The sequence below is a fragment of the Zoogloea sp. genome (genome assembly GCF_041904905.1).
Taxonomy (GTDB): domain Bacteria; phylum Pseudomonadota; class Gammaproteobacteria; order Burkholderiales; family Rhodocyclaceae; genus Zoogloea.
The window spans coordinates 1-46,098 of the sequence record NZ_JAYRMI010000028.1 but is presented as its reverse complement, the minus strand read 5'-3'; the positions used below and the strand labels follow the sequence as shown (position 1 = coordinate 46,098).

58 protein-coding genes are annotated in these 46,098 nt (G+C 65.8%); 18 read left to right on the top strand and 40 right to left on the bottom strand.

All coding sequences use genetic code 11. From position 1 onward, the window contains the following. Positions 1-6: 6 nt before the first annotated feature. The 30 genes from ACE3N6_RS10065 to ACE3N6_RS09920 all read right to left on the bottom strand — a co-directional run bounded on the left by ACE3N6_RS10065 (position 7) and on the right by ACE3N6_RS09920 (position 23,736). Positions 7-516, bottom strand: coding sequence for a lysis system i-spanin subunit Rz (locus ACE3N6_RS10065; RefSeq protein WP_374245337.1), 510 nt, complete (start codon positions 514-516; stop codon positions 7-9). 2 nt (positions 517-518) lie between these two features. After that, a complete protein-coding gene (locus ACE3N6_RS10060; RefSeq protein ID WP_374245336.1) occupies positions 519-1,433 on the bottom strand; it encodes a hypothetical protein in 915 nt (304 codons plus the stop codon). Further along, complete coding sequence (locus tag ACE3N6_RS10055) at positions 1,433-1,792, bottom strand: hypothetical protein (RefSeq protein WP_374245334.1); 360 nt, start codon at positions 1,790-1,792, stop codon at positions 1,433-1,435. Before ACE3N6_RS10055 ends, ACE3N6_RS10060 begins: the two co-directional genes overlap by 1 nt. Before the next feature lie 86 nt (positions 1,793-1,878). Then, on the bottom strand, positions 1,879-2,517 hold the full coding sequence (locus ACE3N6_RS10050; RefSeq protein WP_374245332.1) for a hypothetical protein: 639 nt from the start codon (positions 2,515-2,517) through the stop codon (positions 1,879-1,881). Then, positions 2,514-6,851, bottom strand: a complete 4,338-nt coding sequence (locus tag ACE3N6_RS10045) for a host specificity factor TipJ family phage tail protein (protein WP_374245330.1) — start codon at positions 6,849-6,851, stop codon at positions 2,514-2,516. The genes ACE3N6_RS10050 and ACE3N6_RS10045 overlap by 4 nt, the downstream gene beginning before the upstream one ends. Further along, positions 6,842-7,234 carry a hypothetical protein gene (locus ACE3N6_RS10040; protein WP_374245328.1) on the bottom strand — a complete coding sequence of 131 codons (393 nt, stop codon included), beginning with the start codon at positions 7,232-7,234 and terminating at the stop codon, positions 6,842-6,844. The genes ACE3N6_RS10045 and ACE3N6_RS10040 overlap by 10 nt, the downstream gene beginning before the upstream one ends. Beyond that, positions 7,234-7,710: a DUF1833 family protein gene (locus ACE3N6_RS10035; RefSeq protein ID WP_374245326.1), complete on the bottom strand. Its 477-nt coding sequence runs from the start codon at positions 7,708-7,710 to the stop codon at positions 7,234-7,236. The genes ACE3N6_RS10040 and ACE3N6_RS10035 overlap by 1 nt, the downstream gene beginning before the upstream one ends. Beyond that, a complete protein-coding gene (locus ACE3N6_RS10030) occupies positions 7,707-8,072 on the bottom strand; it encodes a hypothetical protein (RefSeq protein ID WP_374245324.1) in 366 nt (121 codons plus the stop codon). The genes ACE3N6_RS10035 and ACE3N6_RS10030 overlap by 4 nt, the downstream gene beginning before the upstream one ends. 3 nt (positions 8,073-8,075) lie before the next feature. Beyond that, the gene (locus ACE3N6_RS10025; RefSeq protein ID WP_374245322.1) at positions 8,076-10,139 is read right to left on the bottom strand and encodes a hypothetical protein; all 2,064 of its coding nucleotides are present in this window, start codon (positions 10,137-10,139) and stop codon (positions 8,076-8,078) included. A 217-nt stretch (positions 10,140-10,356) separates the two neighbouring features. Then, the gene (locus ACE3N6_RS10020) at positions 10,357-10,689 is read right to left on the bottom strand and encodes a hypothetical protein (RefSeq protein ID WP_374245320.1); all 333 of its coding nucleotides are present in this window, start codon (positions 10,687-10,689) and stop codon (positions 10,357-10,359) included. A gap of 3 nt (positions 10,690-10,692) precedes the next feature. Beyond that, positions 10,693-11,340: a phage tail tube protein gene (locus tag ACE3N6_RS10015; protein ID WP_374245318.1), complete on the bottom strand. Its 648-nt coding sequence runs from the start codon at positions 11,338-11,340 to the stop codon at positions 10,693-10,695. 79 nt (positions 11,341-11,419) lie between these two features. Further along, entirely contained in the window at positions 11,420-11,779 is a 360-nt protein-coding gene (locus ACE3N6_RS10010) for a DUF3168 domain-containing protein (protein ID WP_374245316.1), read from the bottom strand. Then, positions 11,776-12,345, bottom strand: coding sequence for an HK97 gp10 family phage protein (locus ACE3N6_RS10005; protein WP_374245314.1), 570 nt, complete (start codon positions 12,343-12,345; stop codon positions 11,776-11,778). The genes ACE3N6_RS10010 and ACE3N6_RS10005 overlap by 4 nt, the downstream gene beginning before the upstream one ends. Beyond that, positions 12,335-12,715 carry a phage head closure protein gene (locus tag ACE3N6_RS10000; protein ID WP_374245312.1) on the bottom strand — a complete coding sequence of 127 codons (381 nt, stop codon included), beginning with the start codon at positions 12,713-12,715 and terminating at the stop codon, positions 12,335-12,337. Before ACE3N6_RS10000 ends, ACE3N6_RS10005 begins: the two co-directional genes overlap by 11 nt. Continuing rightward, positions 12,712-13,284 (bottom strand): phage head-tail connector protein, encoded by a 573-nt coding sequence (locus ACE3N6_RS09995; protein WP_374245310.1) that lies wholly within the window; start codon positions 13,282-13,284, stop codon positions 12,712-12,714. The genes ACE3N6_RS10000 and ACE3N6_RS09995 overlap by 4 nt, the downstream gene beginning before the upstream one ends. Before the next feature lie 30 nt (positions 13,285-13,314). After that, a complete protein-coding gene (locus ACE3N6_RS09990) occupies positions 13,315-13,443 on the bottom strand; it encodes a hypothetical protein (protein ID WP_374245308.1) in 129 nt (42 codons plus the stop codon). A gap of 45 nt (positions 13,444-13,488) precedes the next feature. After that, positions 13,489-13,863 (bottom strand): hypothetical protein, encoded by a 375-nt coding sequence (locus ACE3N6_RS09985; RefSeq protein ID WP_374245306.1) that lies wholly within the window; start codon positions 13,861-13,863, stop codon positions 13,489-13,491. A gap of 57 nt (positions 13,864-13,920) precedes the next feature. Beyond that, complete coding sequence (locus ACE3N6_RS09980; RefSeq protein ID WP_374245304.1) at positions 13,921-15,156, bottom strand: phage major capsid protein; 1,236 nt, start codon at positions 15,154-15,156, stop codon at positions 13,921-13,923. 82 nt (positions 15,157-15,238) lie between these two features. Beyond that, positions 15,239-15,856: an HK97 family phage prohead protease gene (locus tag ACE3N6_RS09975; protein WP_374245302.1), complete on the bottom strand. Its 618-nt coding sequence runs from the start codon at positions 15,854-15,856 to the stop codon at positions 15,239-15,241. Beyond that, entirely contained in the window at positions 15,853-17,070 is a 1,218-nt protein-coding gene (locus tag ACE3N6_RS09970; RefSeq protein ID WP_374245301.1) for a phage portal protein, read from the bottom strand. The genes ACE3N6_RS09975 and ACE3N6_RS09970 overlap by 4 nt, the downstream gene beginning before the upstream one ends. Then, on the bottom strand, positions 17,067-18,611 hold the full coding sequence (locus tag ACE3N6_RS09965) for a terminase large subunit (RefSeq protein WP_374245299.1): 1,545 nt from the start codon (positions 18,609-18,611) through the stop codon (positions 17,067-17,069). Before ACE3N6_RS09965 ends, ACE3N6_RS09970 begins: the two co-directional genes overlap by 4 nt. Before the next feature lie 131 nt (positions 18,612-18,742). Further along, entirely contained in the window at positions 18,743-19,237 is a 495-nt protein-coding gene (locus tag ACE3N6_RS09960; protein WP_374245297.1) for a hypothetical protein, read from the bottom strand. A 130-nt stretch (positions 19,238-19,367) separates the two neighbouring features. After that, a complete protein-coding gene (locus tag ACE3N6_RS09955; protein WP_374245295.1) occupies positions 19,368-19,763 on the bottom strand; it encodes an HNH endonuclease in 396 nt (131 codons plus the stop codon). Between the two features lie 99 nt (positions 19,764-19,862). Continuing rightward, positions 19,863-20,231, bottom strand: a complete 369-nt coding sequence (locus ACE3N6_RS09950; protein WP_374245293.1) for an antiterminator Q family protein — start codon at positions 20,229-20,231, stop codon at positions 19,863-19,865. 217 nt (positions 20,232-20,448) lie between these two features. Beyond that, positions 20,449-20,748 (bottom strand): hypothetical protein, encoded by a 300-nt coding sequence (locus ACE3N6_RS09945; protein WP_374245291.1) that lies wholly within the window; start codon positions 20,746-20,748, stop codon positions 20,449-20,451. After that, on the bottom strand, positions 20,735-22,006 hold the full coding sequence (locus ACE3N6_RS09940) for a hypothetical protein (protein WP_374245289.1): 1,272 nt from the start codon (positions 22,004-22,006) through the stop codon (positions 20,735-20,737). The genes ACE3N6_RS09945 and ACE3N6_RS09940 overlap by 14 nt, the downstream gene beginning before the upstream one ends. 6 nt (positions 22,007-22,012) lie before the next feature. Then, positions 22,013-22,474: a hypothetical protein gene (locus tag ACE3N6_RS09935; RefSeq protein ID WP_374245287.1), complete on the bottom strand. Its 462-nt coding sequence runs from the start codon at positions 22,472-22,474 to the stop codon at positions 22,013-22,015. Between the two features lie 8 nt (positions 22,475-22,482). Continuing rightward, entirely contained in the window at positions 22,483-23,073 is a 591-nt protein-coding gene (locus ACE3N6_RS09930; protein ID WP_374245285.1) for a hypothetical protein, read from the bottom strand. After that, positions 23,073-23,279: a hypothetical protein gene (locus ACE3N6_RS09925; RefSeq protein WP_374245283.1), complete on the bottom strand. Its 207-nt coding sequence runs from the start codon at positions 23,277-23,279 to the stop codon at positions 23,073-23,075. The genes ACE3N6_RS09930 and ACE3N6_RS09925 overlap by 1 nt, the downstream gene beginning before the upstream one ends. Position 23,280: 1 nt before the next feature. Then, positions 23,281-23,736, bottom strand: coding sequence for a phage regulatory CII family protein (locus ACE3N6_RS09920; protein WP_374245281.1), 456 nt, complete (start codon positions 23,734-23,736; stop codon positions 23,281-23,283). 121 nt (positions 23,737-23,857) lie between these two features. On the opposite strand from ACE3N6_RS09920, the gene ACE3N6_RS09915 reads away from it, so the two are divergent. Beyond that, positions 23,858-24,163, top strand: coding sequence for a hypothetical protein (locus ACE3N6_RS09915; protein WP_374245279.1), 306 nt, complete (start codon positions 23,858-23,860; stop codon positions 24,161-24,163). Between the two features lie 98 nt (positions 24,164-24,261). Here the strand turns inward: ACE3N6_RS09915 and ACE3N6_RS09910 are convergent, their stop codons facing one another. Then, complete coding sequence (locus ACE3N6_RS09910) at positions 24,262-24,507, bottom strand: transcriptional regulator (RefSeq protein WP_374245277.1); 246 nt, start codon at positions 24,505-24,507, stop codon at positions 24,262-24,264. A gap of 85 nt (positions 24,508-24,592) precedes the next feature. On the opposite strand from ACE3N6_RS09910, the gene ACE3N6_RS09905 reads away from it, so the two are divergent. The 3 genes from ACE3N6_RS09905 (at position 24,593) to ACE3N6_RS09895 (ending at position 27,743) form a co-directional block, all read left to right on the top strand. Beyond that, positions 24,593-25,288 (top strand): LexA family protein, encoded by a 696-nt coding sequence (locus ACE3N6_RS09905; RefSeq protein ID WP_374245275.1) that lies wholly within the window; start codon positions 24,593-24,595, stop codon positions 25,286-25,288. 112 nt (positions 25,289-25,400) lie between these two features. Continuing rightward, positions 25,401-26,783: a hypothetical protein gene (locus ACE3N6_RS09900; RefSeq protein ID WP_374245273.1), complete on the top strand. Its 1,383-nt coding sequence runs from the start codon at positions 25,401-25,403 to the stop codon at positions 26,781-26,783. A gap of 57 nt (positions 26,784-26,840) precedes the next feature. After that, on the top strand, positions 26,841-27,743 hold the full coding sequence (locus ACE3N6_RS09895) for a DNA adenine methylase (RefSeq protein ID WP_374245271.1): 903 nt from the start codon (positions 26,841-26,843) through the stop codon (positions 27,741-27,743). Positions 27,744-27,752: 9 nt separating this feature from the next. Here ACE3N6_RS09895 and ACE3N6_RS09890 read toward each other — a convergent pair whose 3' ends face one another. Together ACE3N6_RS09890 and ACE3N6_RS09885 are read right to left on the bottom strand one after the other, a co-directional pair. Continuing rightward, a complete protein-coding gene (locus ACE3N6_RS09890; RefSeq protein ID WP_374245269.1) occupies positions 27,753-28,127 on the bottom strand; it encodes a hypothetical protein in 375 nt (124 codons plus the stop codon). 2 nt (positions 28,128-28,129) lie between these two features. Beyond that, positions 28,130-28,420 (bottom strand): DUF6516 family protein, encoded by a 291-nt coding sequence (locus tag ACE3N6_RS09885; RefSeq protein WP_374245267.1) that lies wholly within the window; start codon positions 28,418-28,420, stop codon positions 28,130-28,132. Between the two features lie 136 nt (positions 28,421-28,556). Here ACE3N6_RS09885 and ACE3N6_RS09880 point away from each other — a divergent pair, with 136 nt between their 5' ends. From ACE3N6_RS09880 to ACE3N6_RS09830, 11 genes are all read left to right on the top strand, one after another. Continuing rightward, entirely contained in the window at positions 28,557-29,054 is a 498-nt protein-coding gene (locus ACE3N6_RS09880; RefSeq protein WP_374245265.1) for a hypothetical protein, read from the top strand. A gap of 136 nt (positions 29,055-29,190) precedes the next feature. Next, a complete protein-coding gene (locus ACE3N6_RS09875; protein ID WP_374245263.1) occupies positions 29,191-29,769 on the top strand; it encodes a hypothetical protein in 579 nt (192 codons plus the stop codon). A gap of 11 nt (positions 29,770-29,780) precedes the next feature. Beyond that, complete coding sequence (locus ACE3N6_RS09870) at positions 29,781-30,047, top strand: hypothetical protein (protein ID WP_374245262.1); 267 nt, start codon at positions 29,781-29,783, stop codon at positions 30,045-30,047. Further along, entirely contained in the window at positions 30,040-30,456 is a 417-nt protein-coding gene (locus ACE3N6_RS09865; protein ID WP_374245260.1) for a hypothetical protein, read from the top strand. The genes ACE3N6_RS09870 and ACE3N6_RS09865 overlap by 8 nt, the downstream gene beginning before the upstream one ends. Positions 30,457-30,568: 112 nt before the next feature. Continuing rightward, on the top strand, positions 30,569-30,925 hold the full coding sequence (locus ACE3N6_RS09860; protein WP_374245258.1) for a hypothetical protein: 357 nt from the start codon (positions 30,569-30,571) through the stop codon (positions 30,923-30,925). Beyond that, positions 30,922-31,176, top strand: coding sequence for a hypothetical protein (locus tag ACE3N6_RS09855; protein WP_374245256.1), 255 nt, complete (start codon positions 30,922-30,924; stop codon positions 31,174-31,176). The genes ACE3N6_RS09860 and ACE3N6_RS09855 overlap by 4 nt, the downstream gene beginning before the upstream one ends. After that, entirely contained in the window at positions 31,173-31,388 is a 216-nt protein-coding gene (locus ACE3N6_RS09850; RefSeq protein ID WP_374245254.1) for a hypothetical protein, read from the top strand. Before ACE3N6_RS09855 ends, ACE3N6_RS09850 begins: the two co-directional genes overlap by 4 nt. Next, positions 31,388-31,585, top strand: a complete 198-nt coding sequence (locus tag ACE3N6_RS09845) for a hypothetical protein (protein WP_374245253.1) — start codon at positions 31,388-31,390, stop codon at positions 31,583-31,585. Before ACE3N6_RS09850 ends, ACE3N6_RS09845 begins: the two co-directional genes overlap by 1 nt. Further along, on the top strand, positions 31,582-31,965 hold the full coding sequence (locus ACE3N6_RS09840) for a hypothetical protein (protein WP_374245251.1): 384 nt from the start codon (positions 31,582-31,584) through the stop codon (positions 31,963-31,965). The genes ACE3N6_RS09845 and ACE3N6_RS09840 overlap by 4 nt, the downstream gene beginning before the upstream one ends. Beyond that, positions 31,962-33,677 (top strand): ParB/RepB/Spo0J family partition protein, encoded by a 1,716-nt coding sequence (locus ACE3N6_RS09835; protein ID WP_374245249.1) that lies wholly within the window; start codon positions 31,962-31,964, stop codon positions 33,675-33,677. The genes ACE3N6_RS09840 and ACE3N6_RS09835 overlap by 4 nt, the downstream gene beginning before the upstream one ends. Next, a complete protein-coding gene (locus ACE3N6_RS09830) occupies positions 33,677-33,925 on the top strand; it encodes a helix-turn-helix transcriptional regulator (RefSeq protein ID WP_374245247.1) in 249 nt (82 codons plus the stop codon). The genes ACE3N6_RS09835 and ACE3N6_RS09830 overlap by 1 nt, the downstream gene beginning before the upstream one ends. A 13-nt stretch (positions 33,926-33,938) precedes the next feature. Here the strand turns inward: ACE3N6_RS09830 and ACE3N6_RS09825 are convergent, their stop codons facing one another. Together ACE3N6_RS09825 and ACE3N6_RS09820 are read right to left on the bottom strand one after the other, a co-directional pair. Then, positions 33,939-34,613: a hypothetical protein gene (locus tag ACE3N6_RS09825; RefSeq protein WP_374245245.1), complete on the bottom strand. Its 675-nt coding sequence runs from the start codon at positions 34,611-34,613 to the stop codon at positions 33,939-33,941. After that, the gene (locus tag ACE3N6_RS09820) at positions 34,606-35,934 is read right to left on the bottom strand and encodes a tyrosine-type recombinase/integrase (protein ID WP_374245243.1); all 1,329 of its coding nucleotides are present in this window, start codon (positions 35,932-35,934) and stop codon (positions 34,606-34,608) included. The genes ACE3N6_RS09825 and ACE3N6_RS09820 overlap by 8 nt, the downstream gene beginning before the upstream one ends. Before the next feature lie 221 nt (positions 35,935-36,155). Here ACE3N6_RS09820 and mutS point away from each other — a divergent pair, with 221 nt between their 5' ends. Both mutS and ACE3N6_RS09810 read left to right on the top strand, forming a co-directional pair. Continuing rightward, a complete protein-coding gene (gene mutS, locus ACE3N6_RS09815) occupies positions 36,156-38,687 on the top strand; it encodes a DNA mismatch repair protein MutS (RefSeq protein WP_374245241.1) in 2,532 nt (843 codons plus the stop codon). A 2-nt stretch (positions 38,688-38,689) separates the two neighbouring features. Further along, positions 38,690-39,655 carry a hypothetical protein gene (locus tag ACE3N6_RS09810; protein ID WP_374245239.1) on the top strand — a complete coding sequence of 322 codons (966 nt, stop codon included), beginning with the start codon at positions 38,690-38,692 and terminating at the stop codon, positions 39,653-39,655. Positions 39,656-39,657: 2 nt separating this feature from the next. On the opposite strand, the gene ACE3N6_RS09805 is transcribed toward ACE3N6_RS09810, so the two are convergent. Then, positions 39,658-39,960 (bottom strand): hypothetical protein, encoded by a 303-nt coding sequence (locus tag ACE3N6_RS09805; RefSeq protein WP_374245237.1) that lies wholly within the window; start codon positions 39,958-39,960, stop codon positions 39,658-39,660. 72 nt (positions 39,961-40,032) lie between these two features. Here ACE3N6_RS09805 and ACE3N6_RS09800 point away from each other — a divergent pair, with 72 nt between their 5' ends. Further along, positions 40,033-40,785 (top strand): fused MFS/spermidine synthase, encoded by a 753-nt coding sequence (locus ACE3N6_RS09800; RefSeq protein WP_374245235.1) that lies wholly within the window; start codon positions 40,033-40,035, stop codon positions 40,783-40,785. 1 nt (position 40,786) lies between these two features. Here ACE3N6_RS09800 and ACE3N6_RS09795 read toward each other — a convergent pair whose 3' ends face one another. The 4 genes from ACE3N6_RS09795 to ACE3N6_RS09780 form a co-directional block, all read right to left on the bottom strand. Beyond that, complete coding sequence (locus ACE3N6_RS09795; RefSeq protein ID WP_374245233.1) at positions 40,787-41,707, bottom strand: hydroxymethylglutaryl-CoA lyase; 921 nt, start codon at positions 41,705-41,707, stop codon at positions 40,787-40,789. 13 nt (positions 41,708-41,720) lie between these two features. After that, on the bottom strand, positions 41,721-43,409 hold the full coding sequence (locus ACE3N6_RS09790; RefSeq protein WP_374245231.1) for an AMP-binding protein: 1,689 nt from the start codon (positions 43,407-43,409) through the stop codon (positions 41,721-41,723). Positions 43,410-43,859: 450 nt separating this feature from the next. Beyond that, complete coding sequence (locus ACE3N6_RS09785) at positions 43,860-45,857, bottom strand: acetyl-CoA carboxylase biotin carboxylase subunit (protein ID WP_374245229.1); 1,998 nt, start codon at positions 45,855-45,857, stop codon at positions 43,860-43,862. Beyond that, positions 45,847-45,975, bottom strand: a complete 129-nt coding sequence (locus ACE3N6_RS09780; protein WP_374245227.1) for a hypothetical protein — start codon at positions 45,973-45,975, stop codon at positions 45,847-45,849. Before ACE3N6_RS09780 ends, ACE3N6_RS09785 begins: the two co-directional genes overlap by 11 nt. Positions 45,976-46,098: the final 123 nt, after the last annotated feature.

Here is a 46,098-nt window from a genome sequence, read left to right as displayed (position 1 = left end):
CTCCATTCATCGTCGATCCTCGATCACCTCCCGCTGGCAGGCCGCTAACTGCCGGGCAACGTCGTCGGCGTCGCTGGCGAGTTCGAGAAGAAATCCAGCAGCCGCTGCCGAAAGTTCGCCGGGCGCTCGACCATCACGTCCGGCGGCACCGGCGCCAGCCTGGGCGGCGGGATCTCCACAACCCGCAGCGGCGCTGTCGGGGTCGCGCAGGCGCAAAGTGCCAGCGCGAAGAGCGGCGCGATCCGCCGCCCGAACGTGGTTCGCTTCATTGATCCTCCGTTGATAATCCGTTGAGACGTCTGCAAGGGCCTGGGCGTGGCGCTGCTCTGCCGCGCGGGCCTGCTGCTGCAGCACCTGCACGCGCTCGGCCACGGCCTGGGCGGTGTCGCGCTCCCGCGCGAGGGCATCGGCCCCGGCATGCTGGGTGCCATCGAGCCACCCGATCACGCCGGAGGCGGCGCACAGCAGCACGATGGCCAGCGCCCGCCAGGGCCAGGGGATGATGGCCGTCAGCACGGTCAGGCCCCCATCACCGGCACGTACTTGGCCCGCCGCACCACCATCACGTTGCGCACGTGGGTGCGGTTGATGTCGAAGGCGCTGAGGCCGTAGCCCTGCCACTTGGCGCGGCTCTTGGTAGAGTGGTGCTCCACATGGCCGAACCACCGCCCGGGGTCGCAGCCGGCCACCTGGGCACACAGGCGCCGTTCGGCCATCACGCCGCCCTCACCCCCGTTGTAGGCCGCATCGCACATGGCCAGGGCGTTGTAATCGTCGCGCACCAGGCGGGAGAGGCGCGCGTGGCACGTTCGCACCTTCACCACCACGGCGCGTAGCTGCAGGCGCGGGTCGTAGCGGTTGGCCCACGTCCAGGCGGCGAGCGACGGATCGAGGCGCGACACCTCAGCCAGCGCATCAAAGCGCAGCCGGCCATCCGCCGTGTAGGCCCGGGTGAACTGCCCCAGCCCGACGCCCTCCTCCCGGCTGGTCTTGAGGGTGGCCCGCTCGCGCCAGCCGCTCTCCTGCTCCACCAGCGCCCCCAACATCGACGGCATGCCCATGCCCGGCCAGCGGGCCGCGATCTCGGCCTGCAGGGTGGGCAGGTGCGTTACCGCGCCCGGCGGCATGGGCGCCGCAAAGGCCCGCGGCGCCACCGCCAAAAACAGCAGCCCGGTGAGCAGGCACAGGCCCAAGTAAGCGAGCCCGGCCGCCACGTTGCCACTCCGGATCTGGTCGGCCAGATCCTTGCCACGCACCGCCTCGGCAAACGCCCGGCGCAGCGCATAGACGAGCGGCGCCGCCACCAGCACCCCGACCAGCGTGCGCAGCTGTTCGGTCACCTGCAGGCCGCCGGACGGGTCGCCCGCCAGATACCAGCCGCCCACCACCAGCACGGCCACCCACAGCACCCAGAAACGAACCGACTTCAACATCACATCACCCCCATTTTCTTGAGAAGAATCGTTGCGAGCAGCCCGGCCCCAAAGCCCACGATGCCTATCGTCCAGCCGGACGTGAGCTTCTGGACGGGCTGCGCCTGTTCGAGGTCGCGCAGCCGCGCCTCGAGGTTTTCCGGGAGGGTTTGCTCAAGGTCGCGCACCCGCTCGGAGAGTTTGGAAAGGGCCGAGAAGGCCCGGTCGAGTGCCGACGACACCGTCTGGTGGCGCTCCTCGAGGACGGCCAGGCGCACCACCGCGTCGGCCATCTTCGACATGGCGCTGCGGATCTCGCGCACGTCCTCCCGCACGCCTTCCAGCGCCTCCTGCACCTGCCCAATGTTTGGCTCTGCCACATCACCCCCTAAAAAAGAAAAAACCCGCCGGAGCGGGTTTCAATCGCGGTGCAGACGTCTGCACGCCATGCGGCGCATGCTGCCCTTTAAATGGCGTCCAAGGCAGCGACCACTTCTTCCATTGCGGCGACCACCTCCGCCGGACGATTGAGCCTCGACACGCGATCCTTCCCGTTCACCCGGGTTGCCTCGATCTGCGGGCCGATCACCAGATTCCACTGGTCGCCAACGGCGATGATCCGGTCCGCCGCTTCGCGGGCGGATCGGTTGGCTTCCGGCCTCGACTCACCCGCGATATACGGGAAGCCGGCCACACAGTCCGGATAGCCCGCCGCCGCATAGGCCTGCGCCTCCGCGTACTTGGCGGTATAGGTGGCATCCTGCCCCGGCACCGACGTGATGTAACGAGCGCGCGCACGCCCTGCAGCCACATCGATCTGCTCTGCCGCCGCAGCCCGCACCGCCTTCGGGGTCGGCGACGACGCCCACCGCCACGCCTCGGCATCCCACGACCAGACCACGAGCTCCGTATCGGCGGGCCGCGGCGGCTGGTACTCCACCAGCTCGCCCGCCTCGACACGCCAGCGCTGCGGGTCGGGCGGCGCGGCGTCGTAGCGCCACACGCTCATGCCTTCCGGCACAAGGCGCAACATCAGCGACTCGTCGGAGCCCGCAACGAGACCCCCCGTAAACAGCCCGTCAGGGCCATAGATCGCACCCATCATCGTTTTATCACCTCAATTCGCGTTGTTTGCTTGACGTACATATACGCGCTCGACGGACGCAGCTTCACGAAGATCCGGATGTTCTGCACCGGCGGCAGCACAAACGATGTCGTGATCGAATATCCCCGTTCGTCGGCACTCGGAAACTTGGCGACAACGAAGTCCGACACCAGCGTGTACTCGGCTCCCCACGGAGGCCCCAGCCCGGGACCGCTCGGCGTGCCAGGAATCGCCGTGATGCTGCAAATGACGTCGGTGGCACCTTGCGGCCAGAACATCCCGCAGCTCGACACCGCCACGACCGCGCCGGTCTTTGCCTCATCAAGCAGGTCGAAATAGCCGATTGCGGACGCAGCACCCGACAGGAGCCCGGAATAGGTCGAACTGCCGGCCTGCATGACGGACGTGGCAGCCTGCGATGCAAGCTGAGTCGTCCCCATCGCCCCATCTGCGACCAACGTCGAGACATTGCTTGCAGATATCTGGCCAGCGACGTTCACGCCTAAGGTGGCGCCCACGGTCGCATTGTCCTGGGGCTTACCGGCTCCCGTCACGCCAGACCAGTTCGCGGTCTTTCCCAAGTTCGCGCCGTCAGCGAGCTGTGCCGTGTTAGTAACAGCCCGCGCCCCATCTGACCATGGCGAGAGCACGCTTTGAGCGTCAAGCGCCTCGCCGATGTAGGCCTGGTCGCAGAACACATAGGCATCAGCCCCTGTCATGTCGCGGAGCTTGATGCAGAGCGACATCCACCTGGTGCCAGCCGGCGCGACGGCAAAACCTCCGGTCTTCTTGAAGTCGGCCAGCGTAGTTCCGCCGGGCTTCTCGGCCACGTTGCTCCCTACGGTAACCTGTGTAAGTGCCCCAGTAGCGTCATACCAGTTGATACACACCGCTGCGGTGCAGCGCATAGCGCCAGTCAGCGCATGAGCCTCTACACGGGTACCCGGGAGCACCTGAATCTGCTGCGGATGAACATTCCACTCCAGCTCTCGCCCGATGACCACCGGACCGACAGCATGCAAGAACCGCGACGCCCCCCCGGGCATTGCGTAGGTAGCCCACGCCGGGAGCACATACCCCTTCTCGGCCTCGCTGCCGGCAAACCCGCTACCTGCGTTCGTCCAGACCGACCACCCGTCATCATTGGGATAAAGCGGATGTGCCGACGTGTTGAATGCCCGGTTTGCCCCACCTACCGCACTGACCGGCGCCGACCCCAGCGTCACGGTCACCCGCGCACCGGCTGCGCTGTAACCGCCCGCACCATCGAGCATGCGCGCCTCGAAGGTCCACGTGCCGGCAGCAGGCAGGCTGGTCTCGAATCGACCGGCCTTGTAGAGCACCACCGCACCACTGCCCATGGAGGCCCAGGCGGTCGAGCTGCTCGCCGCGCAGCGGATCTCGATGTACCCCACGTCGGCCGACACGGCATCGACGGCCCAGGTGAGGACGCGCGTTCCATCCGCCGCAGTCGAAACCCCAAAGCCGGTGACGGCCGGCGGCAGCGTGTAGCGACCGACGATGTTCCGCGAGCCGCTCACCTTGGCCGATGCCGGCACCCGGCCGGCGCCGTCGTAGCCCAGCACCGCCACATTCACCGTACCGCTCGACGGCACATCGATCCGGACCGACGAGCCATCCACCAGGCCGAGATCGATCCACGGCCCACCATTGACCTGATACCGCACGCGGCGCGTTGCGATGTCCCCCTTCTCCGACCACGTTGCGATGAGCACCACCGAGTAGCCCGCGCCGGCAGGCACCAGCTCCTCGGCAAAGCGCAGCCCGGTAATCACCGGGTCCGAGGACGTCCAGGGCGTGACGGCCGGGGGCGTGTAGGCACCCGACTCGTAGGCGTAATACTCGTCCGGATCGTCCATTGCCGTGATCCGGACCTCGGTCATGCTCGCCGGCTTGATGTCGGTGATCTTGAGACGCTTGCCCGGCGTGGCCTTGTAGTCGGCCACCCAGCGCCAGTCGATGGGGTGATCGGCGTCCGGCGCGCTGGGCAGCGGATCGAGCAGCGTCACGCTCGCCACCTCGCCCGCAACGTACTGGACACGGCAGGTGGTCATGGTGCCGTCAGGCGACACCACGGTGATCCAGCTACCTGCCGCGTTCAGGGTGATGCTCCGGTCGAGCTGCAGCACGGTGGTCGAGCCGCCCACCAGCCGGCCGGACATGCCCCACTGGGTCATGTCGTGGGAGAGCATCACCACGTCGCCACGCGTGACGACAAGGCCTTCCATGTCTGTCACCCAGCTCACCATGCGGCTGCGATACGCCTGCTGGGCGGCCTGCAGGCGGCACTCGCGCACGGCTTGGTCGCGGTTGGTGACGCCCCACAGCTCCAGCGCGGCGGGTTTTTTGGGCGTGGTGACGCCCGGCGCCAGCACGCGGATGGTGTCGGTCTGCCAGTTGTTGGCGGCGTTGATGTAGGTGAGCGTGATCTCGTCGGCGGCGGCCTCGGAGCCATATACCACCTCGAAACTGCCCTGTTTGATGTTACTGGGGCCGAACACGGCGATCACCGGGAGGCTGGCTGCATCCCACAGCACACCGAGCTTTCCCGTGGCCCAGCTGGGCGACCCACGGCCGCAACGGGTGATGGCTTGCAGGATGTCCCACACGCTCTTGGCGCTGTCGATGTGGATGTTGCAGGTGAGCGCCTTGGTGTTGCAGTAAGTGCGCCAGGCGTTGACGGACGCGAGATCGATCTCGCTATCTTGCAGGCCGGCGCCCCACAGCAGGCGCCCACCCATGCGGTAGCCGCGGGCGTAGAGCAGAAAGAGGTCGGCCGGGTTGGAGGAGTACTCACCCGGGGCGATGGGCTGCGAGACGACGCCCGAGAGCGTGGCCACGGTGCCGTTGAGCTGGCCAGAGGCGAGGATTTTGACCGCGAGGAAGGTCTGCCCGGTGAAGCTGCCGGCCTGGGATTGGTAGCTTTTGACCGCCACAAGGCTGATGTCGGACGTGGCGCGGCTGTCGGTTTCGTCGGGCGACACGCGGGTGACGCGGATCTCATACTGGCCCTTGGCCACGTCGATACCGTAGGTGCGACGGATGGGCGTGGCGCTGGCCCCGTTGATGTGGAGCACGGCCGAGCTGTCGGTAAGGTAGTCGGGCGGGGCTGGGTCGCTCACGGGGCGCTCGGCGTAGGGGCGCCACCACCAGCCGCCAACACCGTCAACGTGCGCAGCGGGACTGCGGTTGCCGTCGTAGGCAGTCTGCTTCCAGTACGGGTCGCCCATGCCGGCGAGCGGGGTGTACGTGTAGCCAAGGGACCAGTAATGGGTGTAGTAGCCGTAGCTGGGCGCATCGCCGATGGGCAGCCAGGTGGCGGACCCCACGGCGCGGTATTCGAGCTTCACGTCCACGGCGCGGCCGATGAGGCCGGTGTCGCCTGTGTAGAACAGGATCAGTTGCAGATCCAGCTCGATGCGGGTGGTGTCGATGCTGGTGGTGCGGGTGACCGGGCCCCCGGCCACGCTGACAGATGCGCCCGCGAGGGTGTCCACGTTGTAGGGCATGAGCGTGGGCATGGCGTCTTCGGTGTACTGGGTGACGACGCCGGAGTAATCGGAGAGCGGGGTATCGCCGATGCGCAGATCCGCCACGCGCAGCGGGCCTTGGCCACCGCGCAGGCCAACGTGGAACACCTGGTAAAGATATTGGTCGTCGCCCACATTGACGGAGTAAGGGCGGCTCGCGAGGTCAAAATATACCCGGTGCGTGCCCAGGGTGAGGGCGAGCGGCTCATACGGCCGGGGCTGGTTGCTGCCGCCGGCCAGGCTGTAGGTGGGGCTGTCCTTGGCGGTGGACATGGCGCGGCCGAGGTCAACCTTCGGGCGCGGGACAAGCGCCGAGACGAGCATGCTGCCCGCAACAGTGACAACGGCCGTGCCGATCATGGCAGGCGTGAGGGTGGTGCCCGCAATGAACGTGGTAGCGGCAATGCTGCTGCCCGTCATCCCGGTGGCAAGCGCCATGCCAAGATACGGGGCCGCAATCATGAGCGCAATCATCGCCACCATGGCGACCACCTGAGAGCCATCCCCCCCCGCCACCGCCGCGCGCACCGTGATGAGCGTGCCGGGCTTGGGCTTGACCCGGTGCAGCCACTCGCGCGGGATCACGGTGCGATCCACCGCCACGATCACCGGGCCGGACAGATCCACACCGAGGCGCGTGAGATAGGCATGGAGGGACTCGCCACCGGTGGGCGGATCGAAGGCCACCACGCGCCCCTCGGCGGCAAGCAGCGGGTGCGGAGACCAAACAAGCGAAGCCTGCCGTGCAGACGTCTGCACGGCAGCAGGAGAGATCAGATCCATGTGTAATACCCTTCAACGCTGAGGCCGAACCGCGCCAGATCGCGCAGCCGAACCACGGTGGCCGCACCCGCGCTGCGGGTGGTGTGCAGGATGCAGCCCTCGCCGCCCTGCTCGAAATAGGTGCCCACATGCCACGGGCGGGCAAGCGGGCCGCGCCGCATGAGCACCACGGCGCCCTCCTGGGGCTCATCGAGGCGCCGCGCGTGATCGGCCTGCAGGCTGACCAGCATCGCCGCCGACGCGGCAGGATCGTCGGGCCGCTCACCCGGGATTGCGACGGGCCGGCCAAACACCTCACGCTGCACATCGGCAGCCAGGGCGGCGCAATCGTAGGTGCCGGGCACATAGGGGCGCCCGATGTAAGTCTCGCTCCAATGCGCCATCAGAAAATCCCCGGCATGGTCTGCGGATCGGCGCGGATACCCACCGCCGGCACATCGAGCAACCGGGGGAAGCCCAGCTCGCCCGACACCTCCGAGACGGTCGCCCTTACGTTGTTGAGGTACATGCTGATCTCCCACTCGATGTTGTCTGGCGCGCTGCGCAACACCTGCATGAACCGCACCTTGGCATTGCGCCCGCCGGCAGACTGCTCGATCCACTGCATGAGCTCTCGCCCGATGTTGTCGACGCCCAGCTCGGCACGCGGCTGCTGGCCCTGAACGTCGTCGGGCAGCCGAACCCGGAAGCCCATGCCGACGAATACATTGCCGTTGCTCACCAGATCCTGCGAATCCCCCACCACGCGCACCGGCTGCGGGAGCGCCTCATGGGTGATCTCCAGCAACACAAGCGGCGGATCGTCGGACACGGTGCCGTGCAGCTGCCGGCGGGCGGTAAGGCTGTAGGTGCGGCTCATTGCCAGGTCTCCAGGGTGAGGGTGAGGCGCACGCCTCGGTCGAGGGATGCGGAGCCAAGCAGCACGGCATCGCCTAGCTCGCCGGCCTTGATGCGAGCTTGCCGGGTGCTGCGGGTGATGGGGTCGAGCCAGTCAAACCACAGGGCGCCGTGCTTGATGTCGGTCTGGAACCAGGTGATGAAGCTGAGGTAGTCGGCTCGGGTGGCGAAGCGCACAACCGCGGGCCGGCGCACCATAACGCGGCTTTTGACGCGGACAACCTTTGGGGGGCCGGATTCCATGTCGGTGCTCTGCAGCGCGGTTTCGCGCTGCTCGGCGTAGCCGTCGAGCTGGATGTGGGCATAGCTGGGCCAGGCAGGCATGGATCAAGCTCCCAGGGCCTGACGGATCGGCCCGTTGTTGTTGAGGTCGCGCAGCACGACACGTACCACCATGCCGTCCACGTCGAGCGTGGGCTGCACGGATGCGGCGCGGGCCGGCTGGCTGGTTTCGTTGATGATCTCTACGCGTACGGACTGCACACCGCCGCTGCCCCGCCCTTTCATGGTGACGGGGATGCTGCGGCCGTCAGGCAGGGGGACGAAAGCTTCATTCATGTGACCTTCGCCAAAGAGGGCGATCTGCGGGCTGGTGGCCACGCCACCGGAGGCGTAGGCCTTGAGCGGCAGCGGGCCCGCGGAACTCATGATGCCGCCGTCGGCGAAGCCGAACATGGCGCCCCAATTGACGCTGCTGAGCGCCGTAGTGGCCGGGCCGGTGACGTTCTTGTAGATCATCTGCGCCAGCACGTCGGAGAGGATGCGATTGGCGAAATCGGCAAAATCTGCGAGGCTGGCCTTTCCGCTGGTGAGGGCGGTGGCGATGCTCTTGGCGCTGTCTTTCCCCCAGCCGTCGATGATGCGCTCGAGGTCATCGAACTCCTGTTTGCCTTTGTCGGCCACGTTGCCGAGGGCAGCAGTGGCTGCCTCCTCGAACTGCTCAGCCGTGATCGTGCCACCCTCGAGAGCTTCGGCCAGCAACTTCATGTCGGCGCGGGTTTTTTCGAGGCGGGCGGAGTCGGTGGCGGCGAGCAGCTCGTTGAGGCGCTTCATGTCGGTCGCCGCTTTTTCGGCGACGATGGCGGCTTCGGCTTCGGCCCGGATGACGTCCTTCAGTGGCTCGGACATGGCCTGCCATTCGGGCGAATTGACGATGTCGTAGAGGGCGCGTTCGGAGCGGGTGAGTTCGGCATTGGCAACGGCGGCGTCGAGGCTGATGTCGCGCAGCCGCTTGAGGGAATCCTCGAACGGCTTGTAGCGGGCTTCGGCGTCCTGGATGAAATCCCCCAGGGGGTCTTCGACTTTCTTGGCCTTAGCCTTGGGGGTCTTCGGGGGCGCATTGCCACTGAAGCCAACATCCGGTTTATTGCCGCTGCCCTGCCGATCACGAGGATCCTTATTGGATTCTGGATCGTCGCCGAGGGCCTCAGCCGCTTGGCGAGCCTTGTAGAACTCGTAAAGCCGCTGTTTATCTGCCAGCTTTGACTCGTAGTTTTCCTTTATGAACTTTACATTCCCCAGCGGACCGAGATTCTCAATTGCCTTCTTGAGCCCTTCGATATCGCGTCTGGCATCTGCGGCCTTTTTGCCCCACGATTCATTGAATGGCCCTTTCATTCGGCCAACCTGATTGATTATTTCGAAGAACCCAAGACCGGCCGTCGATGCATCTTTGAACTCGTCGGCCAAGGCGTTCAGGGCCGGAATTGCCGCGTTGCCAATACGCACCTTGAAGTCGTCGAAGGTAGCCGCGAGACGCTTCATGTTTTTGTCGTACTGATCTGCGGCGTCAATCTGGGCTTGCGTGATCTTGAGGTACTTGCCGCCGACTTCTGCGACGTCGTTGAGCGTCGGGATCAGCTTGGCGCCCTCCTTGCCGAAGAGGGCGGTCATGACGGCCGCCTTGCCGGCGCCGTCGGCGTAATCCTGCGTGGCGTTGGCGATGGCGATGAAGGCTTGATCAGGCGACATCTGGCGGATGTCGGCGACGTTGAGCCCCAGGGCTTCCAATGCCCGGGCGGCGTCGCTGCTGCTGTCGCCGGCTTCGTCGAGGGACTTGACGAGCTTGGAGAGCGGGCCCTCCATGTCGGCGATGGTCTTGCCGCCGAGCGCGGCGCCAGCCCGGATCTGGGAGAGGCCGTCGACACTTGCGCCGAAGGATTCCTGCATGTCCTTCATGGCGCCGGTGACGTCGACGGCATGATTGACGATGCTGGCCAGGGCGGCGACGGGCGCTGCCGCAGCGAAGACGGCCAGGGCCGCGGAGGCCGCGGCAAAGACCCCTTCGAGGCGCTTGGCGCCGGACTCCGACACGGCCACGGCGCGATCCATGCCGTCTTGCAGCTTGGCGAGCTTGGCTTCGATGTCGATTGATAAAGTGGCAATAGCCATGACTACTCCTGCCGCGGCCGGTCGCGGATGGCGACGAGCTGCAGCACCAGGGTTTCAATGTCAGTAATACCGAGCAGCTCGGCGACCACTTCCAGGGCAGACCAGTCGAGCTGACCGCCCATGAGGTTCCAGGCGGCGACGGCAAAGCGGGTGGCGGTGTCAGGCGAGGCGGCTGGCCGAATGGCCTCGGGGAGATCGAGGCCATCGAGCCAGCCAGTCAGTTTCCCACTGCGGCCTGTTGGCTTGCCTTGTGGTCGGTGTAGGTGGCGAGCACCGCTTCGGCGAGGGGGCCGTAGAGGTCGAGGCGATCGGACAGCCATTCCGTAAGGAGGTCGGGGCTGAACGGGGCCGGGTGCGGGTCGCCCCCGGGGATGATGTCGATTTCGTTGACGCCATCCCACCCGACGACGAACTTGAAGAGGTCGGCGTGAGCGGGGTTGCCACGCCAGCGGGCCATGTCGAGGTCGGTGGGGCGGCGGATCACGAAGGTGTGCGCGCCGATGGGCTTGCGGACTTCGCGGGCTGCCCGGAGTTTGTCGAGGAGGCTCATGGCTTAGCTCGCGTAGTAGGTGGGAGTGCCGTCCATGGTGATGGAGCTGGGGGTGGTGACTTTGTCTTGCGCAGAGCCGCCGGGCAGCAGCGTACAGGCGGGGTAACCACTGAAGACCATGGTCGGACCGCCGGGGCCGAACGTGAATTTGAAGCAGCGCTTGGACTGCAGGTCGGTGGCGTTCTTCATGGCTACGAGGCCGGCGTCGGTAACGTCCCAGATATTGTCGAAGCTGTAGCTGGCGGCGCTGGGGAGACCGGGGATCTGGGTGCGGCCGTTGGCGTGGATGGTGGTGGTGTCGATGAAGTCGTAATCACCGCCCGCGGCATTGACGGTGAGCATGGTGCCGATGCTGGTGCCGAAGGTGATCTTTTGCGCCGTGCCGCCAGTGAAGGCGTCGTAGCCGGTGGTGTTTTCGCCTTCGAGCACGAAGGTGGTCGAGGCGGAGGCGGATACGCGGAAAACGCGGCTGTCGATCTGCCGCATGCCGCTGGCGGCGATAAGGACGTAGTCGCCGTTGGCGTAGCCGTGGGCGGCGGAGGTGGTGACGGTGGCAGTAGCGCCGATGGCGACGCTGCTGATGGTGACGGCGGCGGCGATGGCCGATTGCATGGCGACGGCAACGCCGGTCCATTTGCGGACGGTGGGCATGGTGCGGGCTCCTGATAGTGAAACGGCCCGCAATGGGCGGGCCGGGGTGGTGGAAACGGGGAGGGGTTACAGCAAGGTGCTACAGGTTGATGAGCAGGGTGACGGTGATCTCGACGCCCTCGAGGCCGGTGGCTTCGTCGGCAATGTCCGCGCGGTTGGTGGGCAGGTTGCCGGAGGCTTGGAGGGCGGCCTGGATCTGGTCGCCGACGGCGTTGGCTTGGGTACGGCCACTCCCCCACGCCTGGACGCTGAGGGTGACGTCTTCTGCGATGCGGCTGCCGTGGAGGGTGTCAATGCCTTGGGTGTCGGTGCGGGCGAAGACGATGGCGGGGTAGCCGGCGCCTTCGGGGAGCGCACCGGGGTAGATGCGGTCGGCGACCAGGCCGGCGAGGCCTGGGTGGGCATCGAGAATGGCGTAGAGGGTGCTTTCGGCGCTCATGGTTTGCTCTTGGCGTTGAGTCGGTTGATGGCGGGGATGGCTTCGCGCATGAAGACGCTGATGGCGTCTTGGCCCTTTTCTTTGGCGGCGGTGGTGAGAAAGTATTTGCCGGGAATGCGCCGAGCTTTGCCGCTTTCGAGGGCGCGCTTGCGGACAAGGGCGCGGGTGTGGCGGCCGCCGCGCACACGCTGCCCGCCGGCAACCCAGCCGAATTCTTGCCACCACCAGTAGTAGGGGTCATTCGGGTTCTTTGCCCCTGCCCTGCCCTGTTTGATCTGGGCCTTGCCGCGGAGGGGCTTGACGCTGACGAAGACGCCGACGTCGCCGGCCCGGCTGGCGAACTTGCTGGCCCGCACGACGATGTTGCGCTTGACGGTGCCGGGCTTGCGGTGGCGTGCAGACGTCTGCAGGACGGGGGCGCCGGCCCGTGCGGCATCGCGCACGGTGTTGCCGGCGAGGCGCAGGGCACGCTTGAGGGCGCCTTTGCGGATCTTGTTGGGGACGTCGGCGAGGGCGCGCTTGAGGTCGGCGAGCCCTTCTATCTTGACGGTGACGTCATAGGGCATTGCGAACCCCCGAGCTGGCCATGATTTCAAGGTGGAGCCCGTGCTTGCCGACGGGGGCGATGCCGATGATGTCGAGGGGCACGTCGCCTTCGGTGCTGTGCCAGACGAGGCGCATTTCGCGGGTGAGGCCGGGGCGGCGGTGGATGATGACGCGCATGTCCATGGCGGCTTGCACCTGAGCGGCGGCGATGAATTCGCGGCCGCGCAGGGGCTGGACGTCGGCATGGATGCGGGTGGCGATGTCGCCCCAGGTGGTGACGGCGTCGCCGATGGCGTTGCGGGCGTCGGTGCGCTGCTGGATGCTGATGTGGTGCTTGAGGGTGCCGGCGCTGATGGGTTTGGTGCGCTGCTGGATGCTGATGGGTTTCATTGGGGGACCTCGTGGATGCAGTAGGGGTCGAGCAGGCGGTCGACCAGGGGCATGGGTTGCAGGCCTTCGGCGCTGGCTTCGGGGTTGTTGAAGAGCTGGGCGACGTGGGCACGTATCCAGCGCTTGATGGAGCCGGGGACGCTGGCCGGGGTGTCGCCATAGCCGACGGTGAGGCGGATGCGGACGGCGTTGGGGATGGCGCGCGTTTCGGGCCAGGTGGTGCCGTAGCCGGGGAAGAGCCAGCCGGGTTCGGCGTCTTTGTCGAGCAGCCAGGCGGGGGCCGTGAGGCTTTGTTGGGCGCCCGCAGTGTCGGTGTAGGTGACGCTGACGATGCTTTGCACGGGCGGCGCCGGGAGCTTGACGGGGCCATCGGGGAAGGCGTCGAGGACGACCTCCCAGGTTTGGGTGATGAGGGCGCGACCGAGCTTGCGCTCGGCCGCGTCGGTGACGTCCGCGATGAGGTCGGCGATCAGGGCGTCGCTGTCGGTGGTGTCGAGGCGGAGGTCGGCACGGACTTCGGCCAGAGTGACGGCGCCGACGGCGGGGGCGGTGATGCGCTTGTAGATCATGGTGGCGGACGGGCTTGGGTTTGAGGGGGCTTACTCGGCGGCTTCGGCGTAGTTGGCGTCGATGAGGATCTGGGCGAACTCTTTGTCGAAGGTGGCAATGGAGCCGGCGGGGTAGCAGCCTTCGGGGCCGGCCATGGTGGCGAGCATCTTGACTTTCATGGGGGTCTCCTGCCCCGTGGGCCGGGGCGTAGTGGGTGGGAGGGGTTAGACCGGGCCGCGGCGCAGCAGGGCACCGAGGACCTTGGCGGAATAGACACCGCCGGTGGTGGCACCGGCGACGGTGACGAGGGCGCGGACGTAGCGCTTGCGGCCCATGTAGCCGATCTTCTGGATGACGTTGCTGGCGAGGGCTGCAGGGGTACCGATGAGGTCGCCCGCCGCGACGGTGGTGAAGGTGGTGTTGTCGTCGCTTTCCTGGATCGACGGGGTGTGGGTGCCGTCGGTGATGGTGCCGGGGTCGAGGATGACGACGACCTGCGAGCTGTTCATGGTGTCGACACCCGTGCCCGTGACGGTGGCGGTGTAGGCGGCCGGGGCGATGCTGCGGCCGACTTCGATGGTGTTCTTGAAATCTTGCATGGTGGCTCCTGGTGGGTGTAGGCGCCTGCGCTGGGCAGGCGCCGGGGTGGCGAGGGCTTACGCGAGCTTGACGCGTGCGAAGGCTTCGGGAAGCACGGGCATGCCGTCGGTTTCGAGGCGGCCGATGTAGCCGGTCTGGTTGCTTTCGGCGTAGAGTTCCTTGAGCACCTGGATCTGCATGTCGAGGGCGTCGGCGATCCAGTAGTGTTCCCAGTTGGCGATGACGCCGACGTACTTGCCGGTGAGGAAGATGTTGGGGACGTACTCGGACATGTCCACCGGCAGGCCCAGGACCATGTCGGATTCGCCTTCCTTGCGGGAGGGGTTCCAGAGGTATTGGCCCGTGGTGTCCTTGAGCTTGGCGATCTGTGCGACGCCGTCACGGTGGAAGAGCCAGCGGGCCTTCTTTTGGTGGGCGGGCTTGAGGGCGTACTTGGCACTCACCAGGCCGTCGAAGGTCATGCCGGTGGTGGTGTTGCCGGTGGCGATGTCGCGGGTGGTGGGGATGCCGGAGTTGTGGGCCGTGAAGACGCCGAGGGGCTGGCTGGAGCCGCTGCCGATCAGGAAGGCTTTCTCCTGCGTGATGCCGAACTTGTAGGCAAGCCGGGTGGCGACAAGGGTGCCGACATCCATGTTGCTGTTGTTGAGGAGCTTGTTGCTGACCTTGAGCCGCTTGGCGAGGGGGCTGGCGAGCATTTCGCGCTTGCCGAAGCTCATGGTGCTGTCTTCGGCGCCGGAGGCGATTTCGCTGGTCCAGTCGGCATCGGCGGGGTCGTTGTCGAGGCTGGGGGCGCCGAGGCTCGAGTAGCCCTTGATCTTGTACTTGGTGGCGTAGCGGCGAATGAAGACTTCGTCATCCACGAACTTCAGCAGCGTATCGACGAACAGGGTGGGGGCAATGGTGTAGCCGCCCTGGGGGGAGACGTCGGCGGAGAGGGCGCGCAGCTGGTCGCCAGTGAGGCCGGAGCGGCCGTTGAGCAGGAGGCTGCGGAAGGCGGCACGGTAGGCCTTGCTGTCGCGGCCGGCGCCGTCGGGGCCGTCGTCGGGGTTGCCATCATTGGCGCGCTGCTCGTTGAGCTGGGTGCCGGCGAGGCTGCGTTCGAGTTCGACCTGGCGCTGTTCGGCTTCGATGGTGCCGCGCAGCTGTTCCTGGTCGGCGAAGATCTTGTCGTACTGGCCTTGCTCTTCGGCGGTGAGGCCGCGCTTTTCGGTTTCGGCTTTGGCGAGGATGCCGCGGGCTTGGTCGACGAGCTGGCTGCGCTGGTGGCGGAGGTCGTTGAGGCGTTTGGTCATGGTGTGGCTCCTGGTGGGCTGCGAAATGAAAAGGGCCGCGCGGTTGCCCGGGCGGCCCTTGGTGGTGCTGCGGGTGTTGCGTTTATGCGCTGAGGTCGAGCTGCATGCGCAGGTGCTGGATGTGCCGGAGTGCGGCGGCGTGCTGTTCGGCCTGGGCGGCGGTGCTGCCCTGCCCTTCCCAGCTGCGCAGCTCGCGGACGGCGACGTCGGTTTGGGGATAGGCGGGGTAGGTGACGGGGGAGACGTCGAAGAGGCGGACGCGCTTGAGGGTGCGGATGACCTGGCCGGCGTCGTCCTTGGCCCAGTCCTGGCCGTTGGGGCGGAGACTGAAGCCGAACGACATTTGATTGACGTCGCCGCGCTCCATGCTGATGAGGAGGTCGCGCGCCCATTGGGTGTCGGGCGGGTCGATTTCGATGGCGAGGCCGCGGGCGTCTTCGGCGAGGACGAGGGTGCCGGAGAGGTTTCGGCCGAGGACATAGTCGGCGTTGTGGTTCCAGAGGGCGCGGACGTCGTCGAGCTTGATGGCATCGGCGAAGGCGCCGGGGGCGATCTGTTCGCGGAAGCCGCCGAGGTCTTCGGAGAGTTGGTTGAAGACGGCGGCGTGACCGCGGATGACCGGGCGTTCTTTGCCGTCCTTGGCGCGGGTTTCGATCCGGAGCGCGTCGCAGTGGAAGAAGCGGCGTTCGAGGTCTTTCATTGGAGCTTTCCTTTTACGGTTTCGGCCAGGAGGTCTGCGGGCGTCATGTTGAGGGGGGTGAGGTATTCGTCGAGCCCCTCGGCGCGGTTCATGTTTTCAATGGCGCGGACTTCGTTGCGGTTCATCCAGCCGGTGAGGATGGCGGTGCGGAAGTAGTTGGCGCGGGCGGTGGCGTCGCCCCGCAGGAGGCCGTCCACCAGGAATTCGACGTAGTAGTCTTGTTGCTCGGCTTCGCTGAGCAGGCCGCGGGTGAGTTCTTGTTCCCACCGGGCGAAGTACGGCTGCATGGTGTAAACAACGAAGTCGATGGACTGTTGTTCGATGTTGCTGAAGGTGGCGCGCTCGAGGTCGCCGATCATGTGCGGGGGGACGCGGTAGATGCTGGCGATTTCGGTGCGGTGGAGCTTGGTGCTTTCGATGTACTGGGCGTCGGCCATGTTGAGGGCGAAGCTGTTGTATTTCATGCCGGGCTTGAGCATGGCGGTCTTGTGGCGGTTGGCGCCGGTCATGCTTTCTTGCCATTGCTCGCGGAAGCTTTTGCGGGCGGCGTCGTCCTTGAAGTCTTTGTCCCATTCGATCCAGCCGCCAGTGGGCCGGGCGTCGTTGGCCCAGAAGCGGGCGCCGTAGTCGGCGGTGGCGATGGCGGAGCCGATGGTTTCGCGCTGTACGCCGATGGGGGTGAGGGGCGTGACGCCGTCAAGGGTCATGAAGGGGATGCGCAGGACTTCGTCTTGCAGGAGGGTGATCTGCCCTGCAGACGTCTGCACGCGATAGGCGAGCTTGCCGCTGTCGAGGAGGCCGGCGCGGATGTTGTCGGGGTGGATGGGAATGAGCTGCCGGCGGCCGCGGGGGTCGCCGACGATGCGGCTGTAGGCTGCGCCCTTGAGGCAGAGGTGGGCCACGCCCATTTCACGCCAGGCGAAGCTGGTCATCCAGCCATTCGGGGCGGCGTGCAGGAGCGGGTAGAGCCAGTGGTCGGTGGCGCGCTCTTTGCCGCCGCCAGGCTTGCGCCGATAGACGATGAGCGGGACGCTGGCGAGGGTTTCGGAGAGGACGCGGACGGCGGAATAGACGGCGGCGACGCGCAGGGCTGATTCGACGGTGACGGCGACGCCGGACATGGCGAGGCCGCCGGTGAGCCATTCGGCAAGGGCGGGGTCGCGGGGGTGGAGCCCGCGAAGCAGCCAGGTGGTGAAGCGGTGGCGGAGGTTCATAGGGTGTCGAGGCTTCCGTCGTAGACTTTGGTTTCGGTGACGTTGGCGAGCGCACGGCCGATGGCGATGATGCCGGCGACGATGGGGTCGATACGTTCGGTGCTCTTGCCCTTGTTGGGGCGGTAGTTGCCGTTGCTGTCGCGCAGGAGCGTGACGTTGCCCGCGCACCAGCGCAGGACGGGGTGACCGCCGTGCCGCAGGCGCCTGGAGATCACCAGCTCTTCAAGCCGCTTGGAGGGGGCAGAGAGGTGGCCGAAGTTTTGCGGGACTTTGACCATGTCGACGCCGTCTTCGAGCAGCTGGCTGGTGAGGTGCGTGGCGTTCCAGGGGTCGATGCCGACCTCGCGGAGGTCGAACAGGCCCTTGGCCTTGAGCACTTCTTGCCGGATGCGTTCGTAGTCGGTGACGTTGCCGGGGGTGGCGATGAGGTGACCGCTCTTGACCCAGTCGGGGTATTGCACTTTGTCGCGCTTGGTGCGGGTTTCGATGTTCTCTTCGGGGCAGAAGACCCAGGATAGGAGATACCAGTCGGGGTCGCCTTCGACCGGCGGGAAGACGAGCTCGAAGGCGGCAAGGTCCGTGGTGTCGGCGAGGTCGAGACCGCCGTAGCATTCCCGGCCGTGCAGCGCCGTGACATCGATGGGCTTGGCGCCCTTGTCCCATACGAAGATGTCGAACCAGGCTTGGGCTTGATTGACCCACACGTTCAGCTCCTTGGTGAGAAAGTTGTTGAGTTGGCTGGGCACCTCGGCCGCCGACCGCGCTTCGGAGCGCATATAGGCGAGGCTCTTGGCGGTGCCGAGGCTGGGGTTGGCTTTCTTCCAGGTGGCTTCCTTCCGCCAGTCGTCGCCTTCATCGAGCGTGAAAATGACGCCGAAGTAGGCGTCGTTGTCGACTTCACCCTGGAGGATCTGCACCAGATAGCGACGCTGCTCGGTGCAGATGCCATAGGGGATGAATCCGGCGGTGGTGATCGCCAGTAGCAGCGGGTGACGGCGGGCGCCCATCGCGGAGCGCATGACGTCCCACACGCCGCGGGTCTTGTGGGCGTGCAGTTCGTCGATGAGCGCAACCGATGGGTTGAGGCCGTCGAGGGTGTCGCTGTCGGAGGCGAGCGGGTCGAACTTGCAGCTGCCGTCGAGACTGGTGATCTTCTTGCGTGAGTCGAAGACCTTGAGCACGGCCGAGAGGGCCCTGCTCTTCTTGACCATGAGCGCGGCGGGATCGTAGATCTCGAGTGCCTGCTCCTGCTTGGTGGCGACGCTATGGACGTTGGCGCCGGGCTCGCGGTCGAACCGGGTGAAGTACAAGCCGAGGCCGGCCATCCAGGTGGACTTGCCGTTCTTGCGCGCGACTTCGATGTAGCCAGTGCGGAACCGGCGGGAGCCGTCGACGTTGCGCCAGCCAACCAGGACCGCGGTGAAGAACTGCTGCCACGGGTCGAGTTCGAAGGGCTTGCCACCGAGCGGACCTTCAACGTGCACCAGGAACTTCGGAAAGAACCCGATGCAGTGCGCCGCGTGGGCCGGGCTGAATTCCAATCCGCGCTTGGCGCCGTCCTGCAGATCCTGGTAGTGCCGATAAACGGACAGCCAGGTGTACTCGCAAACGACGATCTTGCCCGTGAGGACCGCAACACCGTAGGCGTCCCACGGGTGCAGTACGTCCGGGATCAGCCGGGATGCGCGCTTGCGAAGCCCAGCACGTCTTCGAACAGATCGCCGGTTTTTGGTCCGCCCTGCCCTTCCTTGACCTTGGCCAGGGACGGGATCGTCAGGCACGCTTGAGGCAACCATTTTTCAAGCACCTTCAGATTCTGGTAGTAGCGCTGCGTCCACGGCGCCATGTAAGGGTTGCCGGCTTCGGAGATGAGGTCTTCTCCCTTCTCCGCCATGTCCTTCAGAGATTCGATGACCTTCAGCCAGGCCCGCACGATGATCACAATCGTTATGCCGGCAGTGCGGTGCTCGACCCCGGACAGCTGGAGCTGCTCGCAGATGTACTCCCACACCCGACGCTCTTGCGTGCTCAGGTTCGCCCCGGGTGGCGGCGACGGAGACACGACCTCGCCTCCAACCGGGCGCGCGGCGGGTTTCCCGAAGCTGCCGGAAATCACCTTCAGATCAGGCGTATCACCGTCCACAATCGCCTCCTGGCTTTCAGCCATAAAAAAAGGCCACCGAGCGTGAATAAACGCTTCAGTGACCTGCAGCCTGTTACCCCCCTCCCCCCTCAAAAATCCCTGCGCGAGGTTCGGGACCTTGGTGCTCGGTCCTGCGGGGTTGGGAGGTAGAGATTTACACCCCCCTCCCCCTCCCCCTACCCCTCAACTTCTCGCGATCAGTCTTCGCGCGATGGCATGAAGAACATAGGGTCTGGAGGTTGTCGTCATCGTCCGTGCCGCCTTCGGCCTTGGGCCGGATGTGATCGCAGAACGCCGTAAATGGTTTGTGACCACAAGGCGTCACACGGCCCTGCCTCAAGCACTCCTGACAAAGCCCGTTGTCTCGCTCCAATATCTGCAGTCGCTTCGCGTCCCAGTCCGTCCCGTAGCCGCGCTGATGCCGCGTCCCCCGGGAGCGGTCTGCGAACGACCCGGCCGCAACTACGTGAGCCTCGCAGCGACTACCACCAGGCACAGCTCGTGCCTTACAGCCCGGGCTCGTACATGGCTTTGGTGCAGATACAGGCATGCCGCCCCCCAAAAGCGAAAGGCCCGCCAGCGGTGACTGGTGGGCCTTAGACGCAAAAATACTGCTATAGCCGAATTCTTTCAAAAGTGACCGGATACGTCAACAGCCGGCCGCTACATCGCTCAGATGACCTAACAAACGCCCCCCTGCCGCATCAAGCCGTTCAGGTACGCGCTGCCGATGCCAACCAAGCCGCTCCGCAATGGCTTTCGTCGTGCCCCCGATGACATACACCTCCTTCAACAGCATGCGGTCTGCTTCGTTCAGCCGTTGCACCGCCTGCTCAGTCTGCTCACATTCATCGATACACCACCCAATACCGAGCGGCGGCCTCGATCCAACGGGTACCGCGCCCACCGGCGCATCATTGAACATCGGCGAGCACTTCGGCCAGCCGACCCCACCGTCCTGATTGCGAACCACCCACCTGCCCCATGCGACCAACAGCGTATTCACGTACGGAATCACTTCACTCCCCTTTCACTCTCAACTGCCATGCCTCGCCAACACTTGCACACGTCCTGAATATCCCGGTCGGTGCCGCTTTCCATGATTCGTCGGATTTCCACCCGCCACGACTCAACCTCCACAGCCGAATGCCAGCCCTGCCTAACCCAACGCCCTGTGACAACATTGAAATCCGCGCGGAATTGCACGACCGCCGCCCGCAGGTGCGCCGGATACTTCAAAACTCGATCTCCTCGTAAACCCCCTCGACCGGCCGGGCGCCGATCTGGCGAGCAGTCGGCCGGTACGCTGGTGCAGACGCCTGCACGAGCGATTGCCGGTACTCATTCAGCCGAACCAGCCGCGCCCGCACGCCCTCGCCCGGCACCATGGCGCCGTGCGCCACAAGCCAGGCCTGCGCCTGCGCAGTCGCCGCCCGGGCAATCTCGGCGCAACGCGCCCGCTGCCGCTCATTCGCCTCCCTGCGATTGCGCTCGCGCTCTTCGGGCGTGAGCGCCGGCTGCCTACGCTGCGCCATGACCACCCCCTTGCTGGGCATTCCAAGCGGCAGCCACTCGGGCACGGAATGCCGCCGCATCCTCGCCCGGCCGCGCCCCGGAGATCCGGAGTCGCCGCGCGAGCGCTTCGAGATCCGCCACGCCGCCCCGCCACGCCCTGGGCGCATCACCCGCGAGCCGTGCAGCCGCCCGTCGCGCTGCCGCCAGATCGTTGGTCACGATCTGAGCGAGATAAGGCAAATTTATGGATTGGGTCGAACCCGCCTTGATCCGCGCCGCCCGCGCCCGCTCGATGACGCCATCCAGCTCGTCCGCAGAGATTCCCGCCGCCACCCAACCGGCCAGCACCGCCGAATCCGAAGGCAGCGCCCGCACCCCGCGAGCATCGAGAACGGCCCTCAAAAACCGCTCCTCGGCGTCCGGAGGCATGCCACTCGCAAACGACTCGTTTTCTGCCGAACTGCGAGCGCTGTCCGCGCCCTGCACGCCGGGAGACGCACCAGACGGATCAGGCTCGGCAGCCAAACGGCGCGCCTGCGCCGGGTGCGAGGCCGGAGGCCGATCTCGACAACCTTCCTCGAAGTCGGCCCCCCGTGGGCCGACGTGTGAGCCCACAGGGCGATCTCGATAAGGGTCGTCGTGGGTTTCGCCGGGTCGCCCGAGCAAGCCGGCTTGTGAGGGCGCAGCCCGATCTCGATTCACCCCCGCGCCAGCGTCGCCCGGCGCTACTTCACGACCAGTTGTTGACGATGATTGGGAGGTGTACAAACCTTGATTCTTGATGTGTGGCGCGTTCGGCTGTTTTTGCCCTTCCGGGTGGGTGGTGCGTTCCACCCCCAAACCCGTCAAACCCCGCATAAAATCAGGGTTATCCGTAGCGTCTGGGGTGGTGCGTTCTGTGGGTAAATGGGTGGTGCGTTCCCGGTGCGTTTGATTTGGGCGGACTTGTCCATAGTCGGCCTTCGCGCACAAAAAACAGAGCACCGGCCCGCCGATGGCGACGAGCAGTCCGGCCTTGATCAGCCGCTTCACGTACCGCCGGGCCACCTCCTGCGCCTCGTCCGGCGTCTTGCCGAGGCGCACAACCTGCACCCCGGCTCCCTTCCGCACCTCGTACTCACCGTGCTCCGCAATCGCCTGATAGCTGATGCCGGATACCGTGCCCACACGTCCGGTGCGCCGATCCATCCGGCTCCGGATGAACACGTACGTCTTCACCAGACAGTCCTCGATCCGGTAAAGCGTCTCCAGCTCGGCGTCGTTCAGGTAAATGCCCATGGCGTCTTATCGGCTCGCCTCGACGCCAAGCGCCCACACGTAACGCCCCAGGTCGTCGCGGGAGATACCGACATCATCAATCTGGATCACCAGCCGAGCGGCCTCTCGCGGCATGCGTGCCGCCGGCAGCCAGACAATCTCATCGCCCTTGATCGCATCCCGGTTGCGGTAGCGGAAGTAGCGCCCAACCTGCGCCCAAGGCTCCCGGCACCACAGCAGATCGCCAGGACGCCCCCACGGGCAACGCCAATCCAGCACGCCCTCGCGGAACGCCGTATCCAGCAGATCCGCCTCGCTATCCCCGGGCGCGTACATCATCCCGAGTTCGGCCAGCGCCGCCCGCAACAGCGCGAGCGCCTTGTCACCCAGCGCAGGCTGAGGCGACATCGGCAGCAAGACTTCGCCACGCCGGCACAACATCAACTCCCGATGCTTCTCCGGCGCCAGCTCGATGGGGCGTTCGATCACTTCCCGCCTCACTTGGTCACCCGCGCCATCTCGTTGATCGATCTCCGCAGGGCGGTGAGCTCTTCCGCCACCGACCGCATCAGCACTTCGGTCTGCTTCTCGAACTTCGCCAGCGCCGCGCCCACGTCCTTCTTCACCGCGGCATTGCCAGCCCGGATCTCAGCGACCAGCCCCGCACAGTTCTGCGCGACATCACGCAGCGTCTGGCCATTGGCCCCCTGCTGACGGAACAGCCCCTGAATCCCCTCCTGAAGCTTGTCGAGCCGACCGTCCATCTCATCGAGCGCCGTGGAGAGATTGCGATCCACGGCCCGCTGCACCGCCGTGCCCGCTTCGGCCTGCAGCACCTCGCGCACCACATCGGCCAGCGCCTCGCCGCCCAGCCCCAGCCCGGAGAGCTTCAGCTTGCAGCGCGTCCGGACCGCCTCCTGAGCAGCTACCACGTCAACATCCGCCCACAACAGGCTGCCCGCCGCATCACGGCCAACGGGCGCAATGCCGCAGTCCGACAACACCTGCTCAAGCAACCGCGCCGGCACAGCCGACACCTTAAGCACTTCCTGAACCCGCTCGATGCGCATCAACTCCCGCATCACCATTACGTCGGCTCCCACGTCACCTCCCGATAAACAAAATCGCCCGAGCAATCGGGCAAGCCCCAGGCCACCGCCTGGGCGCGCATCACCCGGCAACGCTCGGCCGGAGCCACGTACGCGCACGCCAAGCACGGCGCCTGCTGCTGCGGTGCCGGCAACAAGGCCACCGGCACAGCCAGAAAGCGCAAGGTCACCCCGGGCAGTTCCACATCACGCTCCACGCAGAAAGGCCCGGAAGGCCACCGCCGTGCAGATCAGCTCATCCACCATCGGCTCCAGCACCGCACGCTCGTCCGGGTCGATCCGGCCGTCCTCCAGCGCCTCGGCGCCCTGCGCCATTGCCTCCGATGCGCGCCGCGTCAGCGCCATGAACGCCTGCACCACCTCGCGCGGGCTCGCGTCCGCGTCCCCAATCCGCACCGTAGTGCGGTCGATCAACAGCGCCAGCGCATTGGCCGTCGGCACACTGCGCGTCCGCTCGAACACCTCCAGCAGCTCCCGCGCGGTGGGCACCTTGTCGAAGATGTTCGGGTTGAGCTTGTCGGCCAGCACGCACGGGTTCATCCCCAGCTCGTTGGCCAGCGCCGTCACCCCGCCCGGGTAGCGCTTCGCGTCGCTGTGCAGCGCCACAAACACCGGCCGAAACCGCGTCTTGGGGTGCTCCAAATCCGTCAACGCCGGGCCTCTTTCACGTGTCATCGCCTACACCCCTCCATAAACTAAATTCATCCCGCTGCCCATATCGAGCACCTAGAATGACAATCAGGTTCAACCCACCCATCCGGTCATGCCCACCAAGTTCACTTACCCCACCGCCGCTTACGGGCAGGCCACCATCGAACCCAGGCGCGACGGCCGCTGGCACATCGTGTTGGGCGGCGAACATCTCGGCAGCTACCCCAGCCCGCGCAAGGCATTCAGCGCCCTCGTCACCGGCAGCGCCCTATCCCACACCCGCTGCCCCGACACCTCCCGCATCGGCCTGCCCACATCCTTGTGCGGCTGGACGCGCATCAAGATCTCGCTCGAACCCATGCCGCCCCATCCCTCACGCGAACGGCTCATCAGCGGCAACCTCAGCCCCCTTCGCTAGGCGAAAAAATCCCCGCCGGCACCCATGAACCGGCGGGGGGAAGCACTCGGCGGAGGAGACACCACGCCGAGAGGAGGGAGAAAATTGCGTGAGGGGCATCATGCAGACGCCTGCAAAGCAGCAGGCCTGGCCGTACCGCGCAGGTACGCCCAATCGACATCCGGGCGCAGTTCCTCGACCGTTACCCGGCCACCCGATTCGCGGTCGATGGCGATGGCCAGCGCCTCGCCACAGGTCTTGCCATAGGCGATGTTGCGCAGGTGGGCGTGGGACGTTCCACAACGCGCCGCGAAGGCTTTGCGGGCCGCGACGGGGATAGAGCGGAGGTAGGCCTTGAGTTGCATGCGCCGAAACATACACCAGAAGGTGTAATCAAACAACACCTAACGGTGAGTATTCGGCGCTGCAACCATTTGGTGTAATCGAATCATGGAAAAAAATGACATCGCCGCAGCTCGCCGCGCGCTGCTTCAGGCGGAAGTGAATCGCCAAGGCCTAGCAAATGTCGCCAGGGCCGCTGGCAAACCTGATCGGCAGATCAACGACATGATTGCCGGCCGAAAGTCATTCGGCGAAAAGGTAGCGCGGGAGATTGAGTCACGCTTACGTCCCGACCTCCACGCGGGATGGCTGGTGTCACCTCACCTATCACTTTCGTCTAATACCCATCCGTCACAAGAATCGGCAGAATCACGTCTTGTTGAGAACGTCACCCCGGCGCCAGAGATCAAGGGCCGCATTCCGCTGATCTCCTGGGTTCGCGCCGGAGAGTGGAGCGAGGCTGTCGATATTTACGAACCGGGGTACGCCGAACGCTGGCTGCCGCACCTGAAGCGCAACGGAGAGCACACCTACGCGCTACGCGTCGATGGCGACTCGATGACGGCCCCCTACGGCAAGAGCTACCCGGACGGCTGCATCATCTTCGTCGACCCAATGCGCCGCAGCCCCAACTCGGGGGACAGGATCATCGCCAAGCTCGAAGGCGCCAACCAGGTGACGTTCAAGACCTACGTGGAGGATGCAGGCCGCCGATGGCTCAAGCCCCTCAACCCTCAACATCCACCGATCATGGAGCCGTTCCGCGTGCTGGGGACGGTGATTGGGAAGTGGGAAGACGACTAACGATGCCCTTCAGAACGCATTTCGGGCATTCCTTGGTCAATCTGCGCATTTGACATAAAGATCAGATTCGCAGCGTGTCGATTGATTTTTCAACGGAAAATACATCGCAGCCATGAAGGCCAATCAACATCCCCCTACCGCGCTCCAGGTCAATCAGTACCACACCATCTCTTCACGGCTTGTGCATCTGGACGGAAACAATCCACGACACATAAGTCTTGAGCGCGAATCAGAGATCATCGCGGCGCTCTGTGACAATCAACTGATTGCACTCGCCACCGATATTGCATCGCAAGGTGCGATGAGCCCTCTGGAGGTCATGGGAGTGATCGAACACGAGGGCATGCCCGGGCACTTCATCGCCGTAGAAGGCAATCGACGGACGTGCGCCCTTATCCTACTCACCGACCCGGCCCGAGCCCCTAATGCCGAGTCTCGCAACACCTTCAAGCGCCTCGCCAAAGAGGCCAAAATACCCAGCCAGCTTCACGTCTTCCTGTTTTCCGACCGAGCGAAGGCTCAACCCTGGATTGATCGCCGGCACCTGGGCCTGCAGGGCGGCATCGGCACCAGGGAATGGGATGCAGGTGCAAAGACGCGGGCCGCCACGCGCTCGGCAGCAAACACCACAGCGAAGGCCAACATCCTCGCGCTTCGCGTGCTCGAACGCTTGCTTGCGCTTGGACTGCTGAGCAAAGAGCAGCACTCCGCAGTTCCAATCACCACGCTCTCGCGCTACCTCAACAACAAAACTCGCCGGGCAATATTGGGGCTGGGCGATCTCGACGCGGAAGGGCAACTGGTCTTTACCCACGAAGCCGCAGAAGTCGATACGGCGCTCCACAGACTTGTGCTCGATGCCCTACCGAGAGCAGACAACGAAACACCCCGCGTTCACTCGCGCGCGCAAGCAGGCGAGCGTGACGACTACGTTGGACAACTCGCGTCGCAAGGGCTCACCCCCTCCACTCGGCTCCCAAAACCCGCACCACCCCCAAAACCGCAAAGCACGGCCGCCGAGACATCCGGTTCCAGCGCAACCCGCACCCGAAGCACGGCCAACCCAGCACATCGTCTTCGGCTCATCAACAGCAGCTTCACGGTCAAGACGACAGACAAGGCGCTAGCCAAACTTCGAAATGAAATGCTGCACCTACCGATTGACGATCATGAGTTTGCCGCCAATTACCTTGTGCGCGCATTCGTCGAGCGCGTAATGCTGCTCTACTTTCGCCACCATCTCCCGAACCGTCACCCCAAGAACGACGCCGAACTTGCTCAGCAGTGCGCCCATTTTGCGCAGGCAAACAGTGCCCCTCGCCCTGTACAACAAGTGCTAGGCCAGGCCAATTCGGACAAACACATTTCTCATGGCCTTCACGCCCTGGGTGGAGCGGTTCACGGAAACACCTTTCCAACGCGAAGGCAGCTCATCGCCGTGGTTGACACTTGGGAACCCGCCCTTCAGTACATGCTCGCAGCCATAAAATCCTGAGTCCAATCGGGCCAGGCACTGCTGGCCAAGTGAGGTTGTTTTTGCTACCGTGTCTTCATGCCTACCACAGACTCCCCCCTTCGATACCCAGGCGGAAAGACGCAGCTGACTCCGTTCGTACTGGATCTGGCTCGCACAAACGGGCTTCTGCGGGGCGTTTACGCCGAGCCCTTTGCGGGCGGGGCCGGAATCGCGTGGCGCTTGTTGCTCAATGGCGACATGAACGAAGTGTGGCTGAACGACGTAGACCCCGCGATACATGCATTCTGGCATTCCGTCGTTAACGAACCAGACCCACTGTGCGAGCGAATTCTCAACACCGAGATCACGCTGGCTGAGTGGACGCGTCAGCGAACCGTTCTCCAGGATACGGGCGCAGACATGCAGTCACTGGCCTTCGCCACACTGTTCCTCAACCGGACCAACCGGTCTGGCATTCTTAAAGGGGGGGTGATTGGGGGAAAGAACCAGGACGGCAACTACAAGCTCGACTGCCGCTTTAACCGCGACGAATTGATCCACAAGATTCAGCGAATTCACGGTTACCGAGAAGTCATCCAGCTGAGCCGCCTTGATGCCGAGGAGTGCCTTAAGGCTTGGAGCACGCGGCTTCCAAAACGGTCGTTGCTCAATATCGATCCGCCGTATTTTGCACAGGGCCGCGACCTGTATCTGAGCTACTACGAGACCGACGATCACGCTCGCCTGGCGAAATTGGTCAAAGGGCTTCAGTGCCACTGGATGCTAACTTACGACGACACCCCCGAAATCGAAGAGCTGTACACCGGGCTTCCGATGTACCGCAAGGGGCTCACCTACTATGCGCAGGTCAAGCGCAAAGCATCTGAACTACTCGTCCTCTCTCCCCGACTCACAGTGCCAACCGGTCTCACAACCAACCCAATCGCACCCATCCCTGAGACGCAAGGATCAGCGTCCTCAATGGCTATCGCAGGCTAACCTGCAACTTTAGGCCGCCTGCAGCAGCGACGCATCCACCCGCACCACCACATCGTCCCAGGGCACGAAAACCCGCCCGCCCTCGTCCTTCTCAATCAGCCCGTGCTCGATGAGCTTCTGCACATCGGCATGCACATTTGAGTAATTGCGCGAAAGCGCTTTTGCGACCGCGTAAATCGACACCGGCCCCGCGCGCTTCACCTCACGTAGCGTATCCAGGCGACGCGGTGGCAGCTCGCTGAGCAGCTGCGCAGCGCTGGCAAAGTTCAGCCGGTAGTCGGCGGGCTCCCCCACCTTCCCCGCCTCGAGCGCATCCGCCAGGGCGAGCAGGCCGTCTCGGGTCTTGCTCCAGTCCGAGATTCCGATGATTGCGCGATTTGCCATGATCAACCTCCTGTCAGTGCGTCGACTTCCACCAGGAAGCTACGCAACGTCTGCGCCATCGACACGAAGCTGAAGGGCACTTCCGCCTCATCGGCCCCCACGTGCTTGTGGTCGCCCTTCCCCGCTTCGTTGTCGTAACGGACCAGCGTCTTGCCTTGCAGGCCCGCGTAGAGCCGGTACTTGTAGCCATGCGCGCTGCCGCGCACCGGCGGCTCCACCGCCCAGATCACGATCTCAATCACCACACCGTTCGGCAGGGTGTCTTTGCTTCGCTGCAGTAGTGTGGCGCCCATGTATTGCATTGTACAGATATAGCATCAGGCACGCTTTACACCGTACGGTGTTGACTTAATTTTCACCATTTGGTGTAATCCTCTGACCCCACCGCACCCGGCCACCGGCCGGGCGGTCCGGAGGCTGGAGAAAACCGTGCAAACGTCTGCACAACACACTTACTCAACCAAGCCCCTCGCACTGGGCAGTCGCGTCAGCCTCGAAGGCAGCAACGAGGTTGGCACCATCATCGGCCATGCCACCTATCTGAACGACGCCCCGTCGTGGCGGGTGCGCTACATCAACGCCCACGGTTGCTTGACCACCGATTGGTGGCCGACTGAGGCGCTGAAGCCCATCCACGAGGCCACCTCGGACAAGCCGGCCGCCCTCCTTGGCGTCCAGGAGAAGCTCGAGATTGCGGCGCGGCTCGTTAAAAAAGGCGATGCCGCCATGTCTCCTGAAGACAAGGCGGCATTCGGGATCGACACGTTCAAGCTGACTCAGAACACGCCGGATGAGCTCAGCGCCCGTGTCGGCGCATTCCTCCAGGCGCTATCTGATCGCCTCATCGAGCAAGGCGACCACATCCGCCTTTGTAAGGACGCCCCGCTCCACCAAGAGCCCGGCAAGCAAACAGGCGAACTTGGCTGAGCGCAGACCTTCTATGCCCTTTTTTTCAGTCAGGGCATAGAACAACTCCCGCTCCAATTCGTATTCCTTTTCTTCCATGTTGATCTCCTTGGCTGATGACATGCAAATCATAGCCGAGGACTCCGAGGAAAGAACCATGACTAACATCAACACCACCCGCATCGACCGCCTGCACGCCATCTGGCAGCGCCGCACCGCGCGCTTTCGTGAGGCCCACTACGCCCCGCGACTGGCCGACGAGCATTGCGACCGCGTAGGCCGCAACCATCCCACCTACAAGCAGGCCCGCGAGCTGGTGCAGCGCGCCCTGCGCCGCATGGAGATCATCAACCGGCAGACCATGCGCCTCGCGCGCCTGCAGATTGCCGCCGCCGGCATCGCGGCCAGCGTGGCAGCGCCGGCCCTTGCCGACGAATGGACGGATACCCAGGTCACCAAGGCGCTCGCGCTGGCCACCCTCACTGCGGCCGACTGGGCGCAGACCCGCAACATCGCCCGCCACCCCGTGCGCTGGCATGAGAACAACCCGCTCCTGGGCGAACACCCGAGCACGGGCGCGGTGGATCGGCACTTCATCGCCGGCGCCCTGATCGGCGCCGTCGTGCTCGACGCGCTGCCCACGCCCTACCGCGACTGGGCGCTGAATGCCGGCCTCGTCCTCGAGGCGGGGTGCGTGGCCAACAACCTGCGCCTGGGCATCGGCATCAAGTTCTGAGGATATTCGCCATGCCCACCTCCCCTTCCGCCGCCCAGCGCCTTGCCCGCCTCGAGGAGATCGCCGATGGCATGTTTGCCGCCCTCGCCGATCTGCGCCTGACCGACGCCCGCCGCAAGGGCCGCGACTCGGACGTGCATTACGGCCAGTGCCATGCGCTGGCCAACCTCGGGTTGATCGACGCGCCCCGGGTTCAGGCGCTCGACCAGCAGGTCGCCGACGCGGCGCTCTCCTACTACGCCAACACCCCTACGACCGAAGGAGCCAACCATGGCTGAAATGGCCCCCAACCAAGCCGCCATCCTCGCGATGATCGTCTGCATCCTTGGCCTGATCTGGATCGCCCACCGGCTCGACTGCCGGGCACGCCGCCGCAATGCAGCGCACCGGGCCGAGCGCGCACGCCGCGCGGCCCAGCTGCAGCAGGTGATCGCACGCCGAACCGATCCCAGCCCGCTACCTGGCGAGGCAGCGGCCGAGCACCTGGCGCGACTTGCCCGCCTTCGGCTGCCCCGAGCCCAGTCGGCGCTACACGAAGACCCGATGCGCCGGCACACCTCCTCCCCCTGCGTGATCGCGCCCGCCTCGATGGCCGAGCCGCCGCGCCCCATCACCATCGGCGACACCACCGACCACGCCCGCCCGCGCCGGACGCCGGCTTCGACCACCACGGCCATCGAGGAGTGATCGCCATGGCCTACAAGATCATCGCGGGCCTGATCGGCCTCGTCTGCTACAGCGGGCTGATCTGGTTCTGCTGCCGACTGCTGGCCACCAACCACCTCGACGAGGACGAGCAATGAGCGCCCTCGCCCTCGTCATCACCCGCCAGGTGGCCGAGCAGCTGTCGCAAGCCCTGCTCACCCTCGCCGCCAGGCAGCCGGACATCGCCACCGCCGAAAGCGTGGCCCGGCGCCTGACCAGTGCCGGCGTGCCGGCCGAGGCCTGCGGTCACGCCGACAGCTGCGCGATTCATGTGTGGGTCAAGGTCGGGCCGGTCAACCCGCTGCGGCTGGAGGCTGCGCTCACCCGGCTGGATCTGTGCATCGCCGACCAGTACCCCGGCCACACCGACTACACCCTGCGCCTCGCCGGCATCGACGTGCCCCTGTACGTCACGGCGAGCACCGCGCCGCTCGATGGCCCCGAAAAGTGACCGTCTATGAAGGCCGGCTCTTATGCGTGCATCCGCTCTGCCACCGCTGGCCGGACGCGCGCAAAGAACTCCGCACGTTCGTGTCGGCCCGCTCACCGGAAGAGGCAACCGAGGCTGCGAAAGAAAACTTTGCATCGTCGGATCGGCGCCGGTGCCGCGAATGCCACCGCCCTATCGCACTGCGCCACCTTGAAATGTGGAACACCGACGGCAACGGCAACGCCACCGACAAAGTAATGGTAACGCCATGAACACCCGCTTTCCGCCACCTACCGAGGATCAGCTGCGCGAGGCCTACCAACGCACCCAACTGGCCCGAATGGGCATCACGTTCGAGGCAGCGCTGCAGGACCGCGCCATCACCGGCTCGCTGACCGGCATGGTCAATTCCGACCGGCGCTGGGCAGAGACGACTCTCGGCAAGGGCTCGCAGCGGATCGAACGAATGAACAAGGAGGAATGATGGACAACGTGATCACGATGGTGCCCGACAACGCCACGCTGTGGGACATCGCGCATCTGGCCAGCGCACAAGGCCTGCACCTCATCGACAACGGCAAGCGCTGGGCCCTGGCGCGCACGATCCCGCCGGGCTGGAAGGCCGTTCCCCTGAACACCGACATCCTGAACACCGACATCCTGAACCGGAGCGCAGCATGAGCTACAGCTACAGCACCAACGGCGAGCAGTTCCACGGAAAGTTCGACACGCCCGAACAAGCCGCAATCGAAGGCTTCACAAAGCACCCCGAACAGCAGGCTGTCGAAGTTGGCGAGGCCATCACCCACCCCGCAGAGCACTACGTTTCTGCCCGGTCGATTGTCGACGACATGAAGTGCGCCGCAGACGATACGGCCGGCGAAGCGGCCGAAGACTGGCTCGATTACGCCACGGAAGCGCAACTTGCCGAGCTGGAGGCACTGGTCGCCGCGTGGGTGAATGAGGTCGACCCGCCCAATTTCTGGGGAATCGGCAACACCCACACCATCACCCGTGCCGAACTGATCGCGAAGGGCTTGCTCCAGGGAGGCGCAGCATGACCGCCCGCGACGAAGGCCAGCTGCTGCGCGCCGACGTGGAGCTTTGCTTCCCCAGCCCCACAAACCCGCGCAAGAGCTTCCCCGAGGCCGAGCTGCAGGAGCTTGCCGAGAGCATCAAGCAGCTGGGCGTGATGCAGCCCATCCTTGTTCGCCCGCTGCCGGCCGAGATCAAGGAGCGCTTCGGCGCCGCCGCCAAGGCCGAGCTGGAGATCATTGCCGGCGAACGGCGGTGGCGTGCATCGTGCCTGGCAGGGCTGCGGTCTGTCCCGATCCTGCTGCGCCACCTCGACGACAAGACTGTGATCTGCATGCAGGTGGTCGAGAACCTGCAGCGCCAAGACCTCAACGCCATCGACGAGGCAGAAGGCTTTGGTCAGCTGCAGGCCCAGGGCATGAGCGCCCAGGACATCGCCACCCAGGTGGGCAAGAGCAAGGCCTACATCTACGCCAAGCTCAAACTGCTGGCCCTGTGCGAGGAAGGCCGCGCCGCCCTACGCGAGAAGAAGATCACCGAAAGCGTGGCGCTGCTCATCGCGCGCGTCCCGGTGGCCGACCTGCAGCGCGAAGCGCTGGCCGAGGTGACCGAGCTCGACTATGACGGCGAGCCGATGAGCTACCGGGCAGCCGCCCGCTACATCCAGCGCGACTTTACCCACCGCCTGGAGCGCGCCCCGTTCGACCTCTTCGACAAGACCCTGAACCCGGCCGGCACCAACTGCAACGACTGTCCCAACCGCCTGGGCAACCAGCCCGACACGGCCGAGGAACTTGCAGACGTCTGCACCGACAACGCGTGCTACCGCGCGAAGGTCGAGGCCCACAAGGCCGCCCTGCAGACACGTGCCGCCGCCGAAGGTCGCGAGACGATCAGCGGCGCCGCTGCCAAGAAGATCCGGCCTTACCCCACGTCGAGTTGCCAGGAGGGCTACGTCGCCCTGGACGAACGCTGCTACGAGCTGGAGGGCTACCCCAAGTACCGCGAACTGTTTGCCCAGGTGCTGGCTAGCCAGGTGCCCGTGACGCTGCTCGACCACCCGGACGGCGAATCCCTCGAGGAGATCGTCGTCAAGGCCGATCTCTCGAAGGCGCTGCGCGATCTGGGCGTGGAGCTCATCACCCGATCCAACGACTCCCTTGCCCTACGCAAGAAGGAGGAAGAAGCCGCCGAGGCCGAGAACCGCTTCCGCCGCCGCCTTTTCAACGAGATCCGCTCGCAGCCCGTGCTGATGCTGACCACCCCCGATCTTCTCGGGCTGGCCACATTCGGCCTCGAACGCCTCTACGAGGAATACCGCTATCTGGTCGCCCAGACGTGGTACCCGGAGTGCAAGAAGAAGGAAGCACTAGAGCGGCTGCACGAACGCCTGCCGAACATGGCCGACGTGGAACTCATGGCCGTGCTGCGCGACATCGTGCTGGCCCAGGACGTGAAGTCCATTTCATGGATGGGCACCAGCCAACCCACCCGCCTGCTCGCCGCCGCCGAACGCATCGGCATCGACCCCGAGCGCGTCCGGAAGGACCAGCAGCGCGAGGACGCCGGCACCACCGTCATCTATCGCAACCCCAACGCCCCCGACTCTGAATGGAACGGCAAGGGCAAGAAGCCCCTATGGGTCGAGGCCTGGGAGAGTACCGGCAAGTCCATCGACGAACTCGCCGTCGAGATCAGCACCAAGCAGCCCGCGAACAAGAAGAAAGGGAAGAAGTAATGCCAAAGCCCCGCGTCAATCCAACCAAGGCCGTCCTGAAGCCCGTCATGGTCTGCCGCGAGACCCTGTCCGACCTCACCGGCCTGTCGGAATCCCTCATCGAAGCCAAGATCCGCGCCGGCACCTTTCCGAAGCCCCGTCAGGCTTCGGAACGGCGCGTGGCGTGGCTGCTGAGGGAGATTGAGGAGTGGGCGGAGAAACTGCCGGTGTCGGATCTACCGCCACCGGCGAATACGGGGCGTATCTAGTGATGCTGGAATCCTACTTTTGATGGGAGTTGCAGCTAATGTTAAATCCGATCAAAGACGAATCAGGTGATCTCGAAACGTATGTCGCATAACACTTTTTGCCTTCAGATACGAAATCCACAAACCCGCCGGATAAAAGACTGCGAGGCGTATTGTTTAGAGTTATCGCAAGGTTACCGTTTGGATCGACGCTACGAATACCGAAGGAGGCAGATTCGCCAAGACGTATTCCACCGCCTCCAGGGCGAAGCCAGAAATCTGGACGCTGCGCACCCAGCTTAGTGCTATCCCCAAGGAAAGCGGCCGCCGCCTCCACAGCCCGGGCTTGACTAGCAATTTCCTGTAACTTTGCTGTCAAGTCTGGAGATGTCGGCTGAGCCGTATGTAGCTTTAGTGCTTCATTACTCAATGTGATGAGATTCTGCGAGTAAGCAACAGTACGTTCTGGAGCTGTTGCAATATCAAACTTGGTCTTTCCCCAAGCACCACCGACCACGGCAACAACGAGGCCAACAATTATTGGAAGAAAAAGGTCTTTTACCGGATACCATCTCCCGCCCGTTCCGCCACCCGACGTAACATGGAATTCCTGATGCACGTTGCCGGATATTTGGGCACCTGCGCCGATGTTTCCCGCGCGATTAACAGCTTCTGAATTGTCCACACCAGGGGGGGAGCGATCAGCCATTTACCTTCTCCACGTTGAAATTTGCGCCTCTTGCAGCAGTCTCCAAGCCGCTGTCGAGTCGCTCAAGCCAGCACGCGCGTTGTTCATTATAGTCGTGGCGATTGTACACCCCAACCATTCGTTTTGGCATATGCCCAATAAGGGCCTCACCGACTTCATCCGGGCATCCAAGCTTCGCCAGTAACGTCCTCGACGTACGTCGCAGGTCATGCGGCGCCCAGTGCGTTACCCGCAGCCGAGGTCTAACCCACTCCGGCCTCGTCTCGCTGTATGGCTGATACGTGAAAACCGCCGCTTGGATGGACTTCTGCTCCACCGGCCGCACCGGCACTACCCCCTTCGCGGGGAACAGATAGCCGTCACCGTAAAGCGCCTTTCGCCGCTGCACTACGGCTAGCGCCCGGCCGAACAGCGGCACCCGATGATCCGTTGCATTGGCGTACCTCGCGTTCTTCGTCCGAGCTTTCGGGATCGTCCACCACCATTGGTCGCCCTCAACCGTCACCTCGGCGCCAGACATGCCGCAGATCTCTGAGCCGCGGGTGCAGGTCCAGAGGTACATGGTCAGCACATCCTCGACCAGGCGCGTGAAGTTCGGTAGCCAGCGGATCAACTCGCCAACCTCCTGCTCTGACAGTACACGCTTCACCACCCCGACCTTCTCGCCAGCGATCGCCTTACCTTTCGAACGCACTTTGCCACGCAGTATCAGACGCCACCAGTTCGGCACCGTCTCGGCCAGGCGCCCTGCATCAATGGCGTAATCCCACGCGGCACCGAGCTCCGCACGGAGCTTGGCGGCCTGTACCGGAATCCGCGTCGCGTATCCCTGGATCAGGTCGAAAGCCTGCGCCCGCGTCACCTCCGCCGCGGGCACTTGGTTGAGTTCATCGAGCATCGTGTTGAACATTCTTCGAATCTCGACACGGCCCTTCATGGCCCGATTGTGGTCAATGTATCCGTCCAGGTAGTCCTCACAAAGCCGCTGTACCGTATAGGCCTGCACCTTGGCCTTTTGGGCCTGCTCCGCCGCTTGGGCGCGCGCCTCTGCTCGCGCGGCACGCTTGTCAGCGGCAATGTCCTCGCCCGCATCCCGGCGACGCTTCAGTCCCTCCCATGCGACAATCGCAGCCGAAACCGACATCTCCGGCCAGCGACCGATTTTTACCTGCCGTATGCACCCATCGATGGGGCTTCTGTAGCGATAGGCCCACGTTCGATACTGTGCAGACGCCCGCAAACGCAGGCCCGGATAGTCGTCAAGGGTAAGGATCTCCCCAGGTGCAAGCAGCTTGGCCGCCCGCGCGTCAAAGGTGGTCATGGTGTAACTTTCCTATCGCTCTCGGTGCGGAGAAGCGTAGCAAATAAAGTTACATCAAAAGCTACACAGAAATGCCTAGTTTGACTGCGTAGCCACTACCCCATGACTAAGATCGTCGCCCGCACTACCGATACAGTTTAGTAAGCAGGATCAACGGCTTGACCAAGAAAACCGAAAAAATTCAGGGCCTCACGGAAGACGAGATAAGCTCTCATACCCCGATGATGCAGCAGTACCTCCGCATCAAGAAGGATCACCCGGACACCCTCCTCTTCTACCGCATGGGCGACTTCTACGAGCTGTTCTTCGAGGACGCCGAGAAGGCCGCGCGGCTGATGGACATCACCCTCACCACACGGGGTTCGTCCGCCGGGCAGCCGATCAAGATGGCCGGGGTGCCGCACCATGCGGTCGAGCAATACCTCGCGCGGCTCGTCAAACTGGGCGAATCCGTGGTGATCGCCGAGCAGGTGGGCGACCCGGGGGCCACCAAGGGGCCGATGGAGCGCGCCGTGTCGCGCATCGTCACGCCCGGCACGCTCACCGATGCCGCGCTGCTCGACGACAAGGCCGACGCGCCGCTGCTGGCGGTCAACCTGCACCGGGGTGTGCTGGGGCTGGCGTGGCTCAACCTCGCGAATGGCGACTTCCGGGTGCTCGAATGCGACGCGCCCCAGCTCGCAGCCCAGTTCGAGCGCCTTCGCCCGGCCGAGGTGCTGATCCCCGACGGCCTGCGCCTGCCGCTGCTCGATCAGCTCGCCCCCAGCCTGCGCCGGCTGGCCGACTGGCAGTTCGACGCCGAGACTGCCCGCCGACTCCTCACCGCCCACTTCGGCACCCGCGACCTGGCCGGCTTTGGCGCAGACGAGATGCCGGTGGCCCTGGCCGCGGCGGCTGCGCTCTTCGACTACGCCCGCGCCACCCAGCGCCAGGCGCTCGCCCACATCACCGCGCTCACCGCCGAGCGGGATTCGGCCTACCTGCGCCTCGACGCCGCCACCCGGCGCAATCTGGAACTCACCGAAACCCTGCGCGGCGAGGCCGCGCCCACCCTGCTGTCGCTCCTCGACACCTGCGCCACCAGCATGGGCTCGCGCTGGCTGCGTCACGCGCTGCACCATCCCCTGTGCGACCGCGGCATCGCCGCCCACCGCCATGCGGCCGTGGCCGAGCTGGGCGAAGGCCCGGCCGAGATCGCCCGGCGCGTGCTGCGGGGCGTGGCCGACGTGGAGCGCATCACCGCCCGCGTGGCCCTGCGCAGCGCCCGCCCGCGGGATCTCTCCGCCCTGCGCGACAGCCTGGGCCGCCTCGCCGAACTGCGCGCCGCCATCGGCACGCCCACCGCGCCGCTGCTGCAGCGGATGATGGAAGAACTCGCCACGCCGGATGCGGCGCTCGACCTGCTCGTCGCCGCCATCGCCCCCGAGCCCTCCACGGTGCTCCGTGACGGCGGCGTGATCGCCGAAGGCTTCGATGCCGACCTGGACGAGCTGCGCGGCATCCAGACCAACTGCGGCGCCTTCCTGCTCGATCTCGAAGCCCGCGAGCGCGAGCGCACCGGGGTGCCCAACCTCAAGGTCGAGTTCAACCGGGTGCACGGCTTCTACATCGAGATCTCCGCCGCCAACGCCGCCAAGATCGAGCTGCCCGACGACTACCGCCGCCGCCAGACCCTGAAGAACGCCGAACGCTTCATCACGCCCGAGCTGAAAGCCTTCGAGGACAAGGCCCTGTCGGCCCAGGAGCGCGCCCTCGCCCGCGAGAAGCTGCTCTACGAAGAGGTGCTCGACAAGCTCGCCGCCGACATCCCGCGCTTCCAGCGCATCGCCCGCGCCTGCGCGGTGCTGGACGGCCTCTCCGCCTTCGCCGAGGCCGCCGCCCGCTACGGCTACGCCCAGCCGCAATTTACCGACCAGCCGGGTATCGAGATCAATGCCGGCCGCCATCCGGTGGTCGAACGGCAGGTGGAAAACTTCATCGCCAACGACTGCCGGCTCGACCCCACCCGCCGGATGCTGCTCATCACCGGCCCCAACATGGGCGGTAAATCCACCACCATGCGGCAGGTGGCGCTCATCGTGCTGCTCGCCCACGTGGGCTGCTTCGTGCCGGCCAGCAGCGCGCGCATCGGCCCGGTGGATGCCATCTTCACCCGCATCGGTGCGTCGGACGACCTGGCCTCCGGGCGCTCCACCTTCATGGTCGAGATGACCGAAGCCGCCAGCATCCTCCACGGCGCCACCGACCGGAGCCTGGTGCTGATGGACGAGATCGGCCGCGGCACCTCCACCTTCGACGGCGTGGCCCTCGCCGTGGCCATCGCCCGCCACCTGCTCGAGAAAAACCGCTGCTGGACGCTGTTCGCCACCCACTACTTCGAGCTGACCCGCCTCGCCCAGGATTACCCCGAGTGCGCCAACGTGCACCTCGATGCCGTCGAGCACAACCACGGCATCGTCTTTCTGCACGCGCTGGAAGAAGGCCCGGCCAGCCAGAGCTACGGGATCGAGGTGGCGGCGCTGGCCGGCATCCCCGGCGCCGTGGTGCGCGACGCCAAGCGCCGCCTGCGCGCGCTGGAGAACCGCGAGGTGAGCGGCGGCCCCCAGGCCGACCTGTTCGCCAGCCTGCCGCCCGACGAGCCCGAAGCCGTCTCCCACCCGGTGCTGGGCGCCCTGGCCGACATCGACCCGGACGCCCTCACCCCGCGGGAAGCCCTCGAAGCGCTTTACGAACTCAAACGCCTCACCCGCTGACGATGCGCCCTGCCCTGCTCCGCCGCCTGCTCGCCGGCTTCGCCCTCACCCTTGCCGGCAGCACGGCGCTGGCCGCCGAGGGCTTTGCCTTCGGCCTGTTCGGCGACACGCCCTACAACGGCTTCGAACGCCGCCACCTGCCGCTGCTCATCGCCCAGATGGACGCCGAACCGCTGGCCTTCGTGGTGCACGCCGGCGACATCAAGGGTAGCAGCGAGCGCTGCGACGACGCGCTGTACGCCGCCCGGCTGGCAGATTTCCAGGCCAGCCACCACCCCTTCGTGTTCGTGCCCGGCGACAACGAGTGGACCGACTGCAACCGGCGCGCCGCCGGGGCTTACGACCCGGTCGAGCGCCTGGCCCGCCTGCGCCAGCTCTTCTTTGCCGACCCCCGCAAGAGCCTGGGCGCCAACCCGATGCCCGTCGAGAGCCAGGCCGACGACCCGGCCTTCGCCGCGTGGGTCGAGCACCAGCGCTGGCAACTTGGCCCGGTGCTGTTCGCCACCCTCAACGTGCCGGGCAGCGACAACAACGTGGGCCGCGGCGCGGGCCCGTCGGAGGAGTTCGTGCAGCGCAGCGCGGCCGTCAAGGCCTGGCTGGCGGATGCCTTCCGGCTGGCACGGGAGAAAAAGCTGGAGGGCGTGGTGTTGATCCAGCAGGGCAACCCGGATCTGGAAGATTTCAGCGCCGGCCGCCCCAGCCGGGGCTACCGCCAGCTGCTGGAGCAGCTCCTCGCCGAAACCCGCCACTTTGCCGGCGAGGTGTTGTTCGTGCACGGCGACACCCACGTGCACCGCATCAACCAGCCCCTGGCCGACCCGGCCAGCGGCGCGCTGGTGGAGAACTTCACCCGCGTCGAAACCTTTGGCTCACCCTTCATGGGCTGGGTGAAGGTGGAGGTGAAGCCGGGGGCGAGGCCGCTGTTCCGCTTCCAGTCGCGGCATTACTCGCCCGGTGGCGGCCAGTGAGCTTACTGCTGGACGGGGCGCAGGCGAGCCTGGACGCGCTCCAGCGCCCGGCGCACGCCTTCGGCCGCCGCCTCGACACCATCGACGGCCGCCGCTTCCTGCACCACGTGGTAGTGCAGCACCAGCAGGCCGCGCATCTTGTCCCAGGCGAGCTGGTTGGTGGTGCTGCACAGGCTGGTGTCGCCCCGCAGCACGGCCTCGGCCACGCCGGGTTCCAGCAGCGGCACGTCGCACAGCTGGGCCAGCCGGGCGATCTCCAGGTCGATGGCTTCCAGCTCGTGATTGAAGTTTTCGAAGGTGCTCATGTTCCGTTTCCTTGAATCGCGCAGCCCCGATGCCGGCGCCGTCGCTGCACTGCAGCATACACCCGATCGACTATGAACGACGACATCGACATCAGCGAGGAAGGTGGCGTGCGCTACCTGCACTTCGGCCCGGATTCCATCCAGGGCGCGATGCGCATCCGCAAGCCGGATGCCCTCGAACTCGACTACACCCGCGAGATGATGGTCGGCCTGCTGCTGCGCGATGCGCCGTGGCCGGCCCGGGTGCTGCTGATCGGCCTGGGTGCCGGCTCGCTGGCCAAGTTCATCCATCGCCATGTGCCCCAGGCGCACACCACGGCGGTGGAGATCCTGCCCGAGGTGCACGCGGTGGCGTGCCAGTTCTTCCGCCTACCCGACGAGGACGAGCGCCTGCGGGTGGTGATCGGCGACGGCGCGGCCTTCGTGGCCGAGGATGAAACCCGGTGGGATCTGATCGCGGTGGACGGCTTCGACAGCAAGGCCAGCGCCGGCGCCCTGGCTGGCCAGCCGTTTTACGAAGCGTGCCGGGCGCGGCTGTCGGATCGCGGCCTGCTGACGGTGAACCTGTTCGGGCAGATGCGGGGCTTCAAGGCCCAGCTCCAGCGCCTGCGCAAGGCTTTTGGCGGCCGGGTGCTGGCGCTGCCGGCGGTGGACAGTGGCAACGTGGTGGCCTTTGCGACTGCCGGCGAGGCGGTCGAACTGAGCCTCGCCACCCTGCGGGAGCGCGCCAAGGCGCTCAAGGCCGCGACGGGCCTTGATCTGGCGCCGACGATCCGCCGGCTGGCGCAGTCCGGCAACCTGCCCGACGAGCGCGTCCGGCTCTGATTCAGCCCTGGCAGGCCGCGGCCCGCTTCGCCAGCACCGCCCGCGCCACCTTGGAGGCCGGCGGGCGGCCCAGGCGTTCGCTGATCCAGCCGGCGGTATCCACCAGCTTGTCGAGGTCGATGCCGGTTTCGATGCCCAGGCCGTCGAGCAGATACACCACGTCTTCGGTGGCCACGTTGCCCGAGGCGCCCGCCGCGTAGGGGCAGCCGCCCAGGCCCGCCACCGCCGCGTCGAACACCGCCACGCCGGCTTCGAGCGACGCGTAGATGTTGGCCACCGCCTGGCCGTAGGTGTCGTGGTAGTGGCCGGCGAGTTTTTCCACCGGCACCTGGCGGGCCACCGCGTCGAGCATCCGCCGGGTCTTGCCCGGGGTGCCGACGCCCACGGTGTCGCCCAGGCTCACCTCGTAGCAGCCCATCCGGTAGAGCGTGGCGGCCACGTCGGCCACCACTTGCGGGCTCACCTCGCCTTCGTACGGGCAGCCCAGCACGCAGGAGACGTAGCCGCGCACCTTCACCCCGGCTGCCTGGGCGGCGGCCATCACCGGCTCGAAGCGCTTGAGGGATTCGGCGATGCTGCAGTTGATGTTCTTGCGGCTGAAGGATTCGGACGCGGCGCCGAACACCGCCACCTCGGTGGCCCCGGCGGCCAGCGCGGCCTCGAAGCCCTGCAGGTTGGGGGTGAGCACCGGGTAATCGACGCCCGGCAGGCGCGCGATCCGGCGCAGCACTTCGGCGTTGTCGCCCATCTGCGGCACCCATCTGGGCGACACGAAGGAGGTGGCTTCGATGGCCGGCAGGCCGGCGGCGCCCAGGCGGGCGATCAGCTCGAGCTTGGTCTCGGTGCCGACCACCTGCTTTTCGTTCTGCAGGCCGTCGCGGGGGCCCATCTCGACGAGGCGGACGTGAGTGGGGAGGGTCATGGCGGGGGCTCCGTCAGGCGGTGGCGGCTTCCTGGAGGCCCAGGGTCTGCTTCATCTTCTCGCGGATCTGGAACTTCTGGATCTTGCCCGTCACCGTCATCGGGAAGCTGTCCACAAAGCTGATGTAGCGCGGGATCTTGTAGTGGGCGATCTGGCCCTGGCAGAAGGCGCGCACTTCATCTTCGGTGAGGCGCTGGCCGTCGCGCACGATGATCCAGGCGCACAGCTCCTCGCCGTATTTCTTGTCCGGCACGCCCACCACCTGCACGTCGAGCACCTTGGGGTGGCGATAGAGGAACTCCTCGATCTCCCGCGGGTAGATGTTCTCGCCGCCGCGGATCACCATGTCCTTGATGCGCCCGACGATGTTGCAGAAGCCTTCCTCGTCGAGGGTGGCGATGTCGCCGGTGTGCATCCAGCCAGCCTTGTCGATGGCTTCGGCCGTCTTGGCCTCGTCGCCCCAGTAGCCCAGCATCACCGAATAGCCGCGGGTGCACAGCTCGCCGGGGGTGCCGGGGGGCACGATGCGGCCATCGCCATCGACGATCTTCACCTCGCAGTGGGGCTGCACCCGGCCCACGGTGGACACGCGGCGTTCGATGGGGTCGTCGGTGCCGCTCTGGAAGCTCACCGGCGAGGTCTCGGTCATGCCGTAGGCGATGGTCACCTCGCTCATGTTCATCTTGTCGATGACGCGCTTCATCACCTCGATGGGGCACGGGCTGCCGGCCATGATGCCGGTGCGCAGGCTGGAGAGATCGAAGCGCGCGAACTCGGGGTGATCCAGCTGGGCGATGAACATGGTGGGCACGCCGTAGCTGGCGGTGCATTGCTCTTCGGCCACCGCCTCGAGCACCGCCAGGGGCTCGAAGGCTTCGGACGGATAGACCATGGTGGCGCCGTGGGTGAGGCAGCCCAGGTTGCCCATCACCATGCCGAAGCAGTGGTACAGCGGCACCGGGATGCACACCCGGTCGCCCGGCACCAGGCGGATCGCCTCGCCCACGAATAAGCCGTTGTTGAGGATGTTGTGGTGCGAAAGCGTGGCGCCCTTGGGGTTGCCGGTGGTGCCGGAGGTGAACTGGATGTTGATGGGGTCGTCGAACTGCAGCGCATCGCCCAGCGCCTGCAGCTCGCCCAGCTCGTCGCGGCTGGGGCTGACGAACAGGTCGTCGAAGTTGAGCATGCCGGGGCTGTGGTCGTGCCCCAGGCGGATCACCATCTCCAGGCTGGGCAGCTTGTGGGCGCGCAGCAGGCCGGCTTCGCAGTGGGCAAGCTCGGGCGCCAGATCGGCCAGCATGGCCAGGTAGTCGCTGTGCTTGAAGCTGGGCGACAGGATGAGCGCGCGGCAGCCCACCTTGTTGAGGGCGTATTCCAGCTCGCTGCGGCGGTAGGCCGGGTTGATGTTGACCAGCACCAGCCCGGCCTTGGCGGTGGCGAACTGGGTGAGCGCCCACTCCACGTTGTTCTGGGACCAGATGCCGATGCGCTCGCCGGGGGCGAGGCCCAGCCGGCGCAGGCCGCAGGCCAGGGCGTCCACCTTGCGGCGCAGCTCGGCGTAGGTGAGGCGCACCTGCTGGTGGCGCACCACCAGCGCCTCGCGGCTGCCGTGGCGGGCGCAGGCTTCGTCAAAATGGCGGCCGATGGTCTGGCCGATCAGGGGCTTGTCCGACGCACCGTGGACGTAGCTCGATTGGATCATGTGTCTCCTCACACTCGATTCTCGGGTCAGGCTCCCACCCGTCTGCGCGGGCCTGTGGGGAGCGGGAATAAAAACGTCGATCGACAGCGGCAGCCCGCGCGGGGCCCGGCGCCGGGCACCCTGGGGCCCTGCCCCGCCGTGTTGCGCCGGGCGCCCGGGGCCTTGCCCGTGGGGCACGGGGCCTTGCGGCGGGGTTCCGGTGCCTTGCGCGCAAGGCAAAAAGCCTTGCGACCGAAGCCCGACGCCTTGTGGACGCGGGCGCGGGCCTTGCAACCGGCACCCGGCGCCTTGCAGCTGGTTCGACACGCCTTGCGGCCGAAGCCCGATGCCTTGCGTGCAAGGCAAAAAGCCTTGCGACCGAAGCCCGGTGCCTTGCGGGGGCGGCCCGATGCTTTGCGCGCAAGGCAAAAAGCCTTGCGGGCGAGGCCCCCGGGCTGGGGCGCAAGGCAATCAGTCGGCCTCGAACTCCACCAGCTCGGCCCCGTCGCCCACCTGATCGCCCACCGCAAAGCGGAAAGCCTTCACGGTGCCGGCGGCCGGCGCGGTGATGGTGTGCTCCATCTTCATGGCTTCGAGGATCAACAGCGGTGCGCCCTTCGCAACCGTGGCGCCCTCGGCCGCCACCAGGGCGATCACCTTGCCGGGCATCGGGGCCAGCAGGCCGCCCTCCGCGCCGCCGCCCTCGCCGCCGTGGTGCAGCGGGTCCACCGCCGCAAACTGCCACGCCAGCCCCTGGCCGAACAGGTGGCGCCGCTCGCCGGCGTGGATCACCGTGGCGGTGGTGCGCAGGCCGTCGAACTCGGCCCGCAGCAGCCCGCGGGGGTTGAGGCTGCCCGAGACGCGGCTCACGCTGCCGTCCAGGGCCACCTCGAAGCTGCCGCCGCGATGGGTGACGGTGAGGTGCTTCTCCACCTCGCCCAGGCGGTAGATCTTGTTGCGGCTGGGCGTGGTGTTGAGGCGCCAGCCGTCGCGCCGGTGCCAGGGCGAATCGGGCTCGCTGTGGCGGGCGGCCAGCTGGGCGGCGTGCTCGCGCTCGCGCAGCAGGTCGGCCAGGGCCACCGCCAGCCAGGCCTCGCGGGCCGGCTCGCGCTGGGCGGGGAAGAGGTAGTCCTTCTCGCGCTCGATGAGGCCGGTGTCGAGATCGGCATTGGCAAAGGCCGGGCAGGCGGTGAGGCGCGACAGGAACTCGATGTTGTTGGCCACGCCCACCACCCGGTATTCGGCCAGGGCCTGGAGCATGCGGGCCAGGGCCCGGTCGCGGTTCACGTCCCACACGATGAGCTTGGCGATCATCGGGTCGTAGAAGGGGCTGATCTCGTCGCCCTCCTCCACCCCGGTATCCACCCGCACGTGCAGGTCTTCGGCGGGGGGCGAGAGGTGCACCAGCCGGCCGGTGGAGGGCAGGAAGCCCTTGGTCGGGTCTTCGGCGTAGATGCGCGCCTCCAGGGCGTGGCCGTTGATGGCGAGCTGCTCCTGGGCCAGCGGCAAGGGCTCGCCGGACGCCACGCGGAGCTGCCACTCCACCAGATCGAGCCCGGTAATCATCTCGGTGACCGGGTGCTCCACCTGCAGGCGGGTGTTCATCTCCATGAAGTAGAACGTGCCGTCCTGGTTGGCGATGAACTCGACGGTGCCGGCGCCCACGTAGCCCACGGCCTTGGCGGCATCCACGGCGGCCTTGCCCATCGCGGCGCGGCGCTCCGCCGTCATGCCGGGGGCCGGCGCCTCTTCGAGCACCTTTTGATGGCGGCGCTGCACCGAGCAGTCGCGCTCGAACAGATACACCACGTTGCCGAAGGTGTCGCCGAACACCTGGATCTCGATGTGGCGCGGGCGGGTGAGGTATTTCTCCACCAGCACGTGGTCGTCGCCAAAGCTGGACGCCGCCTCGCGCTTGCAGGAGGCCAGCGCATCGATAAAGTCCTCGCTCTTCTCGACGAGGCGCATGCCCTTGCCGCCGCCGCCCGCCGCGGCCTTGATGAGCACCGGGTAGCCGATGGCGTCGGCCTGGGCGTTGAGGAAGTCCGGCGCCTGGTTGTCGCCGTGGTAGCCGGGAGTGAGCGGCACGCCGGCCTTCTCCATCAGCTTCTTGGCCTCCGACTTGGAGCCCATCGCCCGGATCGCCGACACCGGCGGGCCGATGAAGACGATGCCGGCGGCGTCGCAGGCGTGGCAGAAGGCTTCGTTCTCGGACAGGAAACCGTAGCCCGGGTGGATCGCCTGGGCGCCGGTCTGCTTTGCCGCGGCGATGATCTTGTCGATCACGAGATAGCTCTCGCGGGCCGCGGCCGGGCCGATATGCACGGCCTCGTCGGCCAGGCGCACATGGCGGGCGCCGGCGTCGGCGTCGGAATACACCGCGACGGTCTTGATGCCCAGGCGCCGCGCCGTCTTGATGACGCGGCAGGCGATTTCACCGCGGTTGGCGATCAGGATTTTATTGAACATCACGGACTCCCGCGGTGAAATCGCCAGCGCGGGCCCTGCCCGCAAGGCGATGTGACTTCGTCGCTGCGCCGCTTCGCGGCTGGTCACCGCGGTTGGCGATCAGGATCTTGTTGAACATGCTTGTCTCCCCCGCCCGGGCCCATGCGTGCCCGAAGCTGCTGATTCCGTAGGTCGGGGTTGGGCGGCGGAAACCCACGCCCCCAAAAACACCCCCCCCGCCCCCCGCCCACCCCCAAAACGC

Coding starts and splice junctions, on each gene's coding strand:
- ACE3N6_RS10060 (WP_374245336.1), bottom strand. CDS start 1,433: ATGTTGAAGTCGGTTCGTTTCTGGGTGCTGTGGGTGGCCGTGCTGGTG.
- ACE3N6_RS10050 (WP_374245332.1), bottom strand. CDS start 2,517: ATGATGGGTGCGATCTATGGCCCTGACGGGCTGTTTACGGGGGGTCTC.
- ACE3N6_RS10045 (WP_374245330.1), bottom strand. CDS start 6,851: ATGGATCTGATCTCTCCTGCTGCCGTGCAGACGTCTGCACGGCAGGCT.
- ACE3N6_RS10040 (WP_374245328.1), bottom strand. CDS start 7,234: ATGGCGCATTGGAGCGAGACTTACATCGGGCGCCCCTATGTGCCCGGC.
- ACE3N6_RS10035 (WP_374245326.1), bottom strand. CDS start 7,710: ATGAGCCGCACCTACAGCCTTACCGCCCGCCGGCAGCTGCACGGCACC.
- ACE3N6_RS10030 (WP_374245324.1), bottom strand. CDS start 8,072: ATGCCTGCCTGGCCCAGCTATGCCCACATCCAGCTCGACGGCTACGCC.
- ACE3N6_RS10025 (WP_374245322.1), bottom strand. CDS start 10,139: ATGGCTATTGCCACTTTATCAATCGACATCGAAGCCAAGCTCGCCAAG.
- ACE3N6_RS10020 (WP_374245320.1), bottom strand. CDS start 10,689: ATGAGCCTCCTCGACAAACTCCGGGCAGCCCGCGAAGTCCGCAAGCCC.
- ACE3N6_RS10015 (WP_374245318.1), bottom strand. CDS start 11,340: ATGCCCACCGTCCGCAAATGGACCGGCGTTGCCGTCGCCATGCAATCG.
- ACE3N6_RS10010 (WP_374245316.1), bottom strand. CDS start 11,779: ATGAGCGCCGAAAGCACCCTCTACGCCATTCTCGATGCCCACCCAGGC.
- ACE3N6_RS10005 (WP_374245314.1), bottom strand. CDS start 12,345: ATGCCCTATGACGTCACCGTCAAGATAGAAGGGCTCGCCGACCTCAAG.
- ACE3N6_RS10000 (WP_374245312.1), bottom strand. CDS start 12,715: ATGAAACCCATCAGCATCCAGCAGCGCACCAAACCCATCAGCGCCGGC.
- ACE3N6_RS09995 (WP_374245310.1), bottom strand. CDS start 13,284: ATGATCTACAAGCGCATCACCGCCCCCGCCGTCGGCGCCGTCACTCTG.
- ACE3N6_RS09990 (WP_374245308.1), bottom strand. CDS start 13,443: ATGAAAGTCAAGATGCTCGCCACCATGGCCGGCCCCGAAGGCTGCTAC.
- ACE3N6_RS09985 (WP_374245306.1), bottom strand. CDS start 13,863: ATGCAAGATTTCAAGAACACCATCGAAGTCGGCCGCAGCATCGCCCCG.
- ACE3N6_RS09980 (WP_374245304.1), bottom strand. CDS start 15,156: ATGACCAAACGCCTCAACGACCTCCGCCACCAGCGCAGCCAGCTCGTC.
- ACE3N6_RS09975 (WP_374245302.1), bottom strand. CDS start 15,856: ATGAAAGACCTCGAACGCCGCTTCTTCCACTGCGACGCGCTCCGGATC.
- ACE3N6_RS09970 (WP_374245301.1), bottom strand. CDS start 17,070: ATGAACCTCCGCCACCGCTTCACCACCTGGCTGCTTCGCGGGCTCCAC.
- ACE3N6_RS09960 (WP_374245297.1), bottom strand. CDS start 19,237: ATGGCTGAAAGCCAGGAGGCGATTGTGGACGGTGATACGCCTGATCTG.
- ACE3N6_RS09955 (WP_374245295.1), bottom strand. CDS start 19,763: ATGCCTGTATCTGCACCAAAGCCATGTACGAGCCCGGGCTGTAAGGCA.
- ACE3N6_RS09945 (WP_374245291.1), bottom strand. CDS start 20,748: ATGGCGCAGCGTAGGCAGCCGGCGCTCACGCCCGAAGAGCGCGAGCGC.
- ACE3N6_RS09940 (WP_374245289.1), bottom strand. CDS start 22,006: ATGGGCATTTACCTGAACGACGCCGAGCTGGAGACGCTTTACCGGATC.
- ACE3N6_RS09930 (WP_374245285.1), bottom strand. CDS start 23,073: ATGGTGATGCGGGAGTTGATGCGCATCGAGCGGGTTCAGGAAGTGCTT.
- ACE3N6_RS09915 (WP_374245279.1), top strand. CDS start 23,858: ATGCCCACCAAGTTCACTTACCCCACCGCCGCTTACGGGCAGGCCACC.
- ACE3N6_RS09910 (WP_374245277.1), bottom strand. CDS start 24,507: ATGCAACTCAAGGCCTACCTCCGCTCTATCCCCGTCGCGGCCCGCAAA.
- ACE3N6_RS09905 (WP_374245275.1), top strand. CDS start 24,593: ATGGAAAAAAATGACATCGCCGCAGCTCGCCGCGCGCTGCTTCAGGCG.
- ACE3N6_RS09900 (WP_374245273.1), top strand. CDS start 25,401: ATGAAGGCCAATCAACATCCCCCTACCGCGCTCCAGGTCAATCAGTAC.
- ACE3N6_RS09895 (WP_374245271.1), top strand. CDS start 26,841: ATGCCTACCACAGACTCCCCCCTTCGATACCCAGGCGGAAAGACGCAG.
- ACE3N6_RS09890 (WP_374245269.1), bottom strand. CDS start 28,127: ATGGCAAATCGCGCAATCATCGGAATCTCGGACTGGAGCAAGACCCGA.
- ACE3N6_RS09885 (WP_374245267.1), bottom strand. CDS start 28,420: ATGGGCGCCACACTACTGCAGCGAAGCAAAGACACCCTGCCGAACGGT.
- ACE3N6_RS09875 (WP_374245263.1), top strand. CDS start 29,191: ATGACTAACATCAACACCACCCGCATCGACCGCCTGCACGCCATCTGG.
- ACE3N6_RS09870 (WP_374245262.1), top strand. CDS start 29,781: ATGCCCACCTCCCCTTCCGCCGCCCAGCGCCTTGCCCGCCTCGAGGAG.
- ACE3N6_RS09865 (WP_374245260.1), top strand. CDS start 30,040: ATGGCTGAAATGGCCCCCAACCAAGCCGCCATCCTCGCGATGATCGTC.
- ACE3N6_RS09860 (WP_374245258.1), top strand. CDS start 30,569: ATGAGCGCCCTCGCCCTCGTCATCACCCGCCAGGTGGCCGAGCAGCTG.
- ACE3N6_RS09850 (WP_374245254.1), top strand. CDS start 31,173: ATGAACACCCGCTTTCCGCCACCTACCGAGGATCAGCTGCGCGAGGCC.
- ACE3N6_RS09845 (WP_374245253.1), top strand. CDS start 31,388: ATGGACAACGTGATCACGATGGTGCCCGACAACGCCACGCTGTGGGAC.
- ACE3N6_RS09840 (WP_374245251.1), top strand. CDS start 31,582: ATGAGCTACAGCTACAGCACCAACGGCGAGCAGTTCCACGGAAAGTTC.
- ACE3N6_RS09835 (WP_374245249.1), top strand. CDS start 31,962: ATGACCGCCCGCGACGAAGGCCAGCTGCTGCGCGCCGACGTGGAGCTT.
- ACE3N6_RS09830 (WP_374245247.1), top strand. CDS start 33,677: ATGCCAAAGCCCCGCGTCAATCCAACCAAGGCCGTCCTGAAGCCCGTC.
- ACE3N6_RS09825 (WP_374245245.1), bottom strand. CDS start 34,613: ATGGCTGATCGCTCCCCCCCTGGTGTGGACAATTCAGAAGCTGTTAAT.
- ACE3N6_RS09820 (WP_374245243.1), bottom strand. CDS start 35,934: ATGACCACCTTTGACGCGCGGGCGGCCAAGCTGCTTGCACCTGGGGAG.
- mutS (WP_374245241.1), top strand. CDS start 36,156: ATGATGCAGCAGTACCTCCGCATCAAGAAGGATCACCCGGACACCCTC.
- ACE3N6_RS09810 (WP_374245239.1), top strand. CDS start 38,690: ATGCGCCCTGCCCTGCTCCGCCGCCTGCTCGCCGGCTTCGCCCTCACC.
- ACE3N6_RS09805 (WP_374245237.1), bottom strand. CDS start 39,960: ATGAGCACCTTCGAAAACTTCAATCACGAGCTGGAAGCCATCGACCTG.
- ACE3N6_RS09800 (WP_374245235.1), top strand. CDS start 40,033: ATGAACGACGACATCGACATCAGCGAGGAAGGTGGCGTGCGCTACCTG.
- ACE3N6_RS09795 (WP_374245233.1), bottom strand. CDS start 41,707: ATGACCCTCCCCACTCACGTCCGCCTCGTCGAGATGGGCCCCCGCGAC.
- ACE3N6_RS09790 (WP_374245231.1), bottom strand. CDS start 43,409: ATGATCCAATCGAGCTACGTCCACGGTGCGTCGGACAAGCCCCTGATC.
- ACE3N6_RS09785 (WP_374245229.1), bottom strand. CDS start 45,857: ATGTTCAATAAAATCCTGATCGCCAACCGCGGTGAAATCGCCTGCCGC.
- ACE3N6_RS09780 (WP_374245227.1), bottom strand. CDS start 45,975: ATGTTCAACAAGATCCTGATCGCCAACCGCGGTGACCAGCCGCGAAGC.